This is a genomic window from Flavobacterium branchiophilum NBRC 15030 = ATCC 35035 (genome assembly GCF_002217205.1).
GTDB lineage: Bacteria > Bacteroidota > Bacteroidia > Flavobacteriales > Flavobacteriaceae > Flavobacterium > Flavobacterium branchiophilum.
The window spans coordinates 1-52,108 of sequence record NZ_MUGT01000046.1; the positions used below are offsets into that span (position 1 = coordinate 1).

Annotated in this window: 49 protein-coding genes; 36 read left to right on the plus strand and 13 right to left on the minus strand. The window is 32.0% G+C overall.

The window, feature by feature from the left end; genetic code table 11:
• Nucleotides 1-233 precede the first annotated feature (233 nt).
• Complete coding sequence (locus B0A58_RS06090) at nt 234-1,322, minus strand: M42 family metallopeptidase (RefSeq protein WP_014084755.1); 1,089 nt, start codon at nt 1,320-1,322, stop codon at nt 234-236.
• Nucleotides 1,323-1,406: 84 nt separating this feature from the next.
• On the opposite strand from B0A58_RS06090, the gene B0A58_RS06095 reads away from it, so the two are divergent.
• Nucleotides 1,407-2,093: a DUF4294 domain-containing protein gene (locus tag B0A58_RS06095; protein ID WP_014084754.1), complete on the plus strand. Its 687-nt coding sequence runs from the start codon at nt 1,407-1,409 to the stop codon at nt 2,091-2,093.
• A gap of 158 nt (nt 2,094-2,251) precedes the next feature.
• Here the strand turns inward: B0A58_RS06095 and B0A58_RS06105 are convergent, their stop codons facing one another.
• Complete coding sequence (locus B0A58_RS06105; protein ID WP_089080303.1) at nt 2,252-3,316, minus strand: branched-chain amino acid aminotransferase; 1,065 nt, start codon at nt 3,314-3,316, stop codon at nt 2,252-2,254.
• Nucleotides 3,317-3,693: 377 nt separating this feature from the next.
• On the opposite strand from B0A58_RS06105, the gene mnmD reads away from it, so the two are divergent.
• Together mnmD and B0A58_RS06115 are read left to right on the plus strand one after the other, a co-directional pair.
• Nucleotides 3,694-4,362 carry a tRNA (5-methylaminomethyl-2-thiouridine)(34)-methyltransferase MnmD gene (gene mnmD, locus B0A58_RS06110; RefSeq protein ID WP_089080304.1) on the plus strand — a complete coding sequence of 223 codons (669 nt, stop codon included), beginning with the start codon at nt 3,694-3,696 and terminating at the stop codon, nt 4,360-4,362.
• A 54-nt stretch (nt 4,363-4,416) separates the two neighbouring features.
• Entirely contained in the window at nt 4,417-4,653 is a 237-nt protein-coding gene (locus B0A58_RS06115; protein ID WP_223302314.1) for a hypothetical protein, read from the plus strand.
• 86 nt (nt 4,654-4,739) lie between these two features.
• On the opposite strand, the gene B0A58_RS06120 is transcribed toward B0A58_RS06115, so the two are convergent.
• Complete coding sequence (locus B0A58_RS06120; RefSeq protein WP_089080305.1) at nt 4,740-5,363, minus strand: hypothetical protein; 624 nt, start codon at nt 5,361-5,363, stop codon at nt 4,740-4,742.
• 294 nt (nt 5,364-5,657) lie between these two features.
• Here B0A58_RS06120 and mnmA point away from each other — a divergent pair, with 294 nt between their 5' ends.
• The 4 genes from mnmA (at nt 5,658) to B0A58_RS06140 (ending at nt 10,262) form a co-directional block, all read left to right on the plus strand.
• Nucleotides 5,658-6,845: a tRNA 2-thiouridine(34) synthase MnmA gene (gene mnmA, locus B0A58_RS06125; RefSeq protein WP_089080306.1), complete on the plus strand. Its 1,188-nt coding sequence runs from the start codon at nt 5,658-5,660 to the stop codon at nt 6,843-6,845.
• 186 nt (nt 6,846-7,031) lie between these two features.
• Nucleotides 7,032-8,675, plus strand: coding sequence for a S8 family serine peptidase (locus B0A58_RS06130; protein WP_243389452.1), 1,644 nt, complete (start codon nt 7,032-7,034; stop codon nt 8,673-8,675).
• 84 nt (nt 8,676-8,759) lie between these two features.
• Nucleotides 8,760-9,401: an NUDIX hydrolase gene (locus B0A58_RS06135; protein WP_089080307.1), complete on the plus strand. Its 642-nt coding sequence runs from the start codon at nt 8,760-8,762 to the stop codon at nt 9,399-9,401.
• A gap of 51 nt (nt 9,402-9,452) precedes the next feature.
• Complete coding sequence (locus B0A58_RS06140) at nt 9,453-10,262, plus strand: lysophospholipid acyltransferase family protein (RefSeq protein ID WP_014084746.1); 810 nt, start codon at nt 9,453-9,455, stop codon at nt 10,260-10,262.
• A 28-nt stretch (nt 10,263-10,290) separates the two neighbouring features.
• Here the strand turns inward: B0A58_RS06140 and B0A58_RS16415 are convergent, their stop codons facing one another.
• On the minus strand, nt 10,291-10,608 hold the full coding sequence (locus B0A58_RS16415; RefSeq protein WP_089080308.1) for a GNAT family N-acetyltransferase: 318 nt from the start codon (nt 10,606-10,608) through the stop codon (nt 10,291-10,293).
• A gap of 12 nt (nt 10,609-10,620) precedes the next feature.
• Nucleotides 10,621-11,328, minus strand: coding sequence for a PH domain-containing protein (locus B0A58_RS06150; protein WP_089080309.1), 708 nt, complete (start codon nt 11,326-11,328; stop codon nt 10,621-10,623).
• A gap of 565 nt (nt 11,329-11,893) precedes the next feature.
• On the opposite strand from B0A58_RS06150, the gene B0A58_RS06155 reads away from it, so the two are divergent.
• The 14 genes from B0A58_RS06155 to B0A58_RS06220 all read left to right on the plus strand — a co-directional run bounded on the left by B0A58_RS06155 (nt 11,894) and on the right by B0A58_RS06220 (nt 31,099).
• On the plus strand, nt 11,894-13,036 hold the full coding sequence (locus B0A58_RS06155; protein ID WP_089080310.1) for an FIST signal transduction protein: 1,143 nt from the start codon (nt 11,894-11,896) through the stop codon (nt 13,034-13,036).
• A gap of 3 nt (nt 13,037-13,039) precedes the next feature.
• The gene (locus tag B0A58_RS06160) at nt 13,040-16,090 is read left to right on the plus strand and encodes a PAS domain S-box protein (RefSeq protein ID WP_089080311.1); all 3,051 of its coding nucleotides are present in this window, start codon (nt 13,040-13,042) and stop codon (nt 16,088-16,090) included.
• A gap of 25 nt (nt 16,091-16,115) precedes the next feature.
• Nucleotides 16,116-16,556 (plus strand): response regulator, encoded by a 441-nt coding sequence (locus tag B0A58_RS06165; protein WP_014084742.1) that lies wholly within the window; start codon nt 16,116-16,118, stop codon nt 16,554-16,556.
• Between the two features lie 14 nt (nt 16,557-16,570).
• Nucleotides 16,571-17,320: a polysaccharide biosynthesis/export family protein gene (locus tag B0A58_RS06170; protein ID WP_089080312.1), complete on the plus strand. Its 750-nt coding sequence runs from the start codon at nt 16,571-16,573 to the stop codon at nt 17,318-17,320.
• A gap of 9 nt (nt 17,321-17,329) precedes the next feature.
• The gene (locus B0A58_RS06175; protein ID WP_089080313.1) at nt 17,330-19,504 is read left to right on the plus strand and encodes an exopolysaccharide transport family protein; all 2,175 of its coding nucleotides are present in this window, start codon (nt 17,330-17,332) and stop codon (nt 19,502-19,504) included.
• The gene (locus B0A58_RS06180; protein ID WP_089080314.1) at nt 19,504-20,736 is read left to right on the plus strand and encodes a lipopolysaccharide biosynthesis protein; all 1,233 of its coding nucleotides are present in this window, start codon (nt 19,504-19,506) and stop codon (nt 20,734-20,736) included. Before B0A58_RS06175 ends, B0A58_RS06180 begins: the two co-directional genes overlap by 1 nt.
• Entirely contained in the window at nt 20,727-21,848 is a 1,122-nt protein-coding gene (locus B0A58_RS06185) for a glycosyltransferase family 4 protein (protein WP_089080315.1), read from the plus strand. Before B0A58_RS06180 ends, B0A58_RS06185 begins: the two co-directional genes overlap by 10 nt.
• Nucleotides 21,849-21,886: 38 nt before the next feature.
• A complete protein-coding gene (locus B0A58_RS06190; protein ID WP_243389453.1) occupies nt 21,887-23,161 on the plus strand; it encodes an O-antigen ligase family protein in 1,275 nt (424 codons plus the stop codon).
• Nucleotides 23,162-23,256: 95 nt separating this feature from the next.
• Nucleotides 23,257-25,635, plus strand: coding sequence for a nucleoside/nucleotide kinase family protein (locus tag B0A58_RS06195; protein WP_089080317.1), 2,379 nt, complete (start codon nt 23,257-23,259; stop codon nt 25,633-25,635).
• A 29-nt stretch (nt 25,636-25,664) separates the two neighbouring features.
• Complete coding sequence (locus tag B0A58_RS06200) at nt 25,665-26,321, plus strand: acyltransferase (RefSeq protein WP_243389454.1); 657 nt, start codon at nt 25,665-25,667, stop codon at nt 26,319-26,321.
• Nucleotides 26,322-26,326: 5 nt separating this feature from the next.
• Complete coding sequence (locus tag B0A58_RS06205; RefSeq protein ID WP_089080319.1) at nt 26,327-27,547, plus strand: glycosyltransferase family 4 protein; 1,221 nt, start codon at nt 26,327-26,329, stop codon at nt 27,545-27,547.
• A 2-nt stretch (nt 27,548-27,549) separates the two neighbouring features.
• Nucleotides 27,550-28,629: a glycosyltransferase family 4 protein gene (locus B0A58_RS06210; RefSeq protein WP_089080320.1), complete on the plus strand. Its 1,080-nt coding sequence runs from the start codon at nt 27,550-27,552 to the stop codon at nt 28,627-28,629.
• Nucleotides 28,630-28,804: 175 nt separating this feature from the next.
• Entirely contained in the window at nt 28,805-30,016 is a 1,212-nt protein-coding gene (locus tag B0A58_RS06215) for a DUF1972 domain-containing protein (protein WP_089080321.1), read from the plus strand.
• A 6-nt stretch (nt 30,017-30,022) separates the two neighbouring features.
• On the plus strand, nt 30,023-31,099 hold the full coding sequence (locus B0A58_RS06220) for a glycosyltransferase family 4 protein (RefSeq protein WP_014084731.1): 1,077 nt from the start codon (nt 30,023-30,025) through the stop codon (nt 31,097-31,099).
• A 14-nt stretch (nt 31,100-31,113) separates the two neighbouring features.
• Here the strand turns inward: B0A58_RS06220 and B0A58_RS06225 are convergent, their stop codons facing one another.
• The 8 genes from B0A58_RS06225 to surE all read right to left on the minus strand — a co-directional run bounded on the left by B0A58_RS06225 (nt 31,114) and on the right by surE (nt 37,729).
• On the minus strand, nt 31,114-31,938 hold the full coding sequence (locus tag B0A58_RS06225) for a thymidylate synthase (RefSeq protein WP_089080322.1): 825 nt from the start codon (nt 31,936-31,938) through the stop codon (nt 31,114-31,116).
• Nucleotides 31,935-32,555 carry a bifunctional nuclease family protein gene (locus tag B0A58_RS06230; protein WP_089080323.1) on the minus strand — a complete coding sequence of 207 codons (621 nt, stop codon included), beginning with the start codon at nt 32,553-32,555 and terminating at the stop codon, nt 31,935-31,937. Before B0A58_RS06230 ends, B0A58_RS06225 begins: the two co-directional genes overlap by 4 nt.
• Nucleotides 32,556-32,849: 294 nt before the next feature.
• The gene (locus B0A58_RS06235) at nt 32,850-33,815 is read right to left on the minus strand and encodes an electron transfer flavoprotein subunit alpha/FixB family protein (RefSeq protein WP_014084728.1); all 966 of its coding nucleotides are present in this window, start codon (nt 33,813-33,815) and stop codon (nt 32,850-32,852) included.
• A 46-nt stretch (nt 33,816-33,861) separates the two neighbouring features.
• Nucleotides 33,862-34,608 carry an electron transfer flavoprotein subunit beta/FixA family protein gene (locus B0A58_RS06240; RefSeq protein ID WP_014084727.1) on the minus strand — a complete coding sequence of 249 codons (747 nt, stop codon included), beginning with the start codon at nt 34,606-34,608 and terminating at the stop codon, nt 33,862-33,864.
• Between the two features lie 243 nt (nt 34,609-34,851).
• Nucleotides 34,852-35,478, minus strand: coding sequence for a C40 family peptidase (locus B0A58_RS16785; protein ID WP_243389455.1), 627 nt, complete (start codon nt 35,476-35,478; stop codon nt 34,852-34,854).
• A gap of 49 nt (nt 35,479-35,527) precedes the next feature.
• Nucleotides 35,528-36,640 carry a lipid-A-disaccharide synthase gene (gene lpxB / locus B0A58_RS06250; RefSeq protein WP_089080324.1) on the minus strand — a complete coding sequence of 371 codons (1,113 nt, stop codon included), beginning with the start codon at nt 36,638-36,640 and terminating at the stop codon, nt 35,528-35,530.
• A gap of 5 nt (nt 36,641-36,645) precedes the next feature.
• Nucleotides 36,646-36,918: a hypothetical protein gene (locus B0A58_RS06255; RefSeq protein ID WP_014084724.1), complete on the minus strand. Its 273-nt coding sequence runs from the start codon at nt 36,916-36,918 to the stop codon at nt 36,646-36,648.
• A gap of 40 nt (nt 36,919-36,958) precedes the next feature.
• A complete protein-coding gene (gene surE / locus B0A58_RS06260) occupies nt 36,959-37,729 on the minus strand; it encodes a 5'/3'-nucleotidase SurE (protein ID WP_089080325.1) in 771 nt (256 codons plus the stop codon).
• 220 nt (nt 37,730-37,949) lie between these two features.
• Between surE and B0A58_RS06265 the strand changes: the two genes are divergently transcribed.
• From B0A58_RS06265 to B0A58_RS06335, 15 genes are all read left to right on the plus strand, one after another.
• On the plus strand, nt 37,950-40,190 hold the full coding sequence (locus B0A58_RS06265) for a carboxy terminal-processing peptidase (protein ID WP_089080326.1): 2,241 nt from the start codon (nt 37,950-37,952) through the stop codon (nt 40,188-40,190).
• 225 nt (nt 40,191-40,415) lie between these two features.
• On the plus strand, nt 40,416-41,285 hold the full coding sequence (cyoE, locus tag B0A58_RS06270) for a heme o synthase (RefSeq protein ID WP_050881346.1): 870 nt from the start codon (nt 40,416-40,418) through the stop codon (nt 41,283-41,285).
• Nucleotides 41,286-41,287: 2 nt separating this feature from the next.
• On the plus strand, nt 41,288-41,872 hold the full coding sequence (locus tag B0A58_RS06275) for a cytochrome c oxidase subunit 3 (RefSeq protein WP_089080327.1): 585 nt from the start codon (nt 41,288-41,290) through the stop codon (nt 41,870-41,872).
• A 42-nt stretch (nt 41,873-41,914) separates the two neighbouring features.
• Entirely contained in the window at nt 41,915-42,889 is a 975-nt protein-coding gene (locus B0A58_RS06280; RefSeq protein WP_089080328.1) for a cytochrome c oxidase subunit 3, read from the plus strand.
• An 18-nt stretch (nt 42,890-42,907) separates the two neighbouring features.
• Nucleotides 42,908-43,258, plus strand: coding sequence for a cytochrome C oxidase subunit IV family protein (locus tag B0A58_RS06285; RefSeq protein ID WP_014084718.1), 351 nt, complete (start codon nt 42,908-42,910; stop codon nt 43,256-43,258).
• Nucleotides 43,259-43,483: 225 nt separating this feature from the next.
• On the plus strand, nt 43,484-44,140 hold the full coding sequence (locus tag B0A58_RS06290; RefSeq protein WP_089080329.1) for a hypothetical protein: 657 nt from the start codon (nt 43,484-43,486) through the stop codon (nt 44,138-44,140).
• Nucleotides 44,127-44,810, plus strand: a complete 684-nt coding sequence (locus tag B0A58_RS06295; protein WP_089080340.1) for an SCO family protein — start codon at nt 44,127-44,129, stop codon at nt 44,808-44,810. The genes B0A58_RS06290 and B0A58_RS06295 overlap by 14 nt, the downstream gene beginning before the upstream one ends.
• The gene (locus B0A58_RS06300; protein WP_089080330.1) at nt 44,810-45,352 is read left to right on the plus strand and encodes a DUF420 domain-containing protein; all 543 of its coding nucleotides are present in this window, start codon (nt 44,810-44,812) and stop codon (nt 45,350-45,352) included. The genes B0A58_RS06295 and B0A58_RS06300 overlap by 1 nt, the downstream gene beginning before the upstream one ends.
• A 73-nt stretch (nt 45,353-45,425) precedes the next feature.
• Nucleotides 45,426-45,569 (plus strand): hypothetical protein, encoded by a 144-nt coding sequence (locus B0A58_RS16790; RefSeq protein WP_243389456.1) that lies wholly within the window; start codon nt 45,426-45,428, stop codon nt 45,567-45,569.
• 4 nt (nt 45,570-45,573) lie between these two features.
• Nucleotides 45,574-46,251, plus strand: a complete 678-nt coding sequence (locus tag B0A58_RS06310; protein ID WP_089080332.1) for a glycerophosphodiester phosphodiesterase — start codon at nt 45,574-45,576, stop codon at nt 46,249-46,251.
• A gap of 207 nt (nt 46,252-46,458) precedes the next feature.
• Nucleotides 46,459-47,682, plus strand: coding sequence for a BaiN/RdsA family NAD(P)/FAD-dependent oxidoreductase (locus tag B0A58_RS06315; protein WP_089080333.1), 1,224 nt, complete (start codon nt 46,459-46,461; stop codon nt 47,680-47,682).
• Nucleotides 47,683-48,535: 853 nt separating this feature from the next.
• Complete coding sequence (locus tag B0A58_RS06320) at nt 48,536-49,387, plus strand: alpha/beta fold hydrolase (RefSeq protein ID WP_089080334.1); 852 nt, start codon at nt 48,536-48,538, stop codon at nt 49,385-49,387.
• Nucleotide 49,388: 1 nt separating this feature from the next.
• Entirely contained in the window at nt 49,389-49,859 is a 471-nt protein-coding gene (locus tag B0A58_RS06325; protein WP_089080335.1) for an RNA polymerase sigma factor, read from the plus strand.
• On the plus strand, nt 49,849-50,445 hold the full coding sequence (locus tag B0A58_RS06330; protein WP_089080336.1) for a hypothetical protein: 597 nt from the start codon (nt 49,849-49,851) through the stop codon (nt 50,443-50,445). Before B0A58_RS06325 ends, B0A58_RS06330 begins: the two co-directional genes overlap by 11 nt.
• A 970-nt stretch (nt 50,446-51,415) precedes the next feature.
• Nucleotides 51,416-52,075: a hypothetical protein gene (locus B0A58_RS06335; RefSeq protein ID WP_089080337.1), complete on the plus strand. Its 660-nt coding sequence runs from the start codon at nt 51,416-51,418 to the stop codon at nt 52,073-52,075.
• Nucleotides 52,076-52,108 lie beyond the last annotated feature (33 nt).

Genomic DNA, 52,108 nt, shown 5'->3' on the forward strand with positions numbered 1-52,108 from the left:
TATATTTGGTATTATTAATACGAATGTTCGTAACTGATTCCAAAATAACAACCGTATTTTATTAATTTTTAACAAATAAAATATTAAAAATATTAGATAAATAAAATTTTATAAAAATAATTAAAAATCAACTTATAATTTATAAAATTGCACCAGTTGCGGGTGGTCTTAAAAATATATAATAAAAAAAACAGTTTTAAAGCCATGCTAAAAAACTGTTTTTTTGGTAAATATTATTTAAAATACGAAAAAGTTTCTTGGTTTTCAATTTTCAATATACTTTCGTAAATCAGTCTAATCACATTTTCAACATCTGTTTTGTGTACCATTTCTACAGTTGTGTGCATGTATCTAAGGGGCAACGAAATAAGTGCCGAAGCCACACCACCATTACTATAAGCAAATGCATCAGTATCTGTGCCAGTAACTCTGCTCGATGCCAATCGTTGAAAAGGGATGTCGTTTTCTTGTGCGGCAGTTATAATGAGTTCCCTCAAATTATTTTGTACGGCAGGGGCATACGTAATGACGGGACCACGACCAATTTTGGTTTCGCCTTCAATTTTTTTGTCAATCATTGGCGTGGTAGAGTCGTGGCACACATCGGTTACTATGGCCACATGGGGCTTGATGGTTTGGGTAATCATTTCGGCACCACGCAGTCCAACTTCTTCTTGAACAGCATTGGTTACATAAAGGCCAAATGGCAATTTGATGTTGTTTTCGTGTAGCAAACGGGCTACTTCGGCTATCATAAAGCCGCCCATTCGGTTATCGATGGCTCTACATACAAATTTATTATCGTTAAGAATCATAAATTCATCTGGATAGGTAATCACACAGCCAACGTGTACACCCAATGCTTCCACTTCGTCTTTAGTAGCACAACCACAGTCTATAAAAATGTTGTCTTGTTTGGCAGGCTCTTCTTTGCCTCTGTTGCGAGTATGAATGGCAGGCCAGCCAAAAACACCTTTTACAATACCGTTTTTGGTATGGATGTTTACCCGTTTTGAAGGGGCAATTTGATGATCGGAACCCCCGTTTCGAATGACATATATCAAACCATCATCGGTAATGTAATTGACATACCACCCAATTTCGTCGGCATGTCCTTCTATCACAACTTTGAAAGGGGCCTCTGGATTAATAACTCCAACGACTGTTCCATAGGTGTCTGTAATGAAAGTATCTACGTAGGGTTTGATATAATTCATCCATATTTTTTGCCCTTCAGATTCATAACCCGTTGGCGAGGCGGTGTTTAGATAGGTTTCTAAAAAAGTAAGCGATGCCTCATTTAATATTGATTTTGTACTCATAAATTTTTTTTGGCTAAATTATTAAATAGGCATCAAAATTGCATCATTTATTTCTATTTTTGACCTTTTAAATATGAAATAAATATGAAGTTATTACAATACGGGTTTGTCCTTGTTTTATTTGCATTTTCTGCACACGCACAAGTAATTCAAGACAGCGAAAAAATGGGATACACCCTTCAGGAAAACGATACAATTTTGTCTGAACCTATACTTTTGGAAGAAGTAGTTATCCAAAAAGAAAAGCTGGATCCCGAGACTAAAAAACAATTTTTATTGTTGCAAAACAGGGTTTATAAAGTGTATCCGTTTGCCAAAATTGGTACAGAACGATTGACTATTTTGAATCAAAATTTAGAACATTTAAAAACCGAACGAGAAAAACGTAAATATTCCAAAATAATTCAAGAATATTTAGAAAAAGAATTTACAGATCAGCTAAAAAAATTGTCTCGCAAGCAAGGTCAGATTTTAGTGAAATTGATTCACCGTCAAACGGGTTTTACAACATTTGAATTGATCAAAGATTATAAAAGTGGCTGGAAGGCATTTTGGTCGAATACGACAGCCAAAGTGTTTGATATAAATTTGAAAACAAAATACAATCCTACAGAAAACAATGAAGATTTTTTTATAGAAACCATTTTATATAGGGCTTTTAATTCGGGCCGATTGGTAAAACAAGAAGCCGCTTTGCCAATAGATTATGATGAATTGCAACAAATATGGGAAAACAAAGCCAAACAACAAAACAGCTCAAAAGCACAATAAAAAAGCAGTGGATGTTTTTGAAAACGTTGGTTTCTTCGGTATTGTTTTGCGTGAGGGATAGCAGTGGAAATCCTTTTTTTGCCCCTCTTTTTGATATAAAAAAAACGTCTTTACGGTGTAGCAAAGACGTTTTTTTTGTGTGGTAACGTATGTTTAAACTATATTTTCACGGTCCAGCCAAAAGGGTCTTCGGCAGTTTTGGTTTGAATATTGGTCAGTTTTGTTTTGAGACTTTGTGCCAAAGAATTGTCAGATTTTGGTAATTCGTAATAGGTATCTTGATAAGAAAACCCAATAATTGGGGTGATAACGGCGGCTGTTCCGGCACCAAATACTTCTTTTAGACTTCCGTTTTGAGCGGCTTCTACGAGCTCAGACACCAATACAGAACGTTCTTCTACGGCAATTCCTTCTTTTTGGGCTAGGGCAATAAGACTTTTTCGGGTAACCCCGTCCAAAATACGCTCGCTAACGGGAGCTGTAAAAAGGGTGTTGTTGATGTTGAAAAACAAGTTCATGGTACCTGCTTCTTCGAGTTTGGTGTGGGTGGCATCGTCTGTCCAAATGATTTGTTGAAAACCAGCATCGTTTGCTAATTTTGTAGGATAAAACTGCCCTGCGTAATTACCAGCTGCTTTAGCTGCACCAATACCGCCATTGGCCGCACGGCTATAATGTTCGGCAATTAGTACTTTTACCTCGCCAGCATAATAAGATTTTACGGGCGATAGCAATATTGAAAAGCGGTATTGGCTAGAAGGAGCCGCTATAACTCCAGGGCCAATTGCTATCATAAAAGGTCTGATATACAATGAGTTGCCTTCGCCTTTTTTTACCCATTCACGGTCTAAATCGATCAATTGTTTGAGTCCGTCCATAAAAATGGCTTCTGGAATTTCGGGCATACACAATCGGGTTGCAGACTTGTTTAGACGTTTGTGGTTTTCTTGTGGTCTAAAAAGCCACACTTGGTCTTGTTCGTCTTTATAAGCTTTCATGCCCTCAAAAATGGCTTGTCCGTAATGGAAAACTTTTGCCGAAGGGTCCAACACAAACGGTTCGTAAGGTTTAATTTCGGGTGTTTGCCAGGCACCATCTATATAATCGCAAACTAAAATGTGGTCTGTAAACACCGCACCAAAAGCAAGGTTGTCGAAGTTTATGGTATTGATTTTGGATTCAGTGGCTTTTCTGATGTCGATTTTTGGAGTACTTTGATTCATTTGAGCGTCAATTTATTATTTGTTTTAAGGTTTTTGAAAGCCTTAATTTTGTATTTGTTTGTATGATTGATACAAAAATAGTAATTTTTGTTTGATTTATATATTAAACATTGCTTTTTTTGTTATTTTTTTATTTATATCGCATTTTCAAAGAAATAAATAGGAATAATATAATTTTTTATGAAAATAGCGTTTAAAGTGAAACATTTGACACCTAAAAGCTGTTTTATTGCGGATTAAAAGTGCTTGATTGGATTCTCATGGAAGGCAATTGGAGGGCTATTTTAATTTTTTATAATTTTTTATATCTCAGTTTTACCTCAATTCCATAGATTTGGTGTTTTTTTTGGAAGCCAATAACAAAGCCTTAAAATTTTATGAAAAGAGAAATTATTCTTACAAATGATGGTTCTAGTACCATTCACATTCCAGAGTGGAACGAAAGCTACCACTCAAAACACGGTGCCATTCAGGAGGCTTATCATGTGTTTATCAAAAATGGATTGGATTTATTTGAGCAACAACAAGTTGCTATTTTGGAAATTGGTTTTGGTACGGGTTTAAATGCCTTGATTACGCTGCTAGAGGCCAATAAGCGGCAGCAAAACATTAGCTATCAGGGCGTAGAGGCTTATCCCATTTTGGAATCGGAACGGCAACAACTTAATTATGATGTGATTTTAGAAAGCACTTCAAAAAAGGTGTTATTTGATGAAATTCATCGATGCAAATGGGAGGAGGAAGTCAAATTAAGTCCATATTTTTGTTTAAAGAAACGGCAGGATTTTTTTGAAAATATTCAGGATATTTCAAAATTTGATTTGATTTATTTTGACGCTTTTGGCTATCGGGTGCAGCCAGAATTATGGCGTTTTGAAATATTTGAAAAAATGTATCAAGCACTTCATCCTGAGGGGGTTTTGGTAACTTATGCAGCCCGAAGCATCATTAAAAAAAACATGGAACAAGCTGGCTTTAGGGTAGAAAAACACCCTGGGGCACCTGGAAAAAGAGAACTTTTTAGAGCCATTAAAGAGGTTAAATAAAAGTTATTTTTTTGTTAAAAAGTCCTTTTTGTTTCAAATAAATTGTAATTTTACATGAACATATTAATAAAAACAACCACTAAAAATTTCAGAATGATGCTCACAAACAGTTTTGATTTTACTAGAAAAATTTTAGAAAACGTTAGCTTCGACCCCAAACTATTTTGTAAGGAGTTGAACAAAGCAGTTCAGTTGCTTTTGCCTTATGAGTTGGAACAACTACACGAATGGGTTTTGAAATTTACGGCCTCAAAACCAGAACTCAAACAATGTTTGGTGTATTTGAGATAAGAGCAAATTTTGTAAAACAACAAAGAGAAAAGCCAATTAAAAAAGGCTTTTCTCTTTTGTTTTTTTAGAGCATTTCAATTAAAATGTTATTTTTTTATTTCGTTTTGAAGATCAATTAAAAACAGTTCAACGGCAATTCTAATAGAGGCACAAACCATTAATTTTTTGGCTTTTTTTACAGAAATAGGAGTCATTCTACCAACAGGAGCATTCAAATCGCCATCTTTGATATCTACACAATAGGTTTTTGAAAAATTTTGAAATGCAAACTGAATTTGACAAATGCCATGAACATTGGGTATCATAAATCCTGTTTTTTTACAATCTAACGCTTCAAGTTTAGCAGTGATTTGTTCGGAGTCTTGGCTTTCGGAAATTATAAAATTGGATCTAACACATAATGTGTCAATATATGCTTTTACAACTTGAGCACCCAATTCGGCATTAAATTCTGATTTGTTTTCCAATTCAATTGAAGCACAAGCCAGTTTTTTTAGCTTTAGAGAGTCTCTTAAATCATCGAATTTTATTGTAACTTTCTTTTTGCTAAAATCAAATTTTTTGACAGTTTCATACAATGGGTAGTCATTCAAAACGGTAGCTTTTGGTATATAAGCTGCTGGTCCGGAGGCTAATCCAATAATAAGACCTTGAGCAAACAAAGTATAAGATTGGAAAGCGAATAAAACGAAAAATAGCATTTTTTTCATAAATGGGATGGTTTTAATGTTTTTTTGTAATTAAAAATGTTAGGTTTCCCTTGTTTTTAGATTACAAATATACAAAATAATGAAGTTTTATAGTTTTTATTCGTAATTTTTAACATTATTGTTTATAAATAATTTTTATTTACAAATAGCAATTATGCCTTACAATGCCAACAGATGTATTATGATTGGGCTATCATTTGACATTGGTTCTCTTTTTTTTATATTTTAAAATTCAATATCTTTGCTGAAAATTTCAAATATTTTTTTTATTTTAAAATAATTTTACCTAGTTATATGAAACGAGTTGTTGTAGGGCTTTCGGGCGGTGTAGATTCTAGTGTTGCGGCATATTTGTTGCAACAACAAGGTTATGAAGTTATTGGCCTTTTTATGAAAAATTGGCACGATGATTCGGTAACCATTTCAAACGAATGTCCGTGGCTTGAAGACAGTAATGATGCTGTTTTGGTGGCAGAAAAATTAGGAATTCCTTTTCAAACGGTTGATTTGAGCGAAGCCTACAAAGAAAAAATTGTCGATTATATGTTTGACGAATATGAGAAAGGACGTACACCAAATCCAGATGTTTTGTGTAATAGAGAAATCAAGTTTGATGTATTTATGAAAATAGCCCTCGATTTGGGGGCAGATTTTGTGGCAACAGGGCATTATTGTCAAAAAAAAGAAAGCTACATCAACCATCAAACAACCTACCACCTTTTGGCGGGTAAAGATGTGAATAAAGACCAATCTTATTTTTTGTGTCAATTATCTCAGGAGCAATTGTCTAAAGCTTTGTTTCCTATTGGACATTTAACAAAACCTGAAGTAAGGGCCATAGCAGCCGAAATGGAACTGGTAACGGCCGAGAAAAAAGATTCTCAGGGTTTGTGTTTTATTGGAAAAGTACGATTGCCCGAGTTTTTGCAACAAAAATTGCAACCCAAAGCAGGTATGATTATCGAAATACCTGCAAATGCTGCATTATATGAAACGGCAACACCCGCATTTGAAAATTGGGAACATGAATTACAATATTGGTCTCATAAAAAACAATATACGCCCGAAATGGGTAAAAAAGTAGGACAACATTCGGGGGCTCATTATTTTACAATCGGACAGCGAAAAGGACTCAATGTTGGGGGAACAAAAGAAGCATTGTTTGTTATTGCTACAGATGTAAATCAGAATGTTATTTATACGGGGCAGGGGGCTCAACATCCTGGTTTGTTTAGAAAAGCTTTGTTGGTTAGCAATAATGAAATCCATTGGATTCGTACCGACTTGGCTTTACAGCCTGGCGAAAGCAGGTCGGTAATGGCCAGAATCCGTTACAGGCAAGCGTTGCAACAAGCAACCTTGTATCAGTTTGAAAATGGTTTGTATGTTGTTTTTGAACACCCGCAATCGGCCATTACCGAAGGGCAGTTTGTTGCTTGGTATGATGGTGAAGAACTTTTGGGCTCGGGGGTAATTGCTTAAATGGGGGAAGCATGAAGTTTTGAGTATGAAGTTTGAAGTATGAAGTTTTAAGTATGAAGTTTTGAGTATGAAGTTTTAAGTATGGAGTTTTAAGTATGAAGTTTTAAGTATGAAGTTTTAAGTATGAAGTTTTGAGTATGAAGTTTTAAGTATGAAGTTTGGAGTATGAATTATTAATATTGTATTATGGGGGTAGTGGTTAAAAAAGTAGAGCAATGTATTGGTTCAATTTGGTTGGTTGCTATTCTGTTTTTTATTGTTGAAAAGGGGATGGCACAAGAGGATGCAAGGGTTTATTTTACAGACAAACCCAATGCGTCAGTTTATTTGAGTAATCCGTTGTTGATGTTGTCTCAGAGGGCTTTGGACAGGCGATTGGCACAAAATATACCGCTTTCTGTTCAAGACGTTCCATTATACCAGCCTTATTGGGACACTATTGCCAATGCCAATGGTATAGTAATAAAAACAAGCTCAAAATGGATGAATTGTGTGCATGTCCGAGGGAGTGTGTCTCAAATAAATGCACTGGCCAATTTGTCGTTTGTAAGCCATATTGAATTTGCCAATCCTACTTTAAATAGTAAAACAAGCCAACAGCAACCGCCTTTTGCAATCCAAAAAACGTTTGAAACAACCTCAGATTTGCCCTACGGCAATTCACTAAATCAAATTCAAATGCTCAGTGGGCAATCTTTGCACCAACAAAATAAAACTGGTTTTGGAAAAATAATTGCGGTGTTAGATGCAGGATTTCCAGGTGTCGATACTTTGCCAGCTTTTCAATATTTGCAAAACCATGGGTTGATATTAGGGGGCTATAATTTTGTAGATCAAAACACTCTGTTTTATTCGGGTAATAGTCATGGAACATCGGTTTTGTCGTGTATGGGAGGCTATGTTTCGGAGCAGCTAGTTGGAACGGCGCCAGATGCGTTTTATTATTTGTATGTTACTGAAGATACTGCCTCTGAAAACCCAGTAGAAGAATCGTATTGGGTGGCAGCAGCCGAAGCAGCCGATAGGGTAGGAGCAGATGTTATTACATCGTCGTTGGGGTATTTTATTTATGACAATCCTAGTTATTCCTATTCTTATTCTGACATGACTGGCAACAAGGCATTTGCCTCAAAAGGAGCCAATATTGCTTTTTCTAAAGGCATTATTGTTGTAGTAAGTGCGGGCAATTCAGGTCAATCTGCTCATCCACATATTGGTGTTCCTGCCGATGCCACCCATGCTTTAACCATTGGGGCTGTAGCGGCTAATCAGGAGTATGCTAGTTTTAGTTCTATTGGCCCTAGTTTTGATCAACGCATAAAACCCGATTTGATGGCTCAAGGGGTCAATGCAGTAATGGCAAACCTTCAAGGCAGCATTGTTGGGGGCAATGGCACATCGTTTGCATGTCCCATAATGGCGGGATTATTGGCTTGTTTTTGGCAAGCTTATCCAACTTTAACCAATCAACAAGTGGTAGATTATATCAAACAATCGTCCGATAGGTATAACAGTCCAAATGCACAATACGGCTATGGTATCCCCAATTTTTTATTGGCCAGTAATCAAGCAAACTTGTCTGAAAAAGAATCTAAAAACACCAAATTTTTATTGTATTATAATGTAGAAAATCAAAATTTAAACGTGCAATTGTTTGGTTATTTGGCAAAAGGCCAAATAACACTATTTGATGTTCAAGGCCGATTGGTAAAAGTATTGAATTTAGAACAAAATTACAACCAGTTTGACATAAGTGATTTGTCATCAGGTGTTTACATGTATGTTTTAAAAAATCAGTATGCCTTATACTATGGTAAATTTGCAAAATAATAGTTTTACAATAATTCAAATTTATAATCTAATACTTGTTTTTGTTTAATAATAAATAATTATTCTTTCAAACGACTTTTCGATATGAAGTTTTCAGATTTTACCACACTTATTTCAAAAATACAAGTGGCACCATTAGAAGGTTCCGTAGCACATGACAAAATGTGTCCACCCGAGCGAAACGAAATGTTGCAAAAACAAGGACAAAACGTTTGGAACGAGGCTAAAACGGCTGCGGTATTGTCTTTAATATATCCAAAAGACGAAGAAGCCTATTTGGTTTTGATTGTTAGAAATACTTACAAAGGAGTGCATTCTGCTCAAATTGCTTTTCCAGGTGGAAAAGTTGAAACAACCGACAAATCCCTAGCCCATACGGCACTTAGAGAAACTTTTGAAGAGATAGGTATTGTTGCAAACGACATAAACATCATCAAGCCTTTAAGCCAATTGTATATTCCGCCAAGTCGTTTTTGGGTTCATCCTTTTTTGGGTGTTGCAAACCAAAGCTTGTCATTTGTTCCTGATGCTAACGAAGTAGCTCAAATTATTGAATGGCCATTGAAGCATATTTTAGATGAAACCAAAATTGGTGAAAAACTAATGCAAACTTCCTACATGCAAGCTGTTGAGGTACCAGGATTTATGATAGACGAACATTTTGTTTGGGGGGCTACGGCAATGATCCTATCTGAATTGAAAGAGTGTTTAAAAAGTGTCCTTTAATTAATTAAGATTTTGTATGTTTGCAACCTATAAAAATTAATTTTCAATACCATGGGGCTATTCAAACGCAATCCTTTTGGACATATATTATTTATAAAAAAATGGTTAATCCGTATATTTGCAGTGCTTACGCACAAAAGATACAGAGGTTTTAACGAATTGCAAATTGAAGGGTCTGAAATTATAAAAAATTTGCCCAATACTAATGTTTTATTTATTTCAAATCATCAAACTTATTTTGCAGATGTTGTAGCCATGTTTCATGTTTTTAATGCCAGTTTGAAAGGACGACAAGACACCATTAAAAACCTTGGATACATTTGGCAACCCAAAATGAATATCTATTATGTTGCCGCCAAAGAAACCATGCAAGCAGGTTTGTTGCCCAGAATTTTAGCCTACGTTGGTGCCATTACAGTTGAAAGAACTTGGCGATCCAAAGGCAAAGATGTATGTGAAAAACGAGATGTTAATCCAAATGATACCGAAAATATCAAAATTGCCCTTTCAGATGGTTGGGTAATTACATTTCCTCAGGGTACTACAAAATCATTTAAACCTGTAAGAAAAGGAACCGCACACATCATCAAACAACACAAACCCATTGTTGTGCCAATTGTAATTGATGGTTTCAGACGGTCTTTTGATAAAAAAGGATTGAGACTCAAGAAAAAAGGTATTTTACAATCATTTATCATCAAACCACCTTTGGATATTGATTATGACAACGAAACGATTGAACAAATTGTCGAAAAAGTAGAATATGCAATAGAGCAACACCCTTCATTTTTGAAAGTGATTCCTGTTGAAGAAATGGAAGCGGCAGAAAAGCTCAATAAAACTCGAAAATGGGAGTATTGATTTTTTTAAATTGATATAACGTAATATTTTACAATATTATTTGTTCAATAGCTACAAACAATTGTGTAGCAACCCCTTGCCTTTGAAAACGGGGCAATACATACAACAAATCGATAGTAGTTGGGTGGTCTAGGGTAACAAAACCTAAAACATTTTCATGTTCGTAGGCTAATAATACCACTTGTTGTTCGATGATTTGATGCCATTTGGATGTGTTATTCATGCTCGAAGCCCAAATTTTTAATTGATTTTTTGAATAAAAATGGGTTGAAATATCCAAAACAGCATGTTCAAAAACGGATAACATGCTGGGGATATCAAGTATTGAAGCGGGCAATATTTTCATTGCAATACTCGCTTACATTTTGCTTAAAATGTCTTTTTTCAAAGCATCATATTCGCCCTGAAGGATCAGCCCGTTGTCTAATAATTTTTTGTAATTTTGTAATTTTGCAAACAATTCATCTTGACTCAAGGGCTGATTTGGTGCTTCTACAGGTGTGTTTGCTACGGGTTTTGGCTCTTCAACCCGTAAATTGTTTGGTATAATTTCGGCATAATTGGTTACTTCCTCTGTTTCTATTTCTTCAATTTTTTCTTCAATTTTTTCTGAAATCCATTGGGCGGGTGCTGTAGTTTCTGGTGCTATGGTTTGGGCAACAACACTTCCTGTTTTGATGATCTCTAATTGCTCTTTTGCAAATGTATGCAATTTTCGAGCTTGAATTTTTGGGATATAATCAATGGTAACTTGAATATCATTTTTGGTTGAAAACGAGAAATCAGAACCTAAAATATTTTCTTTAATAAAGGTGGCCACTACGTCTTCCCAATTAAAATCGATAAACTCCATCGAAAGACCTAAATTTTTAGGTCGGCAAATGATGATGCGTTTGTTTGTTAAAACCACACTTTCAGGAAAAACGGTTAATGCTGGTTTTTTTTGAACACCAATATAGCCCACCTCTTCATTTTTCATTAATAAATCAGATAGTTTGGCCGATATTTTTTCGATGGCTTTTGGGTCTTGCTCTTCATTGAGAAATTTTCTGAACTGCTCTTTCATTTTTAAAATTTAGGTATAGAAAAGTTTATTTTTTTTTAAATGTTACAATCATTGTTTTTGATGATGCGAATATAATAAAAAAATGTAAGTGTTGTCTAAAAAGTGATAAAATGTTTAAAATGAGTAAAAAAACATTATATCGATAAAAATAAACATTTTATCGATAAAAAATGATTTTAATTCAAATTAATTTTTTATTTTTGTCCGATAAAATGAAAATGTTGTTGTAATATATCTATAAAATAGTAAAATACTTTAATTGTTAAAAAAACGAAATACATTTTTAAATAATTGATAATCAGTACTTTATGATGTTTTCGTTTTTTATTTTAAAATACTTTAAAATTTAGAAAGTATATAATTTTAACGACATTATGATTTTTTTTTACAAAAGATAAAAAAAATGTTTCAAATTGAAAATTTTTATTAAATTTGACTTTTGAAGAATATTAAAATCAAGTTTGGTAAATGTTTGAAAATGAAAGAATAATAACAATATTAGATTGTTATTCACTAAAAAAAGTAATGAATTTTTAGAAGCGTTGTGCATTAAAATCAAATATTTATGAAAAAAGTAGCTTTGTTGTTTAGAAATGATACTTTTACAGTATCAGAAAAAGATCAAGATTTTGATTTTGAATCTTCAAATTTGGTTTTGGGTTTTGGATCAGGACATTTAGTTTCAAATTCAGATGTTTATAATACAATTTATCGTAAATTTCCAAAAGCTCAAATTGCCCTTTGTTCTACGGCTGGAGAAATATTTGGCACCGAGGTTTTAGATGATACCATTTCGTTGGTAGCAATAAAGTGGGGTAGTAGTATCATGCAAACATCGAGCGTTTTGATAGCAGATTATCAGAACAGTTTTGAAGCTGGCAAACAATTGCTCCTCAAAATGGATCAATCAGCTCTAAAATTAGTTTTTATTTTATCTGATGGGAGCCATGTTAATGGAAGCGAATTGGTAAAAGGCCTAAACAGTGTCAAAGCCCCTCATTTGCTCATTACAGGCGGGTTGGCAGGAGATGGAACGCATTTTGAAAAAACTTTTGTAGGGCTCAACGAAGTGCCAAAAACAGGAAATTTGATAGCTATTGGATTAGGAGGCAAAAATTTAGAAGTAACACACGGAAGCCTTGGGGGCTGGGAATCATTTGGATTAGAAAGAGTGGTTACCCGATCGAAAGAAAATATATTGTATGAAATTGATGGAAAAAATGCTTTGGATTTGTATAAAAATTATCTAGGAAAATATGCAAATGATTTGCCAAGTTCGGCACTTTTGTTCCCGTTATCTATTATTTTAGAAAAAGGAACAGAGCCCATCGTTCGCACAATTTTAGCAATAGACGAAGAGCATCAATCCATGACATTTGCAGGCGACATTCCCGAAGGATGTAAGGTTAGGTTTATGAAAGCTAATTTTGATAAATTGATAGATGCCGCCAGCGATGCCGCCAGCAACAGTTTGGAGCTATTGAGCCACAAACCTGCTTTGGCCTTTTTAGTGAGTTGTGTTGGTAGAAAATTAATTTTAGGGTCTAGAATAGAAGAAGAGGTAGAAGCTGTACAAGACATTTTTGGAACAGATACGGTACTGACAGGTTTTTATTCTTATGGAGAAATTTCGCCTTTAACCCCTATGGGCAATTGTGGTTTGCACAATCAAACCATGACAATAACAGGAATAAATGAAATTGAATAATATATGAGTTTTCATAAACATTTACAAAAACAAATTAATAAATATTTAGACCCAGAAATCATTACAGACGAACGGTTTAAAAAATTTATCAACGCAGTTAATGATTCTTATTTGTCTTACGAAAGAGACAGAGAGTTGATGAGTCATGCCTTTATCGAAAGCGAAAAAGAATTTGTAGAAGTAAATGAAAACTTAAAAAAAGAATATGATTTAAAGGAAAAATCTATAGCAAACTTGTTTGAAAGTATTAGCAAGTTTAATAATGAATTTGAAGCCATTCCTACAAATGATAAAAAAGATTTGTTATTTGTTTCCAATTATCTAAAAGAACAAATATCCAAACGAAAAGAAGTTGCAACAACCTTGTTGCGAACAATTGAATTATTAAAAAAATTGTTTGCCAATTTACAATCGGGTATTTTAGTAGAAGACGAAGATGGCAAAATATTGTTTTGTAACGATTTATTTTGCGAAATTTTTGAAAAATCTGTTAAAGCTGATGATTTAGTAGGTAAATATTGTGATGATTTTAGAGAAAAAGCAGTTTTTAAAGATTTTGAAAGTTTTGAAATCCGAACAAAAGAAATTGTTAGTAAACGAGAAATTGTAACTAACGAATTATTGCAAACGGTTGATGGTCGCTATTTTGAAAGAGATTTTATACCCGTATTCATCAAAAATGTTTACAAAGGTCATTTGTGGAAATATACAGATGTTTCTAAGCGAATGCTAACAAAAAACTTATTAGAACAAAGCGAAGAACGGAATAGATTGATAATGAATTCTGCTTTGAATGCCATTATTACAATTGATTCTTTGGGCAATATTACATTTTGGAACGACCAAGCCGAAAAAATATTTGGCTGGCACCGAGAGGAAGTTTTAGGCAAAAAATTGTCTGAAACAATCATTCCACAAGTGCATAAAGCCAGCCACAACCATGGTATAGACCGATTTTTATTAACGGGTAAAACCACTGTTTTAAACAAACAAATGGAGCTATCTGCTGTGAATAAAAACAATCAAGAGTTTCCTATAGAAATTTCAATTATACCTGTAATTCAAAACGGAGAAACCTTTTTCTGTTCATTTATTCAAGATATTTCTGTAAGAAAAAAAGCAGAGCAAAAATTAAAATATCAAGAAGAAAAGTATCGAAATATTATTGCCAACATGAATTTGGGGCTTTTAGAGGTAGATGTAGAGGAAAATATTGTGTTTACGAATCAAAGTTTTTGCGACATTTCAGGTTTTGATTATCATGAACTTATTGGCAAAAGACCCTCAGATTTGTTTAGTTTGAAAGAAAACGAAGCCTTGATAGAAGAGAAAAAAGACCTTCGAACAAAAGGAGTTTCGGATATTTATAGAATTCCTATTATTAATAAAAATGGGGAACAACGCTGGTGGGCCATAAGTGGTGCTCCAAATTTTGATGACAAAGGCAACTTAATAGGATCTATTGGAATCCATTTGGATATTACCGATCAAAAACAATTGGAAATAGATTTAGAAGCCCAAAAAACAAAAGCAGAGGAAGCCTCAAAAGCAAAAGAAGCTTTTTTAGCCAATATGAGTCACGAAATCCGAACGCCTTTGAATGCGATCATAGGATTTTTAAGAGAATTGAAAAAACAAGAGTTGAACGATTTTCAAAGAAAACATGTAGAAAATAGTACCGTGGCTTCCAAACATTTGTTGGCCATTATCAATAATATTTTGGATATTTCCAAAATAGAAGCAGGTGAAATGTCATTGGAAGAGGTAGATTTTAGCATTGAAAATACTCTTCATAAAGTTGTAACAGTACTCTTGCCAAAAGCCGAAGAAAAAGGTTTGATTTTAGAAGCCAATATATCAAAATCAGTATTTAAAGTTTTTAAAGGCGATGCACTAAGAATAGAACAAGTGTTGTTTAATTTGGTAGGAAATTCATTAAAATTTACCAAAAAAGGCAGCATCAACCTAACGTGCAAATTGTTAGAAAACCATCCCGATAAACAAAAAATAGAAATTGCCGTTGCCGATACAGGAATTGGTATGGACAAAAAGTATATTGACTCTATTTTTAAGAAATTTTCGCAAGAAGATAAAGAAGTTACACGAAAATTTGGAGGAACAGGACTAGGAATGTCCATCAGCAAAGAGCTTGTTCAGCTCATGAAAGGCCACATTAATATTGAAAGCGAAAAAGAAATTGGTACTATTGTTCGGATAGTTTTTGAATTTCCAAAAGGTGATGTGAATAAACTATTGGAAGCCAAAACAGAACAAATTGAAATTAATTTAGACGGTGTTTCAATACTTTTAGTAGAAGACAATGAAATGAACAGGATGGTGGCTCAAAATAGTTTGCAATATTTTAAATGTGATGTTACAGAAGCCGTAAACGGGCTTCAAGCTATTGAAATGTTGAAGAAAAAATCATTTGATATTATATTGATGGATATTCAAATGCCCGAATTAGACGGGATTGAGGCAACCAAAATCATTCGAAATGAATTGCACCTAAACACACCAATCATTGCACTTTCGGCCAATGCATTTAAAACTGAAATTGAAAAATGTAAAAATGCTGGGATGACAGACTATATTTCTAAACCTTTTGAAGAACATGTTTTGTACGAAATAGTATCAAAATATGCAGCTAAAAAAAGAGTTGTCCACGACACACCAAAAGAAGTCATAATGCCGCTCCAACTGTCTAGCCAAAAGGTGTATAACTTGAGTGCCATCGAAAAAATGAGCCGTGGCAATCAAGATTTTGTTCTAAAAATGATCAAATTGTTTATAGAACAATCCAAAATTACCATTCAAAAAATAAGACAAGCAATTGAACAAGATGATTTTGAAGAAGTAAGCCGATTGATTCACAAAATTAAGCCAAGCATCGAAGGATTAGGTATTTTAAGTATTTTAGATAAAGTAAAATTACTCGAAAAAATAGCCCTCGAATCAACAGATAAAGTGCTTATTAGTGCACTATTTGACGAAATACAAATAGTTTTAGAAAAAGCAGCAGTCGAATTATACGAAAACGAAGTAAATAAATAATAAACCAATTAAATTGTATAAAAATATGGAAAATCCAAATGACAACCAATTCAAATTTTTTATTGTAGATGATGATGTTTTTTGTGCGAGTATGCATGAACAATATTTGCGTAACTTAAATTATGAAGACATTACTTATTATGATAATGGTAATGATTGTTTGAACAATTTAGATAAAAATCCCGACATCATTTTTTTAGATCATAATATGGATGGTATGACAGGATTTGATGTGTTGAAAAAAATCAAACGAACAAACCCAAATATCTTTGTAGTGATGGTTTCTGGTCAGGATAATATCAAAACAGCAGTAGATGCCTTAAAATATGGTGCTTTTGATTATGTAATAAAAGATACAAATGTTAGCGATAAAATGGCTATTATTATCGACAAAATAATAAAGGTAAAGGAAGAATTAAGAAAGAAAAATCCTTCTTTATTTCAAAGAATTATTTCAAATTTTTAATAAATAAATAAAAAATGAGAAAATTTTTTCTTGTTACGTCCTTATCCATTTTGCTTTTTGCATGTAAAACACAAAATTTACTAGAGTCTAAAACAAAAAAGTCTGCTGCAGAACAAAAGCAAGATGCAAAAGACTTTGCCTATAATCCAAAATACGAATACAAAATACGAGTAGATGATAAAATATCTATCTCGGTTTGGGGCGAAGACGAGTTTAGTGTAGGATCCTTATACGGTATATACAATTCAAACGAAGTGTATGGCAAATGGCTCATGGTAGATCATAATGGAAATATAGAATTGCCCAAACTAGGCACAACAAATGTTTTAGGCAAAACAATTCCTGTTTTAAAAACAGAAATTAAAGATAAATTAAAAAAATTTTTAGTAAATCCAATTGTCGATGTCAAGGTTTTGAACAAAGAAATCACCATTTTAGGAGAAGTAAGAAATCCTAATGTTGTACAAATAGACAAAGACCACGTGAATTTGTTAGAAATGATCAGTAAAACAGGAGGTTTTGAATTTTATGCTAATTTAACTAAAATAAAAATTTTAAGACAAGAGGGTGAAAATGTTAAAATAACCAATATTGATTTGACAAAAGACGGAGATATTTTGAATAAAAATATACAATTATTGCCAGGCGATATAGTGATAGTTCCTTCCAAAAAATTCAAAGAATTTGACAAAAGAATTTCAACTATCGTACCGTTTACAACCACCGTTACTGCAGCGGCTGTAATTTTAGGTTTTTTCAAATAATATTCAACTATGAACGAAAATTTAAGGCTTTTAAAACCGTTATTTCGAGGCTCGCCAATTGTTATTTTGGTGATGGTTTTGGCTGTATTTTCGGCAAAAAAATATTTGAATTATGTAACTCCAATGTACGAAAGTACAGCAAAAATTAAATTGGCCGACGTACACGAGGGCATTTCAAATGCCAACTTGTATAAAGATTTGGATTTGTTTGCTTCGACTAACAAAATAGCCTCTGAAATAGAAGTGTTGAAATCGTCGAGTTTATTAAAAAAAGTTTTAGACAAGCTCCCTTTTAAGGTCGAAATATTTAGAAAAGGAGCTTTTAGATTGGAAGAATTATATAATAAATCTCCAATTTTAATAGAAGGAACATTTGGTTCAGACAAAGCTTATGATAAAAGATACTCTTTGGATGTTGTTTCGGACAAAGAATTTATTTACAAAGAAAAAGAAGCCTCTAAAAGTTTCAAAGGCCAATTTGGAAGACCTTTTACCATCAATGAGGCTACATTTTTAATTACTTTGAATCAGGATTACTTAGAAACTAAGAGGAATACTAAAATTATTGATCGATATGAGTTTGAATTTTTGAGCGATCAAAAATTGATGGACAAAATAGAAACAAATTTAGATATTGTACCAGTTGACAAAGATGTTCCAGTTATTCGGATTAATTTTAAAAGTAATATCCCCGAAAAAGCCGCAATTTTTGTGAACACCCTTGCAGAAAGTTATATTCAGGATTATATTGAAAACAAATTTAATGCAGCAAATATTACAGTTGAGTTTTTGAAAAGCGAAATTACGGAGTCGAACAAACGATTGAAAGAATCTGAAGATAATATACAAAAGTTTAGAGACGATAATAATATCATAAATTTTACTCAGGAAAATGAAACTAATTTAAGAAAAATATCTCAATTAAAAATACAACAAACCAACTTGAGGATGAGTTTGGATGCCATTAAACAGTTGAATACTTATATAGACAAAGGAAAATTTAATTATTTAGAATTAGCTCCCAACTTTGAAGCTTTTACAGATTTGTTATCTACAGAAATGGTAAAAGCCATGAAAAAACTACAAGCCGATAAAAAAGATTTATTATTAACCTACACTCCAGAAAATGAAAAAGTAAAAATTGTAGATCAAAAAATGCAGGATTTAATTGATTATCAAATAGAAAGTATTAAAAATACCGAAAGAAATTTGCAAATCAAATACAACGAATTAACGCAAGATATAGAAGAGGCTCAAAAAGTATTTGTAGGAATACCTGAAAAAGAAAAAATGTTGGCCATTTTAAATCGAGAATTTAATTTATATGAAAACAACTATAATTTTTTAAATGGAAAGCGAATTGATGCAGAAATTGCAAAATCAGCCAAAATAGCTTTTCACAAAATAATCACTTTTGGATCGGTTTCTAAAACGCCCATTTCGCCCATTAGAATCATTATCATCATTGTAGCGGCCATAATGGGAATGTTTGGCTCTATCGTATTGATTTATTTGGTACATTTTGCCAAAGCCAAAGTTAATGATGAATATACGATTGAAAAAAATGGAACAATCCCAATAGCACTTTCAACGCCATATATTAAAAACAGGACCAATCTGAAAGAAAATTTCTTGAAAGAAGCCATGAAATTGGAATTGAAAGAAATGATTAAACCTAGAAATATTCTTACTTTTACTTCCTTTGATAAAGTCTCTCATCATGAATTTCATGCCATCAACATGGCAAAGGCTTTCATGCAACAAGGAAGAAAGGTGTTATTGGTTGATGTAACTGGCCATTTGAAATCTTTTTTTGATGACGAAAATTATGTGGATTTTTCGGATAAAAAATATTTGTCCTATACAAAAAATCATTTTCAAGCTATTATCGATCTTAAAATGTCTGATTATGATTTGTGCATTGTTCATAATCAAGCTATTGTATCGGAAAAATTAGCCTTAATGTTTATGAGCTTGGCAAACCACAATCTATTTGTAGTAGATAGCAGGAAAACACCCGAAAAAAGAATAGTTTTAATAGAATTATTAAGAGATGAGTACACATTGCCAAATCTTTGGTTTGTATTGAATAAAGCAGGTTATAACCCCAATGTTGTGATAGAAGTTAAAGATTTAATTATAAAATTTATAAATATAAACTTGTTAAAAAAACATCTAAAATAATGGATAAATTAAAAACCTATTTGTTATCGGATACGTTTTTGGTTTTTTCAGACCAAGCCATTTTTAGCGGAACAAATTTTGTTTTAACATTATTGTTTGCACAAAAATTGTCTATTGCAGCTTTTGGATTATTTTCATCAATAGTTTTGTTAGGCTATTTATCGATGAGTGTAACAAATGCTTTGGTTATTCAACCTTTTCAAGTACATATTTCAAAAGAATTTCACAAAAAACAATATTACATTTGGATGTTATGTTTTTTGATTGCATTATTAATTGTTATTATAAATATAGGTTTTGTATTGCAATTTGTTTTCAAAAAACAAATTTTAATCCAAAGCATCATTTGGCCGTCGGTAGTTTATATCATAGGATTGTTATTTCAAGATTTTTTCAGAAAATTATTATTAGGTATCAGGCAATTAAAAGAAAATTTACTTATAGATGTATTTTTTTTAATTTTGGTTGCTGCTTATTTTGTAATAAATATGCAATCATTGAATTTGAAAATGATTTTATTCACCATCGGAATTGCAAATGTATTGTCTTCGTTACCTGGAATTATATTTATTTGCACCAATTATGAGTTCCCAAATCAATGGAAACGCTTCAATAATCTGCATTTTCATCAAGGAAAGTGGTTGCTTATGGTAGCCGTTCTTCAGTGGTTGTCAAGCAATTTTTTTGTTCTAGTTTCGGGCATTTATCTGGGTATCGAATCGTTAGGTGCATTAAGATTGGTCCAATCTTTTTTTGGACTTTTAAATATTGCTTTACAAACAGTAGAAAATTTTTATCTACCAAAAGTAGCACATTTATACCAGCAAAACAGACAAAAAGCTACTTTTTTTCTTAAACAAAAAACGGCTTATGCGGGTATATTTTTTGCCATTATTTTGACCGTCTTAATTGTTTTTGCCTCAAAAATCATCACCTTAGCAGGTGGCGTAGCATATCAACAATATGCTTATGTGGTTCAAATTATGGCAATTTTATACGTATTTATTTTTATAAGTTACCCAGTTCGAATTGCAGTGAGAGTGTTAGTTTTAAACAAAATATTTTTTATAGGATATGTGTTGTCTTTTGTGTCTTCGTTATTATTTTTTCATTTTTTGTTGAAAAATTACCTACTATACGGAGCTGTTATTGGACTGATAATCAATCAAATAGTAATGATATTGTATTGGCAATCTCAGTTAATCAAACATCAATTTAAGTTATGGAAATAATACATATAGTTTTGGGCAAAGCCAATCCAGAACGGATGAATGGTGTCAATAAAGTGGTTTTTCAATTAGTAAGTAAACAGGTTGAGTATGGAATGCAAGCTTCGGTTTGGGGATTAGCCAATAACAACCATATCAATTATGCAGATCGATTGTTTGACACCCGCATTTTTTTAAAAAAGAAAAATCCATTTGCTATTTCAAAACAATTGAAAAAAGCTTTGATTAGTAAAAAAAATCAAGCAATTTTTCATATACACGGTGGATGGATTCCAGTATTTTATGCCATTGCTACTGTTTTGCACGAGCATAAAATTGATTTTGTTTTTACACCACATGGTGCTTACAATACCATTGCAATGGAGCGAAGTAATATTATGAAAAAAGTATATTTTAATTTGTTTGAAAAAAAATTATTACAATATACAAGAAAAATACATTGCATAGGTGAAAGCGAGGTTTTAGGAATAAATTCAATATTACCTACAAATAAAACAGTTTTACTGCCTTATGGTTTTGAATTTGACCATAATATACCCGTAAATCCTTTTAAAAATGACATTTTTACTTTGGGGTTTATAGGACGTTTAGATATTTATACAAAAGGTTTGGATACTTTACTAATTGCATTTGAAAAATTTTTAACCGTTTGTCCCAATGCAAAATTGTGGATAGTAGGTGATAGTGAAGAAAGACCAAAACTCGAAAATGACATTTTTAAACTGAACTTGTCGCAAAATGTAACACTTTTTGGAAGTTTGTTTGGCACAGAAAAAGAGGCCGTTTTAAAGCAAATGGATGTTTTTGTACATCCTTCTCGAAACGAAGGGTTGCCTATGTCGGTAATTGAAGCAGCGGCAATTGGAAAAGTTGTTATTGTAACAAAAGCTACTAATATTGCAAATTTAGTATCAGATTTTAATGCAGGATTTACAATTGACAATCAAAGTGAGGAGCAATTGTATGATACGTTTTGTAATGTTTATAAAATTTGGAAGCAACCAACATTAACATTTTTTCAAATGCAACAAAATGCAAAAAAAATGGTAGCAGAAACTTTTAATTGGGATAAAATTTTATCTGATTTTAATGAAAAATTATATTTGTTAAAATGAAAGTAAATGCTATAAATCATGAGCCATTTTTAAAATATATGAATAATTATCTATTCATAATATTGTTCTTGATGGTAGGTTGTTTTTTTACTTGGAGCGAAAATGTTAATATTACACGTGCCATAAAAGTTGTGGGTAGGATGGGAGTAATGATTTCTTCTATTGTGGCCTATAAAAAAATAGTGGCCTATGGAGCTGTAAATACCTTGGAGCACAAAAATATTTACGCTCCACTTTTTTATATATTTTTTTTATTTGAAGGATTAATCTCCTTTTCATGGAGTACCAATCCTGGATTTAGTGCTTTGCAATGGTTTATGACTTTTCAAAGTTTTGTTTTTGCTTATTATTTTATAAAAAGTTTAAAACTATTAGATGTTTTTTTTGAAGGACATCAAATAAGGTTGTATCATTTGTTAGGAAACACGGTTTTTGGATTGCAATTGATTTTTGTGATTGGCATGTGGGTCGATCCTGTTACGTTTTTTCGACTTACAAACGGTGGTGAAGAAGCCCGACTGGGTGGCATCATTATGAATCCGAATGAATTAGGGATGTTAGCTGGTGTAGGGATTGCTTGTTTAATATTTGATTTATATAGAAAACAAAGCAAAACTTGGACAATAATTAAAATTTTAGTCATTTTTTATGCCCTGTTTTATACAGGTTCTCGATCTTCATTGATAGGGGCTTTATTGATTATTTTTTTTCACATCAATCAAACAGAAAGACAAGGACTAAAGTTGGCCATTGTGGGGGGTGTTTTGATGGTTTTACCATTTGCTGTAAATGAAATTATTTTGAAGGGTGGCGACAAAGAAAGGTTAGAAGAAATTTTAACTTTGACAGGAAGATTGCCTTTTTGGCAGGCCTTAATAACAGAAGGATTGCCTCGTGAGCCACTTTTTGGTTTTGGATTTATGAGAATTGATTACAAAGAATTTTTTCAAAGTGTTCATACTTATCCAGGAAAAATGACTCATAATACATTTATGCAAGTACTGATGAGTTTAGGTTTTATTGGGTTAGTAATAGTAATATTTCAGTTATATTTTACTATTTCAGCATTTTTTAAAGAAAATAGCGAAACAAAATTAATGCTTATTGGTATAATGATACCTATTGTTATCAATTCGTTTACAGAATTTGGCATTTTTGGAGAGAGTAATTATGGCATTTTGTTTTATCAACTAGTGATTTTTTCGGTTTCATTTCGAAACCATAATTTAATAACATCATTTCAAAGGCTTCACCTAAAAAAACGAAGACCCGATATTGATATTGAAAAGATGTTTAAAAAAAATTCAACTTAATTGATTTTAATTATCAATACATCGCATGAAGTTTTCTTATTATATTTTATCATAGATCAAAAATAATAAGATTAATAATTTTAAAATATAAAAAAATGAAAATTATTTTTAAAAAATTGGGTTATCATGTCTTTAGTAAACGCAGCAAAAAATCAGATATTGCTGTAAGAATATTGTATATTAATAATCCAAATGGCACACCTAGATGGATTTGGAATGCCAATTGTAGTACCCCTTTATTCTTAAAATTTTATAACGTAGGGAGCAAAAGGGCTCAGTTTATTGCAGAATTCATAAGGACCATTTTTTATTTAAAATTACAGCGATTTATTTTTAAATCGAAAGAATATTATTTTGATGCACAATCCCCAATGATCGATTGTACTAAATCGTGGGCACTTTTTACAGGCACTGTAGGCCCAAATAATAAGGCCATATTATATTTGGATCAGCTTTTTTATAAAGTAGCTACTACAGAATCTGCTACACAATTAATTATAAATGAAGCTAAAATTCTGAATAAAATCCAAAATAATACTAGTTTGTTTTACACTCCAAATGTTGTAGATAAAAGTACAGATGTTATTTGTTTGTCAGATATTTCATCAAACGATGTTCGGAGTACAAACTTTGGTTCTACTCATCTTTTTGCTTTAGCCGAAATGAATTTGATGGACAACAAAATCATCAAAACAGAATATTTATACGTTTTTAATACCTTAAAATCAAAATTTCTGCAAATTGATGACAGCAGGATTCCAAAAAATTTATTAAGAAAATTGAAATCGATTATAGAGGATATCAAACCCGAAGAAACCCTTTCTATATCATTGGCTCATGGTGATTTTACGCAGTGGAATATGTTTGAAGGCAAAAATAAATTGGCATTATACGATTGGGAACTGGCAAACTCAGACATGCCCATAGGATTTGATTATTTTCATTACCATTTTCAACAAGGAATTTTAATGGAACGCAAAACATGGAATGAAATTTATAACGATATTCTTAAAAATTGTAAAAATGATTTTGGGAAACAACTATTCAATGACGATTTTAATACATTACATTCGTATTTAAAATGGTATTTATTAATTAATTGTATGAATTATCTTGTTATATATTCGCAACAACTCAAATGGCACCCACAAATTGATTGGTTGTTAAAAATTTGGGACGAGGCTCTGAATATATTTATGACCAAGAAAAATACTTTAAGAGAATTACTTATCATGGATTTCTTTGATTTTTTGCAAAAAGAAGAGTATGCCACCTTGAAATTTGACTATGCTTATCCAGAAAAATTGGATGTAAATTCGGATATAGATATTATTATAAAGGAGGAATTGAATGAAAAACTAACAAATTTTTTTAAAAATCATTCATTAGTTTATAAATTTTCTGAAAATAAAAGATCTTTTATGAATACCATCCAGCTATTTATGGAAGATGGTAGTATGCTTTCAATTGATGCCATTTGGAAAATGAAGCGAAAAAATATAGAATATTTGAATGTCAAACAATTATTGAGAAATAGTTATATCAATGAATATGCTGTAAAAATGGCTTCAGAAAAAGATACAGCAAGATATATTGCCCTATTTTATACATTGAATCATGCAGCTATACCAGATAAATTTTCAAAAGTAATATCTATTACTAGAAATTCTACTCATCCATTGGATTTAACTATAAATAAATATTTAAAAAACACAAAAGAAAATAGAAACATATTATTGAATTATGTTCGGTTGGATATAAAAAATAAATTTCCGTTTAATATTGTTAATACAATAAATTACTACATAGATACACTAATTAATATTATTAATAATAGAGGATTTTTGATAACTTTTAGTGGGGTAGATGGAGCCGGAAAAACGACGGTTATTGACAAAATAAAATACAGTGTTGAAAAACAACTTCGTAAAAAAGTAATCGTTTTAAGGCACAGACCTTCTGTTTTGCCTATATTAAGTGTTTGGACTAAAGGAAAAGAGCAAGCACACCTAGACACTATCCAAAATCTACCAAGACAAGGGAAAAATGTTAGTTTTATGTCTTCCCTTTTTAGGTTTATGTATTATTATATGGATTATGTTTTCGGGCAATTTTTTATCTATTTTAAGTATATTTTAAAAGGTTATGTAGTAATTTATGATAGATATTATTTCGATTTCATCAACGATAGTAAAAGAAGTAATATTGTTTTACCAAAAAGTATTACACTATTGGGTTATGCTTTTGTATTGAAACCAAAATTTAATTTCTTTCTTTATGCTGATGCACAAGTAATTTTAAGTAGAAAGAAAGAATTAGATGCTAAAACAATAACAGAATTGACATTTGAATACACTAAATTATTTGATAGATTGCAAGAAAGTTCAGATAAAAATATTTATATGCCCATAAATAATGTCGATTTAGATGAAACTTTAAACAGAATTATGAAAACTGTAATTTTAAAATCATAATGAAAACGATCCTGCAAAAAATAATTCAATTGAGAAATCCCAATTTTGAATTTGATCAAAATTTGAATAGTACTACATTATTGCATTTTATTGGGGTGCAATTTTGCAATTTATGCCGTGGCTTAAAAGTTTTGTTTTTTTTAAGAAACCCAAAAGGCATGATGTTGGGTACATCTGTTACTTTTTTTAATATTAGCCAAATAAAATGGGGAAAATTCTTAAAATTGGGGTCACATGTTCAACTTTCAGCCTTAGGATTAGATGGGATTCAGTTGGGTAACAATGTAGGGATTGGAGCCTTTAGTCGTATTGTTATTTCAACATCTTTGAATCAATTAGGAACCTATATCAAAATTGGCAACAATGTTGGCATTGGGGAGTTTGCCTATTTGGGTGGTGCAGGAGGTTTAACCATTGGTAATGATTGTATTGTTGGGCAATATTTTAGTTGTCATCCAGAAAATCATGTATTTACAGATGTAAATCAACCTATTAGAAATCAAGGAGTTACTAGAAAAGGTATAGACATTGGCAATGATTGTTGGATAGGAAGTAAAGTTACTATTCTGGATGGTGTTAGTATTGGACATGGTTGTGTAATTGCCTCAGGTAGTGTAGTAACAAAATCTTTTGGAGATCGTGCTATCATTGGTGGTGTGCCTGCAAAATTATTAAAAACCCGATAGATAATATGAAAACAATATTAGCAACTTGTTACGCTATAAACCCTTATAAAGGTTCTGAAGATGGAATGGGGTGGAATTTTATTTGTCAAATTGCTCGTTATCAAAAGGTTATAGCTATTACTCGAGCTAATAATCAACCGGCAATTGATACCTTCATGCTCGAAAATCCTAATCCTAATTATCAAAATATATCATTTTTGTATTTTGATAGGCCTTATTGGATGCGGTTTTGGAAAAAAGGGAGTAGGGGTGCCATGTTGTATTATTATATGTGGCAATATGGAATAATTAACTTTATTAATAAAAAAAATCTTAATTATGATATAGTTCACAACGTCAATTTTCATAATGATTGGACACCTAGTTTTTTATGGAAATTGAATAAACCTTTTGTTTGGGGGCCAATTGGGCACCACTCTAAAATCCCTAATCAATATTTATCAAAATATAAATTTACTTACAAAATTAAAGAGTATGCCACTTGGTTTATCAAGCAAATGTTTTGGAATGTTTCTTTAAATTTAAAAACTTCCATTTCAAAAGCGAATCATATTTTTTGTATGAATTCTAGTAGTTCAAAAGTTTTGAATTTACCTTCAAATATTTTTTCTATAATGCCATCCGTAGCTACAGAAGATTTTTATAAAGACAACCTTATTAATGAAAATTTTAATATCATAAGTGTAGGGAGGTTTGTGCCATTAAAAGGGTTTGATTTGACAATCAATGCTTTTAACGACTTTGTTCGTTCGATATCAAAGGACCAGCTTTCAAATTGTAGCTTGACTCTCATAGGGTCAGGACCTGAAAAAGCAACATTGGAAAAAATGGTAAAATCTTATGAACTAACGGATTATGTTCAAATAATTGAATGGATTGATCGTGTTAAACTCATGAAATTGTATGAAAAATCAGCTATTTTTTTATTTCCTTCACACGAAGGAGCGGGAATGGTAGTAGCCGAAGCCTTGTCTTTTGGCTTGCCTGTTGTGTGTTTGGACAACGACGGTCCGGGTGAACTGATATCGAATCAATGTGGTTTTAAAATTCCAATGACTACATATCAAGGAACTGTTAATGGCTTGTCTAATGCCATACAACAATTGTATTTTGATAATTCGTTAAGGAACCAAATGAGTAAGGCAGCCAGAGCTCATTATTTAGACAACTTAACTTGGGATAAAAAAGGAGAAATTTTACAACAAACCTATCAAAATATTTGTTAATTATGAGAATTATTGCCATCCATTTATTAAATGATTATAGTGGTAGTCCAAAAGTTTTGAAACAATTGTTAAACATTTGGCAAAAAAATAAAATAAATGTTCATTTATTTACTGCTTTTGGGCGAGAAGGTTTTTTGTCAGGACAAAAAAAAATCACATATCATTATTTTTGGTATCAGTTTTATAGTAATGTTATACTACGATTTTTCTCCTTATTTTTTAGCCAATTCCTTCTTTTTTTTAAATTATTGTTTTTTTTAGAAAAATCAGATGTAGTTTATGTCAATACTGTTTTACCTTTTGCCGCAGGTTTTGCTGGGAAATTAAAAGGATGTAAGGTAATATATCATATACATGAAACTTCGATGAAACCTCAAATTTTAAAAAAATTCTTATTTGGTATCGTACAATTAACAGCAACAGAAGTAGTATATGTATCACATTTTTTGGCAAAGCAAGAACCATTAGCCGTAAAACATCATATTTTACACAATGTTTTAGAAAACGATTTTGTTCAACTAGCTGAAAATAGGAAAAGTAGAGAAGAAAAAAAACAAAAAAATGTGTTGATGATTTGTTCTTTGAAAGCTTATAAAGGTGTAGATGTTTTTGTATATTTGGCCCAACAATTGCATAAATTTCACTTTCAATTGGTAGTAAATGCTTCTCAAGCTGAGATTGATCGCTATTTTATGAATAAAAATTTACCAAAAAATCTTAAAATTTATGCTACTCAAAAAGTGTTACATCCTTTATATAACAATGCGAGTTTGGTTTTGAATTTATCCGATACTAAGCTCTGGGTAGAAACATTTGGATTGACTATTTTGGAAGCTATGGCTTATGCCTTGCCAACAATTGTTCCACCAATTGGTGGTGTTACGGAATTAGTGGATGATGGAATGAACGGTTATTTAATAGATAGTAAAAATACCGATGAAATTATTGAAAAAATAAATAAAATTTTGTCAAATAATGTGTTGTATTTTGATTTAAGCCGTGCAGCTTATCAGAAAAGCTTAACATTTAGTGAAGAAAATTTTGAAAAAGAATCAATGAAAATTTTGATAAATAGATCTTAAATTATTTGTAAATGAAAGTTATTTTACATGATATAAATGTAAATGAGTTTTAATTACATAAGAATAATTGAAAAAATAATATAAGAATTTGATATTAAGTAAATTTGTGGCAACCAAACATTAATATATAAAAGGTGATAATATATATGACCTTTAACAAATAAATTTTACATTTATGAAAAAAATTAAAGTAGCTATTATTGGCACTGTTGGTTTACCAGCAAAATATGGCGGTTTTGAAACGTTGGCAACGCATTTGATAGATCAATTATCATTGAAATATGATTTTACGGTGTATTGTTCTGGGAAAAAATATGCCAAATCCGAACGCCAAAATACGTATAATGGAGCCCAACTAAAATTCATTCCGCTTCAAGCAAACGGGGTACAGAGTATTCCATACGATACGATTTCGATTATTCATGCTGTTTTTAATAGCGATGTTTTACTTATACTGGGCGTTGCTGGCGCTTGGATTTTACCTTTTGTAAAATATTTCACAAATAAAAAAATTATCATATCTATTGATGGTATTGAATGGAAAAGAGAAAAATGGCCTTTATTGGCCAAACTGTATCTTTGGTGGGCAGAAAGTGTAGCCGTAAAATATTCACATATCGATATTTCTGATAATGAATCTATTCAAGATTATACGGCACTTAGATATGAAACTTTAAGTAAAGTAATTGCTTATGGTGCAGATCATACGTTAGAAGTACAAGCCAATGAAGCAGATTTTATAAAATATCCATTTCTTCGAGAAGGATATGCCGTAAAAGTATGTAGGATTGAACCTGAAAATAATGTTCATGTGGTATTAGAAGCCTTTGAAAAACAAGGGGTTAAAAAGATTGTATTGGTTGGTAATTGGCAAAATAGCGAATACGGAAAGTCGTTAAAATTACAATATGCCAATACTCCTAATATTATTATGCTGGATCCAATATATGAGCAACGTGAAATCGATTTAATAAGGAGCAATGCCAATTTATACATACATGGTCATTCTGCGGGAGGTACAAACCCTTCATTGGTAGAAGCCATGTATTTAGGCCTTCCTGTAATTGCATTTAAAGTGTCTTATAATATTACAACGACTGAAAATAAAGCAGTTTATTTTAGAAATATTACCCAATTGGTTACAATCCTAAATACTATTTCTATAGTGGACATTCAAAAAAACAGACAATCTATGAAAAATATTGCAAACAGTAGGTATTTGTGGCAAGTAATTGCGGGTCAGTATGATATGCTTATTAAGGAATCTCTTATTATGAAAAGAAAAACCAGTATTTATGCCGAAGTTGATAAATTAGATGATACCTTTTTAGATGATTTGAATTTATCGCATTTAAAAAATAACGAATTGTTTCATCAAAAAAGATAGAAAACCATGAAAACTCCTGTAGAATATTTTATTTTTTGTGTATTGTCATTGTTTTTAACCTTAATTTTTATTCCAATTATAAGAAAAATAGCTATTATTATTGGCCTTGTCGATAAACCAAATTATCGAAAAGTACACACAAAGCCTGTTCCTCTTATTGGCGGAATTTCTATTGCTACGGCGGTAATTATTGTAATATTGGTTTCCGGACAACGCTTTCCGTTGCTCAAAGAATATGTTACTATTATTATTTCGGCCATCACTATATTAATTGTAGGTGTTATTGATGACAAAAATGATGTCAATGCAAAATACAAATTGATCATTCAATTGCTTTTATCTTTTATTGTTGCCCTTTCTGGAGTTAGAATTTCGTCGATGTTTGGTTTATTTGGTATTTATGAAATTAATATTTATATACAGTATATACTTACGATAATTGTGATTACTGGGGTTGTTAATGCTTTTAATTTGATGGACGGTGTAGATGGTTTAGTTGGTGGACTATCATTACTAGGATTTACCATGTTTTTATTAGCGTCAATATTTTTTAATGATTATTTTTTAGGTAAAATTAGTATTATTTTTATTGGTGCTATTGTTGGATTTTTAAGATTTAATTTATCAAAAAACAAGATATTTATGGGCGATTCGGGCTCTTTATTTCTAGGTTTTGTTTTGGTTACAATGGGAATTAAATTTATGGAAAAAGAAATTATGAAAGACAACAGTTTTGCTTATGGCTTTTTACTATTGGTTGTGTTTTTTTCAATTCCTGTTTTAGATTCATTAAGGGTTTATATGGGCCGTATCAAAAATGGTAAATCCCCTTTTAGCCCAGACAAGTCTCATTTGCATCATTTATTATTGAGAGCGGGACTTACACACAAAAAAGTATCTATTTTTGTTGTAGCTTTTAGTATGGTTTTATTTTTTATTGGTTTCGGATTAATTACTTATCAATCTACATCTATTGTAATTTTAGCCATTATGGCTACTTTTTGGTTTATCATCAAAATTTTATTAATGATAAATAAAATGTATGAATGGAAAGATAAATTAAAAAAATTAGAAGACAATTAAAAAAAAAGCTGTTGCTATATGGCAACAGCTCCTTTAATATGGGGTTCAGGATCGTATCCTTCTAATGTAAAATCTTCATATTGAAAATCAAATAGTGAGGTAACATTTGGGTTTAAAACCATTTTTGGCAACGCTTTTGGTGTTCTGCTCAACTGAAGTTCGAGTTGCTCAAAATGATTATTATAAATATGTACATCGCCAAAAGTATGAATAAATTCTCCTATTTTCAAACCACAAACTTGTGCCATCATCATAGTCAATAACGAATAGGATGCAATATTGAAGGGCACTCCTAAAAATACATCGGCACTGCGTTGATACAATTGACACGATAATTGTCCGTTTGCTACATAAAATTGAAATAATGCATGACAAGGAGGCAAGGCAACCTTTCCTTGTGCAACATTTTCCGAAAAAGTTTTTCTGGTATCTGGCAAAACCGAGGGGTTCCATGCAGAGACTAACATTCTTCTACTATTGGGATTGTGTTTCAAATCTTCGATAATTTCAGCTATTTGATCTATCTCTTCCGAATTCCAATTTCGCCACTGATGTCCATACACTGGCCCTAAATTTCCATGCTCATCTGCCCATTCGTCCCATATTTTTACTCCATTTTCTTGTAGGTAATGAATGTTTGAGTCTCCTTTTAAAAACCAAAGTAATTCGTAAATAACTGATTTTAAATGAATTTTTTTTGTGGTTAATAATGGAAATCCTTCATTCAAATCAAATCGCATTTGATAACCAAAGACACTTTTAGTGCCTGTGCCTGTACGATCGCCTTTTTGAACACCATTTTCAAATATATGCTGTACTAAATCATGATATGGTTTCATAGTGTGGATCTTTTTGAAATTTCATCTCTCAATTTGGCTGCTTTCTCATAATCTTCTTCTGCTACTGCAGCGTCTAATAACGCATTTAATTCTGATAAATTATGATTTGAATAAATACTATTAAGCATATTGGGTTCAGATTCATCTTCATAACTTTCGAGAGGGGTCAATATTTCGTCTTCTTTTTCAGATTCTATCGCATTTGAAGACAAATAAATACCTGCTTTATCCAAGATGTTTTTGTAGGTAAATATTGGCGCTTGAAAACGTATGGCAAGGGCAATAGCGTCTGAAGTTCTGGCATCTATAATTTCTTCTATTTTATCGCGTTCGCAAATAATACTCGAAAAAAACACACCATCAACCAGTTTATGAATTATGACTTGCTTGACTTGAATATCAAACCGATCTGCAAAATTTTTAAACAAATCGTGTGTTAAAGGTCTGGGAGGTTTTATCTCTTTTTCTAATGCAATAGCAATTGATTGTGCCTCAAAAGCTCCAATAATGATGGGCAATTTTCGTTCTCCATCTACTTCATTCAAAATAAGTGCATAAGCATCATTTTGGGTTTGACTGTATGATATTCCTTTTATGGTTAGTTTTACTAAACTCATTTGTAAATAGTTATAACGATAGTATCGTAGTTTTAATACAATTTTTTTTGACAAAAATTAAAATGCAAATTTAAACTCTTTTTTTCATTTTTTCTAAATTTTCATATCAAAATACATATTTATTTGAGCTACTGTCAAATAAAAAAACGAGTCATAATTATGGCTCGTTTTCATTTTTATATAAAATTTTATTGATTTTATATGTTGTATATTAATTTATTATGTAAAATATTAAATAAAATAGTATTTTTTTTATGATTTATTTGATACTAATATACGATTGATATTTTCTTATTAATGATTGGCTTTAAATGCTTTTAATTTTTCAATCAATTGCGGCACTATTTCAAAGGCATCTCCCACAACGCCATAGTCTGCCACTTTAAAAAAGGGTGCCTCGGCATCGGTATTGATAACAAGTTTCACTTTTGAGGAGTTGATACCCGCAATATGTTGAATGGCTCCAGATATTCCTATTGCAATGTATAAATTTGTTGCCACGGGTTTTCCTGTTTGACCAACGTGCTCACTATGTGGCCTCCAACCTAAATCTGAAACAGGTTTTGAACAAGCGGTTGCCGCTCCTAAAACTTGTGCCAACGATTCAATCATGCCCCAATTTTCTGGTCCTTTCAAGCCTCGTCCGCCCGATACTACAACGTCTGCATCGGCAATCGTAACTTTGCCAGTTGCTTTTTCTATACTGCTCACTTTTACTCCAAAATCCAAGTCCGAAACGTTTGGATTAAAATCTTCTTCATTTATAGTTACGTTGTTTTCTATAATTCCAAATGAGTTTTTAGCAATAGATAATATTTTAACTTCTGTATTTATTTCTGTTATTTGAAAGGCTTTATTTGAAAAAGCATTTCGTTTTACCAAAAACGGGTTCGTACTTTCGGGCAATGCTACCACGTTAGATGCAAAACCTGCTTGCAATCCAATGCTTAATAATGGGGCCAAATACAAACTATCTGTTGTTGATGAAACCAATAGTATTGTAGCCGATTCTTTGATGGCTGCTTGCTGGATGACGTCTGCATAGGCTTTTGCCGAAAATTGTTGCAAGGATGCATCATTTACTTTTAGTACTTTTGATACACCATATAAGCCAAGGTCGCTGCTGTTTGTTGCATTGATACTCAATGCTGTTACTGTTGTATTTAATGTTTCGGAAAGTTTTTTTGCATAAGAGGCCAATTCAAAGGCCACTTTTTTTAATTTTCCGTCTGTTGATTCTGCAAATATTAAGATTGACATAAGTTTTGTTTTTTGAGGGGTGGGGTAAATGTTTTTGTACTACAAGTTATATCACTTTTGCTTCATTGTGCAATAAGGCAATCAATTGATCTAATTGGTCTGCTGGAATTATTTTAACAGCCGATTTGGCAGCAGGTTTTTCAAATCTTACTGCGTTGGTTGCTTGATCAATTGTTATAGGTTCTACAACGGTTAGTGTTTTTGTTCGGGCATTCATAATACCTCTCATATTTGGTATTTTCAAATCTTTTTCTTCAACTAACCCTTTTTGGCCGCCAATTACTAATGGCAAGTTAGTAGATAAAATTTCTTTACCGCCGTCTATTTCTCTAGCAGCGGTTACAGCAGTTCCTTCCACTTGAAGTGATACACACGAATTGACAAACTGATAGTTTAGTAATCCCGCTACCATTCCAGGTACCATACCGCCATTATAATCTAATGATTCTTTCCCAGCTATGATTAAATCATATTGACCATTTTTTACAACAGCTGCAATTTGTTGTGCTACAAAATAACCATCTGTTGGCAGTGCGTTTACCCTAATGGCTTCGTTGGCTCCAATAGCCAAGGCTTTTCTCAAGGTAGGTTCTGAGTCCGATTCGCCTACATTCAATACCGTAATATGGGCTCCTTGTTGTTCTTGAAACCAAATGGCTCTGGTTAAACCAAATTCATCATTTGGATTCATTACAAATTGCACTCCATTGGTGTCAAATGCAGTATCATTGTCCTTAAAATTAATTTTTGAGGTAGTATCAGGCACATGGCTGATGCAAACTAATATATTCATATTTTTTTATTATTACTTGTTTAGGTTTTACAAAATTACACAATTTTTTTAAAATACTATGCAAGCATAATATTTTTTTTTAAAATTTTTTTACAACTTCAATTTAACTATAATTTTGTACATTTATCTGTTGTTTTTCAATTTTTTTATATGTGTTTAATTGTTAATTATTGCATTATTAATTGTTTTAATTACAATTTATTTTTATTGCAAAAAGTAGATATGGGTAAAAACTAATTATAATTAATCAAAAATACGTTTAATAACTGCAAAATCATTCTTATAATAAGTTTCCTTGGTAGATGATATGATGACACCTCTTTGAATAGAAGAATGTATGAATTTAATTTCGTCTTCTGTTATTTCTGTAATCAAACCCACGTGATTGATTCTTCCACGTCCATTGGTTCTAAAAAAAATCAAATCACCAATTTGTGCATCCTTTGGTGCAATTTTTATACCAATTCTGGATTGCTCATTTGATGTTCTAGGCAAGGTTATACCAAATGATTTAAAGGTAGCATACATCAATCCCGAACAATCAAAACCACTTTTTGTTGTGCCACCAGTTCTGTAGTTGCTTCCTATATTTTGTTTGGCTTGCTCTACAACATCCATAATTATTTTATCGTTATGAACCACCATACCATCAAATGTTGATGATTTTGATTCAGTCGAAAATTCATCTGGATAATAATCATCAGCTAATTGATAGCCAACAGATTTTTTGGTAACCTTGGTGTTATTTGCTAAATCGGTATTTTTGGGCAAAGCTTGTACGCTGTCTTTTTTCTTGTAATAAACTATATTTTTAGTCGTATTACAAGATAAAATGCTTATCGATAGGAGGGTGAGTGTTATTTTTTTCAAAATGTATTATTTAATTGGCGAATTTAATATTTTAATTTCTCAAATGCAATTAATTCAAAGCGTTAAAAATAAGTTGGGCTGTTTTTTCGCTGGCTCCTGGCCCGCCAAGTTTTGTTTCTAATGCCTCATAATTCTTTAACAATTGGTCTCTTTTATTGGTTTCAAACAGCTGGTCTAGTGCTTTTTTAATATTTTCTGTGGTACAGGCTTCTTGTATCAATTCCACAACTATTTCTTGATCCATTATCAAATTGACTAACGAAATGTATTTCAAAGTAATGATCCTTTTGGCAATTTGATACGAAATCCAACTGCCTTTGTAGCAAACCACTTCGGGTACTTTAAATAATGCCGTTTCAAGTGTGGCCGTTCCAGATGTTACAAGCGCTGCATCGGCATGGGACAGCAAATCGTATGTTTTATTGGAAATAAATTTAATGGTATTATTTTCTAAAAAAGGTTTATAAAATTCATAATCTTGACTTGGTGCTCCTGCTATAACAAATTGATAATCAGGATAATATTTGGCAACAGACAGCATCACTTGCAGCATTTTGCTGATTTCTTGTTTTCTGCTTCCAGGCAATAACGCAATGATGGGTTTGTCATCTAAATGGTGTGTTGCTAAAAATGTTGCTCTACTTATTTTTTCAATATTTTGAATCGCATCAATCAATGGATGCCCAACAAATGCAACTGGAAAATGATGTTTTTTTTCATAAAAATCTTTCTCAAATGGCAATATTACATACAATTGGTCAAAATCTCGTTTAATAGCTTTTATCCTACTTTCTTTCCAGGCCCAAATTTGTGGCGAAATATAATAATGTGTTTTAATGTGCTGCGTTTTAGCCCATTGTGCAATTCGCATATTAAAACCCGGATAATCTATAAAAATAATCACATCGGGGTTAAATTCCTTGATGTCTTTTTTACAAAATCTAATGTTGTTTAAAATGGTTTTCAGGTTCATCAACACCTCTACAAAGCCCATAAAGGCTAATGTTTTGTAATGTTTGACTAATGTTCCTCCAGCTTGTTGCATCAAATCTCCACCCCAAAATCTAATGTCTGCTTGCTTGTCTTTTTGAATCAGGGCTTTCATTAAATTTGCCCCATGTAAATCGCCAGAAGCCTCACCTGCTATAATATAATATTTCATTTTTTTTATATAAATAAAGTGATTATTGATAATAAAATAGTTGCCAACACAACACCTCTTGCCATTATTTCTTTATCAAATTTTAATAAAATTCCAAATACTATCAAATTAAAAACGGCACCTAATGTAATAATTTTGCCCATTGCATGTTGTGATTTCATGTACTCTAAACCAGTCCAAAATTCAGTTTGTACAACCAATGTGATAAATAAGTAACTGCCTATACACGAGGCTATGATGCCTAATAAAATACCAATAAAAAATTCTTTACTATTCATAAATGGCTTGTCTTGAATGTGTTTTAAATAAAAATAGTAGCTAAAAGTCAAATTCGTTCAAACGTTGAATGGCAAAATGAGCCGTCATATCAAACTGAACAGGAACTATCGATATGTATCCGTGTGCCAATGCCCATTCATCTGTATCTTCGCCCTTGTCGTGGTTTACAAATTGTCCAGATAACCAATAATAATCTTTACCAAAAGGACTTTTTCGTTTATCAAATTTTTCTTCCCAAACGGCTTTGGCTTGCCTACAAATTTTAATTCCTTTAATTTCATTTGCTTTTAAATTAGGTAAATTAACATTCAAAACAACTCCTTCAGGTAGCTTATTTTTCAATACTTCCTGAGCTATTTGTTTTACAAAAGGTTGGGTTTCCTCAAAATTGGCATCCCAACTGTAATCTAAAAATGAAAATCCAATGGCTGGAATACCCTCAATACCTGCTTCTACTGCAGCACTCATCGTGCCAGAATAAATAATATTTATTGATGAATTTGATCCATGATTGATACCAGAAACGCACAAATCAGGCTTTTTGGGTAGTATTTCGCTTATAGCAATTTTTACACAATCCACGGGAGTACCAGAACAACTGTATTGTATTATATCGGGTGTACTATGTTCAAATTTGTTCAAATACAGCATGTTATTGATGGTAATAGCATGCCCCATGGCACTTTGTGGCTTGTCTGGTGCCACTACTACAACATCGCCAATTTCAGACATTACGGCTACCAATGTTTGTATCCCTTTGGCCGAAATACCATCGTCGTTGGTTACTAATATTAAAGGTCTATCTTTCATGATTTTTTTCCTTATTTATTTTTTAAGTATAATATTAGGTATTTAGGTTATTAAAATTTATTTTTTTCGTGTCCTAAATTTTAGCAAAATAAAGAAATTTATTCTACTTTTGATTCATAAAATTTATTATTGTTTGAAATCATTTTAAGCTTTAACAAAAAATTATAATATCAACAATAAATGAACAATAAAATTAATGTATTTTTGTATTAAAAAATTAATGAACACAATATTTCAATTTATGAAAAGAAATTATAAAATAGTTGTAATAATTCTAACGCTGTCAGTAGCACTTTGGAGTTATTATCCTAAAAGTTTACTAGCAGTCGATCCTAAAACAGACAAAGACAAATTACTTTTAGAACTGCTCACTTTTGTTATAGAACGTGGCCATTATAGCCCTGCAGCTATCGACGATTCGTTTTCAAAAGGAGTTTACAAAAGTTATTTGAACACCCTAGACCCATCAAAAAGATTTTTTTTACAATCGGATATTGATGAATTTGCAAAATATGAAACCCAATTAGATGATCAAATTAAAAATAAAGATTTATCTTTTTTCAACCTCACTTATGACAGATTGATCAAAAGAATGGCCGAAAGCAGTACATATTATAAAGCTATTTTAGAAAAACCTATCGATTATACGGTAAACGAAACAATTGATACAGATTATGAAAAAATGGCCTTTGCATCCTCTATAAAAGACCTAAAAGAACGTTGGAGAAAGCAAATAAAACTTTCTACCTTATCCTCGTTATCCGATAGATTGAAAATTCAAGAAAACAAAATCAAAGGCATTAAAGAAGAAAAATCGGAAGATTCATTGGATGTTCCTGTACAACCTAAAAAAGTAAAACCCGAAGATGACAAAATAAAAACTTTTGCCGAACTTGAAAAAGAAACTCGTGAAAGTGCCCTAAAATCGATGAACGAATATTTCGATTTGGTAAAAGATATAGACAGAGAAGAGTGGTTTTCGTTTTTTGTAAATTGTATTGCTGAACGATTTGACCCACATACTACTTATTTTGCACCAGACGACAAAGACCGTTTTGATACCAGCATTAGCGGCAAACTTGAAGGAATTGGAGCAAGACTTCAAAAGAAAAATGACTTTACCGAAATTACCGAAGTCATTTCGGGTGGTCCGGCCTGGAAAGGTAAAGAACTCGAAGCAGGAGATGTAGTCCTAAAAGTGGCTCAAGCCGATGCCCAACCAGTAGAAGTTGTTGGGATGAAATTGGACGACGTTGTCAAAAAAATAAAAGGCCCAAAAGGCACGGAAGTTCGATTGACCGTAAAAAAAGTAGATGGCACCATCAAAGTGATTACCATTGTAAGAGATATTGTAGAAATTGAAGAAACCTATGCCAAATCGACCATAGTTGAAAAAAACGGTTTGAAATTTGGAATTATTTACTTGCCAAAATTTTACATTGATTTTGAAAACAGAGACGGCAGAGATGCTGGAAAAGATATGGCTATTGAAGTAAAAAAATTGAAAGCCGCAGGAGTAAATGGAATTGCAGTTGATGTTAGAGACGACGGTGGTGGATCCCTAAAAACGGTGGTGGATATAGCAGGATTATTTATAACTGAAGGGCCTATAGTACAAGTAAAATCAGCTGGAAAAAAGCAAGAAGTATTATATGATAGAGACAATAAAATAGAGTGGGACGGCCCATTGGTAGTTTTGGTAAATGGTTTTTCAGCTTCGGCCTCCGAAATTTTGGCTGCTGCAATCCAAGATTACAAACGTGGTATTATTATTGGTAGCAAACAAACCTATGGCAAAGGAACCGTTCAAAATGTAGTGGATTTGAATAATTTTGTTCGTACAAACAGTTTAGGCGATTTAGGAGCTTTGAAAACAACCACTCAAAAATTTTATAGAATCAATGGAGGTTCCACACAATTGGAAGGAGTAAGTAGCGATGTTGCCATGCCAGACCGATACATGTATTTGAAAATGGGCGAAAGAGATATTGATAATGCTATGCCGTGGGACAAAATTGAACCTGCCAAATTTACAGAATGGGACAAACACACCCAATTTGAAAAAGCACTTGCCAATAGCAAAATTAGAATGCAACAAAACAACCAACTCAAATTAATTGAAGAAAATGCCAAATGGGTTGAACAACGAAGCAATGAATATGTTTATAGCCTAAATATTGATGATTTTAGAAAAAAACAATCAGAACTTGAAGCCATTTCAAAAAAATACAAAGTATTATCAAAATACAACAATCAAATGCGTTTCAATTCATTGCCAGACGAAGTAGCATTGTTAAAAAATGATGAGGCATTAAGAGAAAAACGTAAAAGATGGCATGAAAACCTTGCAAAAGATGTTTATATAGAAGAAGCAATTAGTGTTTTGAACGATTTACAAACAGAAAATCCCAAAACAGCTCCTTTGAAAAAAATGCCTAATGGCAAATCTATAAAAATGTAATTACTTGATTTTATTTAATATAAAAATGAAACGTTCAAAAGGCCAAGTGTTTTTTGAACGTTTTTTATTGAATAAAAAACAGCTTATTGTCAAAAAACACAAAACATAAAGAATAAAAGCGATAAAAATTTGAAAAATTCACAATCTTATTTGTACCTTTGCACCAAATTTTAAAAAAGAGAAAACACTTAATCATTGGACACTTTACAAACCATATCATTCAAAATGATGCTCAACGATTTGAAAGCCATTACCAAAGCTGGACTGGCCATAAGCGTTTTGTTTTCATCAATTGCAGGATATTTGTTGGGTGTTAGCACAAAATATCCTTTCAGTTGGTCTGTACTATTTTTATTAATGATTGGGGGCTACTGCATGGTAGGTGCTTCAAATGCCTATAATCAAGTTATCGAAAAAGATTTAGATGCCTTGATGGATAGAACCAAAAACAGACCCATACCCGCAGGCAGAATGAGTGTCAATACGGCCTTGATGATAGCTACACTTTTAACTATTATTGGTATAGTTTTACTTTACAACATCAATGCTAAAACAGCAATGTTTGGAGCAATTTCTATATTTTTATATACATGTTTATATACACCCTTAAAAACAATAACACCCTTATCTGTTTTTGTAGGGGCTTTTCCAGGTGCTATCCCTTTTATGCTGGGGTGGGTTGCCGCATCAGGAAGTTTTGGTATAGAGGCAGGAACGTTATTCTTAATACAATTTTTTTGGCAGTTCCCTCATTTTTGGGCCATAGGCTGGTTTTTATATGACGATTATGCAAAAGCAGGTTTTTTTATGCTGCCTTCTGGCAAAAAAGACAAAGCTACTGCTACCCAAACGCTTTTATACACCATTTGGCTCATTATTGCATCGTTGTTGCCCATGAGTGGCTACACCGGAAAATTGTACATCAAACCATTTTCGGCACTATTGGTATTATTATTAGGATTATCAATGCTTTATTTTGCAGTAAGATTATTTCAATTAAAAACCTCTCAAGCCGCCAAAAGATTGATGTTAGCAAGTGTAGGTTACATCACAGTTTTGCAAATCATATATATAATAGATAAATTTTTAAGATAATTATGGAACAAATGACTTTTGAAGAGCATAAAGCTCGTACCGACAGATCTTATAAATTATTGTTGTGGGTTTCTATGGTAAGCATGGTAATGGTTTTTGCTGGACTTACAAGTGCTTATGTTGTTAGTAAATCAAGAGAAGATTGGTTGAAAGATTTTGAATTTCCAACGGCCTTCTTTTGGAGTACATTGGTTATCATTATAAGCAGCTTGACCTTTCATTTGGCTAAAAAAAGCATTCAAAAAAACGATAGAAAAGCCACAACTAATTATTTATTACTCACATTAGTATTAGGTCTAATATTTGTTTATTTGCAATTCATAGGATTTGGGCAAATAATAGCTGCGGGACATTATTTTACAGGACCACAAAGTTCCATTACTACAACGTTTTTGTATATTGTAACCGTAACACACTTGGCACACCTATTTGGAGGGCTAATGGCACTATTAATCATAATTTATAAACATTTTAAACAAAAGTATAATGCTTCGCAAACCCTTGGTATTGAGCTAGGTGCAATGTTTTGGCATTTCTTAGATATCCTTTGGATATATTTATTTTTATTTTTATTTTTAAATAAATAATAAAAAATTGTAAATTTGGGAACTTTTTAACAGATAATCAATATGGAACATACAGTAACAACTGGAATTACAAACGAAAATGCTTGGACAGAAGGAGAACCACTAGGTGCAAGCTATGGTAAAATGATGATGTGGTTTTTTATCGTATCAGATGCTTTAACCTTTTCTGGGTTTTTAGCCGCTTACGGTTTTTCACGATTCAAATTTATTGAAACTTGGCCTCTTGCTGATGAGGTATTCAATCACTTTCCGTTTATGCACGGACAAGATTTGCCCATGCTCTATGTAGCGTTAATGACATTTATTTTGATTTTTTCTTCGGTAACTATGGTATTAGCCGTTGATGCTGGACATCAATTGAAAAAAGGAAAAGTAGCCACATATATGTTTTTGACAATCATTGGTGGATTAATTTTCTTAGGTTCTCAAGCTTGGGAATGGAAAAATTTTATACACGGTAGTTATGGTGCAGTAGAAACACAAGGTGGAAGTATTTTACAATTTGTAAACAAAGACGGACATCGTGTTGCTTTGGATAAATTTGTAACTCAATTACCAGAAGATAGAGAACAATTAACTAGAAACAAAGCCAAATGGTTTATGGAAGAGGCTTCATTGCCAACATTTTCTGTTGCCGAAGTAAAAGCCGCTTTCAAATCGCACCCTGAATTATTAGTTCGTACCGAAAAAATTACTTCTGAGAAGAAGAAAACCATTTTATCTCGTGCAGAATCTGAAAAAATGTTGGCCAATGCTGTAAATGTAGTAGAAGGTGCCAATTTACAACACAACGAATACGGACAAAGATTGTTTGCTAATTTCTTCTTCTTTATTACAGGATTCCACGGATTCCACGTATTTACAGGAGTTTTAATTAACATCATTATTTTCTTTAATGTATTATTAGGAACTTACGAAAAAAGAAGAAGTTATGAAATGATCGAAAAAGTGGGACTTTATTGGCACTTTGTTGATTTGGTTTGGGTATTTGTTTTCACTTTCTTCTATTTAGTTTAATTATTTAAATTTAATTTTATGTCTCACGCACACGAATCAAACACTAAAAGAATATGGACAGTATTTATTTACTTGTCTGCAATTACAATTTTTGAAGTTGCTCTAGGTCTTGCAAAACCTGATGCACTATATATGAATAATCTTTTTCATGTTAATATTTTAAACTGGATTTTCATCATCCTTACTTTGGTAAAAGCATATTATATCGTATGGGCTTTTATGCACATGGAAGGCGAAAAATCAAGTTTCAGATGGGCAGTAGTGGCACCAGTTGTATTTTTAGTAATTTATATTGTTGCACTTTATTTAATAGAAGCCAATTATATATTTGAAGTATTCAAAAATTCAACAATCAAATGGAATTTCTAATATAAAATAATATATTTTTAAAGGTACGCTATGCGTGCCTTTTTTTTTACCTTTGCATTGAATTGCAATCAATTGTTTATTGTTTTGTACTAAACAATAATTTTTATTTGTAAATAAAAAATTATTTAAATAGACTATATTATTTTATGTATTACATTTATCATCAATACTTCAAATAAAATTATCAAGTAGTATTGAAACTAGAAATAAATAAACCAACTCCTAATGAAAAAAAATATCGTTTTATTTGTGCTTTTTGTCTTGCCAATTGTGGCTTATTTGTTTTTTGCTTCTGGTATCAATAGCTTTGGCAAACTTCCCATAATTACAAAAAACATTCCCAACATTAATACATGGAAAACCTTGGATGGAAAACCTGCAACATTTGATAATAAAATCACGCTACTTACTTTTTTAGGAAACCAACCGTTGTCCAAACAAGGTCAGTACTTTAATTTAATAGAACAAATTTACCGTAGATACGAAGCATTTCATGATTTTCAATGTGTTATCGTTTGTCCCGATGGAAGCCAAGAGGCAACACAAGAGTTTATAAAAAAAATAGCAAAATTGGGTTCTATTTCGAGCTGGCATTTTATATTTGCACCGTCAAATGAAATAGAGACATTTTATTCAAAATTGAAATTAAAAAATAAATTAGATAGCAATAAATCTTCTGATTTTGTTTTTATAGTAGATAAAAAATTAAATATAAGAGGCAGAAAAGATAAAAAAGATTACAAAGAAGGGTATGATACCAAATCGCCTTCAGATTTGCATAACAATATGGTGGACGATGTCAAGATCATTTTGGCAGAGTACCGTTTGGCTCTAAAAAAAAATCATAACAAACTAAAAGACATTGAAAATGTTAAAAAATAAATCATTTATAGGAATAGCTTTTATCGTTTTAGTTTTTGGAATTATAGTAGTTCCAAAAATAGTTGAAAGAGTAAAACTTGGTAATGTTGTAAAAGGCAATGATTTGGATTTAATAGAATCCAATAAAAAAAACAGCGATTTGATAGTGTTAGGACCAGCACCCCAGTTTGAATTGCTCAATCAAGATAACCAGCCAATTTCAAATCAATATTTTTTAGGAAAGGTATATGTGGTTGAATTTTTCTTTACAACATGCCCTTCTATTTGTCCTAAAATGAATAAAAATATGTTGGATATTGAAAAAAAATTTTTTGGAAACCCCAATTTTGCCATAGCTTCTATTACCATCAATCCAGAAAATGATACCCCTGCAGTATTGAAAACACATGCTCAAAAAATAGGAGTTGTGTCTAAAAATTGGCAATTTTTAACTGGAAAAAAAGAGTATATTTATGGTATTGCTAACAAAGGATTTAATATTTTTGCAGGCGAAAATATCAATGTCAATGGAGGTTTTGAACATTCTGGACTTTTTGCATTAATTGATAAAAAAGGTCAAATAAGATGTAGAAAAGATGGATACGGAAACCCAATTGGCTATTATGATGGGTTGGAAAAAGAAGGAATAAAAGCAATTATGCAAGACATTAATTTATTATTAGAAGAGTAATGGAACAAAAAAATGTAGAACAAAAGTACAACAAATGGGTAATTTTACTTTCGGTTGCCATACCGCTCGTAGTGGCCCTACTTTTTACAGTAAAGTTAAAAGATTTTGGTATCCAAGTTGCACCACTGTCGTTTTTACCACCCATTTATGCAACCATCAATGGCATAACTGCTGTGGTATTAATAGCGGCCGTAGGGGCTATTAAAAAGGGTAACGTGGCACAACATCAATTGTTAATGAAAGTGGCCATTGCTTTATCTGTATCCTTTCTTGCAATGTATGTAGCCTATCATTTAACTTCAGATTCAACAAAATTTGGTGGACAAGGTTTCATAAAATATGTTTATTATTTTATTTTAATTACACATATTATATTGTCTAATGCTGTAATACCTTTGGTTTTAATTACTTATGTTAGAGTATTATCAGAAAAATTTGATAAACATAAAAAAATTGCTAAAATAACTTTTCCAATTTGGTTATATGTTGCTGTAACAGGTGTTATTGTTTATTTGATGATTGCTCCTTATTATGCCAACTAAGCGTTTTTATACAAAATATATATTGGCCTTTTTTTTGGTATTGATGCCCTATTATGCTTACTCTCAGTGTGCTATGTGTAGAGCGTCTTTGGAAAGTAATGGCAACAATATAAAAGCACAAGCCGTAAACGACGGCATTGTTTATTTGATGGTAATTCCATATCTATTGGCCGCAGGATTGGCATACATTATTTACAAAATGTACCAAAAAAAGTAAATACATGCTAAAATTGGGTCATCGTGGAGCAAAGGGTTATGAACCCGAAAATACACTAGTATCTTTTCAAAAAGCTTTGCTTTTGGGGGCAAACGGTATAGAATTGGATGTTCAATTGACTAAAGACAATGTTTTGGTAGTCATGCACGACGAAAGTGTGGACCGCACAACAAATGGTAGTGGACTGGTTAAAGATTTTTTGTTTAAAGAAATCCAATCGCTTCGCATCAATAACCAGCACCCAATTCCAAGTTTAGAACAAGTACTCACTCATTTTGGAACTACTACTTTGTTGAATATTGAACTAAAAGCAGACGATGGGGTAGATGTATTGCTATATTTGTTAAATAAAAAAATAAAAAAACAAGTTATTTCATACAAAAATTTACTCCTCTCAAGTTTCAATTGGCAATTATTGCAACAATTGCGTTTTGAAAACCATCAAATTCCAATTGGCATTTTAACAGAAACCAATTTAGACCTTGCTTTTCATTTTGCAAAATTTATAAAAGCCGAAAATTTGCATCCCTATTATCATTTATTAAACCAAGAGAATGTTGCTACAATACAACAAAAAAATATTAAAGTTATTGCTTGGACAGTGAATCATATAGAAGAGGTCAATCAAATGAAACAGATTGGTGTTTCTGGTATCATATCCGATTTTCCAGACATTATTTAATATCAAATGTATTTATAAAATGGACCCAAGATGTGTAGTTATTTTTTAGAAAAAATGTTCAAAAAAATCGTTGTATAGCTGTGCTTCGGGACTATTTGTTTTGACTCATTTTAGCTAGAAAGAGTAAGAAGATTGGGCTATTTTATATTTATATTGAATAATATAAAGCTTACAATAAATATTAAAATTTTATACGTCAAATAAAAAATGAATCAACAATATGATGTAATAATCGTTGGGGGAGGAGCTTCTGGTTTTTTTACCGCTATCAATATTGCCGAACAACAACCACATATAAAAATAGCCATTTTAGAAAGAGGTAAAGAGGTATTATCAAAAGTACGCATATCTGGCGGAGGCCGATGCAATGTAACCCACGCTTGTTTTGAACCCAACGAGTTGGTCAAATTTTATCCACGAGGCGAAAAAGAATTAAAAGGACCCTTCCATCAATTTTGTTCAGGAGATACAGTAGAATGGTTTGAAAATCATGGAGTTACCCTTAAAACAGAGCCCGACGGCAGAATGTTTCCAGAATCAAATAGTGCACAAACCATTATCGATTGTTTTTTAAAACAAGCACAACAATATGCCATAACAGTTTTAACAAACCACAGTGTTCAGCATATTTTTAAGAGTCGAGAAGGTTGGAAAATCGAAACCCATCAAGCCCAATTTTGGTCGCCCATTTTGGTTTTATGCACAGGAAGCAATCCAAAAATTTGGGAAATGCTTCAAAACCAAGGCCATGCCATCATACCACCCGTGCCATCGTTATTTACATTCAACACCCGAGATGTACGCATACAAACACTACCAGGCGTAGCAACCAAAGCAACAATACAAATCAAGGGTACAAAATTTCATGTTGCAGGCGATTTGTTAGTTACCCACTGGGGTTTGAGTGGCCCAGCAATATTAAAACTTTCGGCCATAGCAGCACGTTATTTAGCAGAAATAAATTATAAATTTGAAATCATTATCAATTGGCTATTCGATACCGATACTACAACAGCCTTTGAAATTTTATTAGAAACCAAAAAAAATCATGCCAAAAAAGCCATTTCAAAAAAAAGCCCTTTTCAAATTCCCAATCGACTTTGGGAACAAAAAGTTATAGCAGCAGCCATACCAACAGATTTAAAATGGGCCGATTGTACCAAAACACAAGTGCAGCAACTACTAGCACAATTACTACAAAGCACCTTTCAAATCAATGGAAAAAGCACCTTTAAAGAAGAATTTGTAACCGCTGGAGGCATAGATTTGAAAGAAATTAATTTCAAAACAATGGAAAGTAAGCTACACCCCAACTTATATTTTGCGGGTGAAATTTTAAATATAGATGCCGTAACAGGAGGATTCAATTTCCAAAATGCCTGGACAACAGGACATGTAGTAGCACGTGCTATTGTAAATGAATACATATAATTTTTTTATCTGATATGTAATCCTATTTTAGAAAAATAAATCGTAATACAATATTTTTTTGTGCGTTCCCCAAGGGTCGGGCTTTTCGTTTCAAACAACGTACATTGAACTCCAAAAGAAATATAATATTGTGAAATAATCTTTTTTGTTTTTAAAGAAAAAACAAAAAAGGATTTCCACTACTATCCCTAACGCAAAAAGACATTAGGAAGTTGAAGAAACAACATGGACTATTTTGGTATGACTTACAATTAGCCCTATTACTATTTTAAGTTTTTTTGCAATACTTATATAAAACATAAAAAAATGTAAAAATAGTTTTCAGAAATAAAAAAATAGTTTTATGTTTGTAGTGGATATACGAGTGATAAAAGCAAAAGCAAATTTTACATTTAAAATAAATTAAAGTTAGCAAACCATTTTTAACAAACCCTATTCAAGCAGCTTTTTTTTCAAAAACAAGATGACCTACAAAAAATGTAGCGACCTTTCATCCATAGCTCAAAGGCGACCTTCAGTTAGACTCCACAAGAGTAACCCTGAACATACAGCAACAAACTGCTGGCACAATTTTGAAAAAAATATGTTGTAATGATACGTTTGTTTTACGATAATATTTATTCATGTGGCTTTTTTATAAAAAAGTTGCAAATTTTTTTTTTGTTTGTACTTTTGTGAAGTGGATATAGAATGTTAAAAACGCAATAACTTTCGTATATCTACTAGTTAGCGGAAACCCTTTGAGACCACTCGCCAAACTTACACCTTCAAACATTTTGAAATTGTTTTTTTAAGTTCTGTAACATTTCAGAATATCTCGTATCTAAAAGACGAACAATTAAATAATAGTAAAATGAACAGATTAAAAAGTGCAATCATATTCCCCCTATTTATCGCTTTATGCGTAAATACTTTTGGACAAAACAAAACAAATACCTTTGAGGTAGTTAAAAGCGGACAAGGTAGTAAATCAATGATTTTCATTCCAGGATTTTCCTGTTCAGGCGAAGTTTGGAACGAAACAAAAACAAAGTTTGAGAAAGATTATACTTGTTACACATTAACAATGGTGGGTTTTGCAGGAGTAAAACCACAACCAAACTCGTCATTTAAAAATTGGGAAACCAGCATTGCCAGTTACATAAAAGAAAATAAAATTGACAAGCCAATTATTATTGGACACAGTATGGGTGGTGGTTTGGCTTTGGCACTTGCATCAGATTATCCAGAACTCATTGAAAAAATTATTGTTGTAGATGCACTTCCTTGTTTGCCTGCCTTGATGAATCCAACTTTTAAAACAGTAGAAAAACAAGACTGTTCAGCAATGTTAAATCAGATTAGTTCAGCAACGAATGAACAATTTTACCAAATGCAAAAAATGTCAATTCAACAACTTGTTGCAGATACCTCAAAAAGAGAATTGGTAATAGGTTGGAGTATGAAATCAGACAGAAAAACTTTTGCTGAAATGTACTGTGATTTTTCAAACACAGATTTGAGAGAAAAGATTAAGAATATTAAATGCCCTACTTTGATTTTATTGGAGGAATATTTTAAAAATGTAAAACCTGCCATAGAAGAGCAATATAAAAACTTAAAAACAGCCAACTTGCAATATTCCAACAAAGGACTGCATTTTATAATGTATGACGACAAGGAATGGTATTTTAGCCAGTTGAATAATTTCATTACAACGAAATAAAATGGTATTTGAAGATATATATAAAGCGTATTGGCAAAAAATATTTCGTTTGTGTATGGGTTATATAAATGACTACGACCTTGCACAAGATATGGCACAGGAAACATTTATTATCGTTTGGCAACAACTACCAAAATTTAGAAATGAAGCTAATATTAGCACTTGGATTTTTAGAATTGCTTCTAATAAATGCTTACGACAAATTGAAAAACAAAACCGTTTCCTAAAAGCAGAATTGCCAATCAATTTGAAACAAGAAAAAGAAGAAAATATTGAACCTCAAATTCAATTTTTATATAAGTGTATTTCGGAATTGCCAGAAACAGACCGTATCATTATTTCACTAGAATTAGAAAATATAAAACAATCCGAAATAGCCATTATTGTTGGACTTTCAGAAGTCAACATAAGAGTGAAAATTCATAGAATAAAAGAAAAATTAACTCAAAAATTTAAAGAAAATGAACAGTAATATAAATTTTAACGAATTGTGGGCAAAGCAAAAAACAGGAGAGCCTAACAAAGAAGATTTGTTGTCGAAAATAAATAAATTCAAAAAATCCAATTTAAAAAGATTAATCATAACAAACCTTTTACTAATTATAACCTCTTTATTTATTATTTTCATTTGGGTGTACTATCAACCACAAATGATTACAACAAAAATAGGGATTATATTAACTATTTTGGCAATGGTAATTTTTGTAATCGCATACAACCAAAGTTTTGCACTTTTCAGAAAAACAACTAATACACAAAGTAATAGTGAATACTTGAAAAACTTGATAGCCATTAAAGCAAAACAACAATATATGCAAACTACAATGTTGAATTTATATTTTGTTTTGCTTTCAACAGGAATTGGCTTGTATATGTACGAATACACACAGCTAATGACAGCTTTTTGGGGAATATTTGTTTATGGGATTACTTCAATTTGGATTCTATTTAATTGGTTTTATTTAAGACCAAAGCAAATTAAAAAACAACAATCTAAATTAGACGAAATTATTGGTAAATTTGAAATGTTAAACGAACAACTTAACGAAAAAGAATAAGGGCATCCGCTAACAGCAGCTTGGCAAAATGGCGGGTTCAGTGCTAAACTGAACATTCGGATTTCTAATAAACATTAGTACTATATTGAACACTTGTGCTTCTAAATCCGCCATTTCTGCAAGCTGCAAAACGTGTGTGACTTGAACAACAACGCAGTTGTTGATGCTTTAAAACAGATGAGAGTAGGTCTCTCGATGACGACTTTCAGGAGTAGTTATCACTTGAGCGAAGCGGATGCACGGATACCTAAAAACAATAAAAAATAATCCGTAAACCACTTTGTGCTGCATTATTAGGAAACTATGGTGTGGTGAGCGACAAAGAAAAACGACAACAAGATTGCTGTAGGTATGTTTATGTGAGTTGAACATGTCCGAGAAATAATGTGTAAAAACACATTATTTAGAAGGAGGCGAGCGTAGCTCTGAACCAATGATGAAGCCTCGTAAGCGCAAAAGACGATGTCAAAAATAGGTAGTTACGTTTGTACCTATGACCAAGTGTATTGGAAACCTGATTACTGAATACACGGCATCCGGGGTTAAGTTGGCAAGACGCATCAATAGGCTGTTTTAAGGAACAAGTGAACTCTATATTGTTCTGCCAAATCGCAAGAGGAAACAGACAACAAAGGATGTGGTTGAGATATAGGGGGCAGACCTAGTCGTAGTAGTGATGAAGTTTCTGTAATGGAAATGGAGCAAAGGGCTAGGCTTAGTAAGTTTTACTAACAATTAACAACCAGAAATGGGATGATTGATTATTACGAAACAAAATCACAGCCAATAACTAATTTATTTTTACATTGGTTATTGGTATATCCATAAATATAATTATATTTGTGTGATTTAATACTATGAAGAGCCGTGTGAAGGGAGACTTTCAAGCACGGTTCCGTGAGAAAGCAGGGGTGAAATTCCCTTGCGTGACTCGATTAGTCACAATTATAACAACTGACATTTTTAAACTATGAAAATTGCTTTTAAAACAAGAAACTTTTATGCCGACGAGTTACAACTTTTAAGGACAATAAAAACTCAAAAGAATAAAGAAGCAAACGGAAAAATTAAAGTTTATCACTTTATTATTGCAGGAGTTGCAGGAGCAGGATTAACTTATATTACTACGCTAATTCCAGATAGTTTTTGGACTTTCTTTTTTGGAACAATTGCTGTTTTTGCATTTTCATTTATTGTCTTTATGCCGTACGAGATTTATAAAGCAAACAAAAAACATAAAACCTTTCTGTCTCAACTCAATTCATTAATTGACAAAGGTACCGTTGATACTTGGCAAATTAAAACTAAAAGAATTGCTGTTGCTCCAGAATATGAGGACGAAAGCGATTTATATATTATTGAACTTAACGAAAACGAAGTCTTATTTCTTTGGGACACTGAATACAACCTAAACAAAAAATTTCCTTGCCTAGACTTTGAAATTTACGAAGACGCTTTTTTTAAACTATTAGGCAAACAAATCTATACTTCAAGTGAAAAAATTAAGCCAATAAAAATAGATAAGAAAGCAAAATGGAATTATATGAAGAAGAATGGTATAAATGGACACTTAGAAACTGAAAAAATTAACTTTGACGAACTAATATTACGATATAATAACTGTGCCTAACAGCTAGCCTTTCATTGCATCTGCAAGCCGAGC

Excerpts from the sequence above, each read along its gene's own strand:
- B0A58_RS06230 (WP_089080323.1), bottom strand. The coding sequence starts at position 32,555 with ATGAGTTTAGTAAAACTAACCATAAAAGGAATATCATACAGTCAAACC.
- surE (WP_089080325.1), bottom strand. The coding sequence starts at position 37,729 with ATGAAAGATAGACCTTTAATATTAGTAACCAACGACGATGGTATTTCG.
- B0A58_RS16790 (WP_243389456.1), top strand. The coding sequence starts at position 45,426 with ATGTGTAGAGCGTCTTTGGAAAGTAATGGCAACAATATAAAAGCACAA.
- B0A58_RS06115 (WP_223302314.1), top strand. The coding sequence starts at position 4,417 with ATGAACATATTAATAAAAACAACCACTAAAAATTTCAGAATGATGCTC.
- B0A58_RS06220 (WP_014084731.1), top strand. The coding sequence starts at position 30,023 with ATGAAAACTCCTGTAGAATATTTTATTTTTTGTGTATTGTCATTGTTT.
- B0A58_RS06235 (WP_014084728.1), bottom strand. The coding sequence starts at position 33,815 with ATGTCAATCTTAATATTTGCAGAATCAACAGACGGAAAATTAAAAAAA.
- mnmA (WP_089080306.1), top strand. The coding sequence starts at position 5,658 with ATGAAACGAGTTGTTGTAGGGCTTTCGGGCGGTGTAGATTCTAGTGTT.
- B0A58_RS06180 (WP_089080314.1), top strand. The coding sequence starts at position 19,504 with ATGGATAAATTAAAAACCTATTTGTTATCGGATACGTTTTTGGTTTTT.
- B0A58_RS06190 (WP_243389453.1), top strand. The coding sequence starts at position 21,887 with ATGAATAATTATCTATTCATAATATTGTTCTTGATGGTAGGTTGTTTT.
- B0A58_RS06140 (WP_014084746.1), top strand. The coding sequence starts at position 9,453 with ATGGGGCTATTCAAACGCAATCCTTTTGGACATATATTATTTATAAAA.
- B0A58_RS06120 (WP_089080305.1), bottom strand. The coding sequence starts at position 5,363 with ATGAAAAAAATGCTATTTTTCGTTTTATTCGCTTTCCAATCTTATACT.
- B0A58_RS06160 (WP_089080311.1), top strand. The coding sequence starts at position 13,040 with ATGAGTTTTCATAAACATTTACAAAAACAAATTAATAAATATTTAGAC.
- B0A58_RS06280 (WP_089080328.1), top strand. The coding sequence starts at position 41,915 with ATGGAACATACAGTAACAACTGGAATTACAAACGAAAATGCTTGGACA.
- B0A58_RS06240 (WP_014084727.1), bottom strand. The coding sequence starts at position 34,608 with ATGAATATATTAGTTTGCATCAGCCATGTGCCTGATACTACCTCAAAA.
- B0A58_RS06310 (WP_089080332.1), top strand. The coding sequence starts at position 45,574 with ATGCTAAAATTGGGTCATCGTGGAGCAAAGGGTTATGAACCCGAAAAT.
- B0A58_RS06105 (WP_089080303.1), bottom strand. The coding sequence starts at position 3,316 with ATGAATCAAAGTACTCCAAAAATCGACATCAGAAAAGCCACTGAATCC.
- lpxB (WP_089080324.1), bottom strand. The coding sequence starts at position 36,640 with ATGAAATATTATATTATAGCAGGTGAGGCTTCTGGCGATTTACATGGG.
- B0A58_RS06275 (WP_089080327.1), top strand. The coding sequence starts at position 41,288 with ATGGAACAAATGACTTTTGAAGAGCATAAAGCTCGTACCGACAGATCT.
- B0A58_RS06095 (WP_014084754.1), top strand. The coding sequence starts at position 1,407 with ATGAAGTTATTACAATACGGGTTTGTCCTTGTTTTATTTGCATTTTCT.
- B0A58_RS06255 (WP_014084724.1), bottom strand. The coding sequence starts at position 36,918 with ATGAATAGTAAAGAATTTTTTATTGGTATTTTATTAGGCATCATAGCC.
- mnmD (WP_089080304.1), top strand. The coding sequence starts at position 3,694 with ATGAAAAGAGAAATTATTCTTACAAATGATGGTTCTAGTACCATTCAC.
- B0A58_RS06300 (WP_089080330.1), top strand. The coding sequence starts at position 44,810 with ATGGAACAAAAAAATGTAGAACAAAAGTACAACAAATGGGTAATTTTA.
- B0A58_RS06315 (WP_089080333.1), top strand. The coding sequence starts at position 46,459 with ATGAATCAACAATATGATGTAATAATCGTTGGGGGAGGAGCTTCTGGT.
- B0A58_RS06185 (WP_089080315.1), top strand. The coding sequence starts at position 20,727 with ATGGAAATAATACATATAGTTTTGGGCAAAGCCAATCCAGAACGGATG.
- B0A58_RS06195 (WP_089080317.1), top strand. The coding sequence starts at position 23,257 with ATGAAAATTATTTTTAAAAAATTGGGTTATCATGTCTTTAGTAAACGC.
- B0A58_RS06335 (WP_089080337.1), top strand. The coding sequence starts at position 51,416 with ATGAAAATTGCTTTTAAAACAAGAAACTTTTATGCCGACGAGTTACAA.
- B0A58_RS06135 (WP_089080307.1), top strand. The coding sequence starts at position 8,760 with ATGAAGTTTTCAGATTTTACCACACTTATTTCAAAAATACAAGTGGCA.
- B0A58_RS16415 (WP_089080308.1), bottom strand. The coding sequence starts at position 10,608 with ATGAAAATATTGCCCGCTTCAATACTTGATATCCCCAGCATGTTATCC.
- cyoE (WP_050881346.1), top strand. The coding sequence starts at position 40,416 with ATGATGCTCAACGATTTGAAAGCCATTACCAAAGCTGGACTGGCCATA.
- B0A58_RS06265 (WP_089080326.1), top strand. The coding sequence starts at position 37,950 with ATGAACACAATATTTCAATTTATGAAAAGAAATTATAAAATAGTTGTA.
- B0A58_RS06155 (WP_089080310.1), top strand. The coding sequence starts at position 11,894 with ATGAAAAAAGTAGCTTTGTTGTTTAGAAATGATACTTTTACAGTATCA.
- B0A58_RS06320 (WP_089080334.1), top strand. The coding sequence starts at position 48,536 with ATGAACAGATTAAAAAGTGCAATCATATTCCCCCTATTTATCGCTTTA.
- B0A58_RS06215 (WP_089080321.1), top strand. The coding sequence starts at position 28,805 with ATGAAAAAAATTAAAGTAGCTATTATTGGCACTGTTGGTTTACCAGCA.
- B0A58_RS06225 (WP_089080322.1), bottom strand. The coding sequence starts at position 31,938 with ATGAAACCATATCATGATTTAGTACAGCATATATTTGAAAATGGTGTT.
- B0A58_RS06325 (WP_089080335.1), top strand. The coding sequence starts at position 49,389 with ATGGTATTTGAAGATATATATAAAGCGTATTGGCAAAAAATATTTCGT.
- B0A58_RS06175 (WP_089080313.1), top strand. The coding sequence starts at position 17,330 with ATGAACGAAAATTTAAGGCTTTTAAAACCGTTATTTCGAGGCTCGCCA.
- B0A58_RS06290 (WP_089080329.1), top strand. The coding sequence starts at position 43,484 with ATGAAAAAAAATATCGTTTTATTTGTGCTTTTTGTCTTGCCAATTGTG.
- B0A58_RS06285 (WP_014084718.1), top strand. The coding sequence starts at position 42,908 with ATGTCTCACGCACACGAATCAAACACTAAAAGAATATGGACAGTATTT.
- B0A58_RS06150 (WP_089080309.1), bottom strand. The coding sequence starts at position 11,328 with ATGAAAGAGCAGTTCAGAAAATTTCTCAATGAAGAGCAAGACCCAAAA.
- B0A58_RS06210 (WP_089080320.1), top strand. The coding sequence starts at position 27,550 with ATGAGAATTATTGCCATCCATTTATTAAATGATTATAGTGGTAGTCCA.
- B0A58_RS06330 (WP_089080336.1), top strand. The coding sequence starts at position 49,849 with ATGAACAGTAATATAAATTTTAACGAATTGTGGGCAAAGCAAAAAACA.
- B0A58_RS06170 (WP_089080312.1), top strand. The coding sequence starts at position 16,571 with ATGAGAAAATTTTTTCTTGTTACGTCCTTATCCATTTTGCTTTTTGCA.
- B0A58_RS06205 (WP_089080319.1), top strand. The coding sequence starts at position 26,327 with ATGAAAACAATATTAGCAACTTGTTACGCTATAAACCCTTATAAAGGT.
- B0A58_RS06165 (WP_014084742.1), top strand. The coding sequence starts at position 16,116 with ATGGAAAATCCAAATGACAACCAATTCAAATTTTTTATTGTAGATGAT.
- B0A58_RS06295 (WP_089080340.1), top strand. The coding sequence starts at position 44,127 with ATGTTAAAAAATAAATCATTTATAGGAATAGCTTTTATCGTTTTAGTT.
- B0A58_RS06130 (WP_243389452.1), top strand. The coding sequence starts at position 7,032 with ATGGGGGTAGTGGTTAAAAAAGTAGAGCAATGTATTGGTTCAATTTGG.
- B0A58_RS06090 (WP_014084755.1), bottom strand. The coding sequence starts at position 1,322 with ATGAGTACAAAATCAATATTAAATGAGGCATCGCTTACTTTTTTAGAA.